The 57,671-nt window shown below is 44.6% G+C and carries 54 protein-coding genes (1 of these 54 running past the window's edge); 20 read left to right on the forward strand and 34 right to left on the reverse strand.

Annotated elements, in window-relative coordinates; genetic code table 11:
* Positions 1-42: 42 nt before the first annotated feature.
* Positions 43-483 (reverse strand): transporter substrate-binding domain-containing protein, encoded by a 441-nt coding sequence (locus Q0307_RS12200; protein ID WP_298660971.1) that lies wholly within the window; start codon positions 481-483, stop codon positions 43-45.
* A 288-nt stretch (positions 484-771) separates the two neighbouring features.
* Between Q0307_RS12200 and Q0307_RS12205 the strand changes: the two genes are divergently transcribed.
* Positions 772-1,257, forward strand: coding sequence for an Lrp/AsnC ligand binding domain-containing protein (locus Q0307_RS12205; protein ID WP_298660973.1), 486 nt, complete (start codon positions 772-774; stop codon positions 1,255-1,257).
* 7 nt (positions 1,258-1,264) lie between these two features.
* On the opposite strand, the gene alr is transcribed toward Q0307_RS12205, so the two are convergent.
* From alr to Q0307_RS12220, 3 genes are read right to left on the reverse strand one after another with little or no spacing between them, the layout of a single operon-like run.
* Entirely contained in the window at positions 1,265-2,341 is a 1,077-nt protein-coding gene (alr, locus tag Q0307_RS12210) for an alanine racemase (protein WP_298660975.1), read from the reverse strand.
* A complete protein-coding gene (locus Q0307_RS12215) occupies positions 2,341-2,727 on the reverse strand; it encodes a RidA family protein (protein WP_298661104.1) in 387 nt (128 codons plus the stop codon). Before Q0307_RS12215 ends, alr begins: the two co-directional genes overlap by 1 nt.
* Before the next feature lie 40 nt (positions 2,728-2,767).
* A complete protein-coding gene (locus Q0307_RS12220; RefSeq protein WP_298660977.1) occupies positions 2,768-4,051 on the reverse strand; it encodes a D-amino acid dehydrogenase in 1,284 nt (427 codons plus the stop codon).
* A gap of 617 nt (positions 4,052-4,668) precedes the next feature.
* Here Q0307_RS12220 and Q0307_RS12225 point away from each other — a divergent pair.
* Positions 4,669-5,250, forward strand: a complete 582-nt coding sequence (locus Q0307_RS12225) for a hypothetical protein (RefSeq protein ID WP_298660979.1) — start codon at positions 4,669-4,671, stop codon at positions 5,248-5,250.
* Between the two features lies 1 nt (position 5,251).
* Here Q0307_RS12225 and Q0307_RS12230 read toward each other — a convergent pair whose 3' ends face one another.
* The 5 genes from Q0307_RS12230 to Q0307_RS12250 all read right to left on the reverse strand — a co-directional run bounded on the left by Q0307_RS12230 (position 5,252) and on the right by Q0307_RS12250 (position 7,983).
* Positions 5,252-5,668 carry a YchJ family protein gene (locus Q0307_RS12230; protein ID WP_298660981.1) on the reverse strand — a complete coding sequence of 139 codons (417 nt, stop codon included), beginning with the start codon at positions 5,666-5,668 and terminating at the stop codon, positions 5,252-5,254.
* A gap of 2 nt (positions 5,669-5,670) precedes the next feature.
* Positions 5,671-6,339, reverse strand: coding sequence for a dienelactone hydrolase family protein (locus Q0307_RS12235; protein WP_298660983.1), 669 nt, complete (start codon positions 6,337-6,339; stop codon positions 5,671-5,673).
* 147 nt (positions 6,340-6,486) lie between these two features.
* Positions 6,487-6,954: a bacterioferritin gene (gene bfr, locus Q0307_RS12240; protein WP_298660985.1), complete on the reverse strand. Its 468-nt coding sequence runs from the start codon at positions 6,952-6,954 to the stop codon at positions 6,487-6,489.
* Positions 6,955-6,963: 9 nt separating this feature from the next.
* Positions 6,964-7,434: a bacterioferritin gene (gene bfr / locus Q0307_RS12245; RefSeq protein WP_298660987.1), complete on the reverse strand. Its 471-nt coding sequence runs from the start codon at positions 7,432-7,434 to the stop codon at positions 6,964-6,966.
* Positions 7,435-7,620: 186 nt separating this feature from the next.
* Positions 7,621-7,983, reverse strand: a complete 363-nt coding sequence (locus Q0307_RS12250) for a hypothetical protein (protein WP_298660989.1) — start codon at positions 7,981-7,983, stop codon at positions 7,621-7,623.
* 168 nt (positions 7,984-8,151) lie between these two features.
* On the opposite strand from Q0307_RS12250, the gene Q0307_RS12255 reads away from it, so the two are divergent.
* The 9 genes from Q0307_RS12255 (at position 8,152) to Q0307_RS12295 (ending at position 17,311) form a co-directional block, all read left to right on the forward strand.
* Positions 8,152-8,361 carry a (2Fe-2S)-binding protein gene (locus Q0307_RS12255; protein WP_298660991.1) on the forward strand — a complete coding sequence of 70 codons (210 nt, stop codon included), beginning with the start codon at positions 8,152-8,154 and terminating at the stop codon, positions 8,359-8,361.
* A 16-nt stretch (positions 8,362-8,377) separates the two neighbouring features.
* Positions 8,378-8,572 carry a hemin uptake protein HemP gene (hemP, locus tag Q0307_RS12260; RefSeq protein ID WP_298660993.1) on the forward strand — a complete coding sequence of 65 codons (195 nt, stop codon included), beginning with the start codon at positions 8,378-8,380 and terminating at the stop codon, positions 8,570-8,572.
* 73 nt (positions 8,573-8,645) lie between these two features.
* The gene (locus Q0307_RS12265; protein ID WP_298660995.1) at positions 8,646-9,866 is read left to right on the forward strand and encodes an imelysin family protein; all 1,221 of its coding nucleotides are present in this window, start codon (positions 8,646-8,648) and stop codon (positions 9,864-9,866) included.
* A gap of 27 nt (positions 9,867-9,893) precedes the next feature.
* Complete coding sequence (locus Q0307_RS12270) at positions 9,894-11,297, forward strand: di-heme oxidoredictase family protein (protein ID WP_298660997.1); 1,404 nt, start codon at positions 9,894-9,896, stop codon at positions 11,295-11,297.
* A 19-nt stretch (positions 11,298-11,316) separates the two neighbouring features.
* Positions 11,317-12,420: an imelysin family protein gene (locus Q0307_RS12275; protein ID WP_298660999.1), complete on the forward strand. Its 1,104-nt coding sequence runs from the start codon at positions 11,317-11,319 to the stop codon at positions 12,418-12,420.
* Positions 12,407-13,531, forward strand: a complete 1,125-nt coding sequence (locus tag Q0307_RS12280; protein WP_298661001.1) for a DUF1513 domain-containing protein — start codon at positions 12,407-12,409, stop codon at positions 13,529-13,531. The genes Q0307_RS12275 and Q0307_RS12280 overlap by 14 nt, the downstream gene beginning before the upstream one ends.
* A gap of 86 nt (positions 13,532-13,617) precedes the next feature.
* Positions 13,618-14,637 carry a Fe(3+) ABC transporter substrate-binding protein gene (locus Q0307_RS12285; protein ID WP_298661002.1) on the forward strand — a complete coding sequence of 340 codons (1,020 nt, stop codon included), beginning with the start codon at positions 13,618-13,620 and terminating at the stop codon, positions 14,635-14,637.
* Between the two features lie 32 nt (positions 14,638-14,669).
* Positions 14,670-16,271, forward strand: a complete 1,602-nt coding sequence (locus tag Q0307_RS12290; protein WP_298661004.1) for an iron ABC transporter permease — start codon at positions 14,670-14,672, stop codon at positions 16,269-16,271.
* Positions 16,268-17,311, forward strand: coding sequence for an ABC transporter ATP-binding protein (locus tag Q0307_RS12295; protein ID WP_298661006.1), 1,044 nt, complete (start codon positions 16,268-16,270; stop codon positions 17,309-17,311). The genes Q0307_RS12290 and Q0307_RS12295 overlap by 4 nt, the downstream gene beginning before the upstream one ends.
* 173 nt (positions 17,312-17,484) lie before the next feature.
* Here Q0307_RS12295 and Q0307_RS12300 read toward each other — a convergent pair whose 3' ends face one another.
* Positions 17,485-18,099, reverse strand: a complete 615-nt coding sequence (locus Q0307_RS12300; protein ID WP_298661009.1) for a YigZ family protein — start codon at positions 18,097-18,099, stop codon at positions 17,485-17,487.
* 159 nt (positions 18,100-18,258) lie between these two features.
* Between Q0307_RS12300 and Q0307_RS12305 the strand changes: the two genes are divergently transcribed.
* Positions 18,259-18,579 (forward strand): hypothetical protein, encoded by a 321-nt coding sequence (locus tag Q0307_RS12305; protein WP_298661011.1) that lies wholly within the window; start codon positions 18,259-18,261, stop codon positions 18,577-18,579.
* A gap of 29 nt (positions 18,580-18,608) precedes the next feature.
* Here the strand turns inward: Q0307_RS12305 and Q0307_RS12310 are convergent, their stop codons facing one another.
* The 8 genes from Q0307_RS12310 to Q0307_RS12345 form a co-directional block, all read right to left on the reverse strand.
* The gene (locus Q0307_RS12310) at positions 18,609-19,217 is read right to left on the reverse strand and encodes a histidine phosphatase family protein (RefSeq protein ID WP_298661013.1); all 609 of its coding nucleotides are present in this window, start codon (positions 19,215-19,217) and stop codon (positions 18,609-18,611) included.
* A complete protein-coding gene (gene greA / locus Q0307_RS12315) occupies positions 19,217-19,699 on the reverse strand; it encodes a transcription elongation factor GreA (RefSeq protein ID WP_298661015.1) in 483 nt (160 codons plus the stop codon). Before greA ends, Q0307_RS12310 begins: the two co-directional genes overlap by 1 nt.
* Before the next feature lie 18 nt (positions 19,700-19,717).
* Positions 19,718-22,936, reverse strand: a complete 3,219-nt coding sequence (carB, locus tag Q0307_RS12320) for a carbamoyl-phosphate synthase large subunit (RefSeq protein ID WP_298661017.1) — start codon at positions 22,934-22,936, stop codon at positions 19,718-19,720.
* Positions 22,937-23,040: 104 nt separating this feature from the next.
* Positions 23,041-24,177 carry a glutamine-hydrolyzing carbamoyl-phosphate synthase small subunit gene (carA, locus tag Q0307_RS12325; protein ID WP_298661019.1) on the reverse strand — a complete coding sequence of 379 codons (1,137 nt, stop codon included), beginning with the start codon at positions 24,175-24,177 and terminating at the stop codon, positions 23,041-23,043.
* 134 nt (positions 24,178-24,311) lie between these two features.
* A complete protein-coding gene (gene modF, locus Q0307_RS12330) occupies positions 24,312-25,733 on the reverse strand; it encodes a molybdate ABC transporter ATP-binding protein ModF (protein ID WP_298661021.1) in 1,422 nt (473 codons plus the stop codon).
* An 81-nt stretch (positions 25,734-25,814) separates the two neighbouring features.
* Positions 25,815-26,336 carry a copper chaperone PCu(A)C gene (locus Q0307_RS12335; protein ID WP_298661023.1) on the reverse strand — a complete coding sequence of 174 codons (522 nt, stop codon included), beginning with the start codon at positions 26,334-26,336 and terminating at the stop codon, positions 25,815-25,817.
* 52 nt (positions 26,337-26,388) lie between these two features.
* Positions 26,389-26,994 carry a nicotinate-nucleotide adenylyltransferase gene (gene nadD / locus Q0307_RS12340; protein WP_298661025.1) on the reverse strand — a complete coding sequence of 202 codons (606 nt, stop codon included), beginning with the start codon at positions 26,992-26,994 and terminating at the stop codon, positions 26,389-26,391.
* An 8-nt stretch (positions 26,995-27,002) separates the two neighbouring features.
* The gene (locus Q0307_RS12345; protein WP_298661026.1) at positions 27,003-28,259 is read right to left on the reverse strand and encodes a glutamate-5-semialdehyde dehydrogenase; all 1,257 of its coding nucleotides are present in this window, start codon (positions 28,257-28,259) and stop codon (positions 27,003-27,005) included.
* Positions 28,260-28,431: 172 nt separating this feature from the next.
* On the opposite strand from Q0307_RS12345, the gene Q0307_RS12350 reads away from it, so the two are divergent.
* On the forward strand, positions 28,432-28,797 hold the full coding sequence (locus Q0307_RS12350; protein ID WP_298661028.1) for a hypothetical protein: 366 nt from the start codon (positions 28,432-28,434) through the stop codon (positions 28,795-28,797).
* A gap of 2 nt (positions 28,798-28,799) precedes the next feature.
* Here Q0307_RS12350 and pheA read toward each other — a convergent pair whose 3' ends face one another.
* The 3 genes from pheA to Q0307_RS12365 form a co-directional block, all read right to left on the reverse strand.
* Positions 28,800-29,885, reverse strand: coding sequence for a prephenate dehydratase (gene pheA / locus Q0307_RS12355; protein WP_298661030.1), 1,086 nt, complete (start codon positions 29,883-29,885; stop codon positions 28,800-28,802).
* 19 nt (positions 29,886-29,904) lie between these two features.
* Positions 29,905-30,990, reverse strand: coding sequence for a 3-phosphoserine/phosphohydroxythreonine transaminase (gene serC, locus Q0307_RS12360; RefSeq protein ID WP_298661032.1), 1,086 nt, complete (start codon positions 30,988-30,990; stop codon positions 29,905-29,907).
* A gap of 160 nt (positions 30,991-31,150) precedes the next feature.
* On the reverse strand, positions 31,151-31,540 hold the full coding sequence (locus tag Q0307_RS12365; protein WP_298661033.1) for a hypothetical protein: 390 nt from the start codon (positions 31,538-31,540) through the stop codon (positions 31,151-31,153).
* 163 nt (positions 31,541-31,703) lie between these two features.
* Between Q0307_RS12365 and Q0307_RS12370 the strand changes: the two genes are divergently transcribed.
* On the forward strand, positions 31,704-34,040 hold the full coding sequence (locus Q0307_RS12370) for a hypothetical protein (RefSeq protein WP_298661035.1): 2,337 nt from the start codon (positions 31,704-31,706) through the stop codon (positions 34,038-34,040).
* 51 nt (positions 34,041-34,091) lie between these two features.
* On the opposite strand, the gene Q0307_RS12375 is transcribed toward Q0307_RS12370, so the two are convergent.
* Positions 34,092-35,000: a hypothetical protein gene (locus tag Q0307_RS12375; RefSeq protein ID WP_298661037.1), complete on the reverse strand. Its 909-nt coding sequence runs from the start codon at positions 34,998-35,000 to the stop codon at positions 34,092-34,094.
* 301 nt (positions 35,001-35,301) lie between these two features.
* Between Q0307_RS12375 and Q0307_RS12380 the strand changes: the two genes are divergently transcribed.
* On the forward strand, positions 35,302-36,372 hold the full coding sequence (locus Q0307_RS12380) for a 3-deoxy-7-phosphoheptulonate synthase (protein WP_298661039.1): 1,071 nt from the start codon (positions 35,302-35,304) through the stop codon (positions 36,370-36,372).
* Between the two features lie 42 nt (positions 36,373-36,414).
* Here Q0307_RS12380 and Q0307_RS12385 read toward each other — a convergent pair whose 3' ends face one another.
* Positions 36,415-40,134, reverse strand: a complete 3,720-nt coding sequence (locus Q0307_RS12385; protein WP_298661041.1) for an AAA family ATPase — start codon at positions 40,132-40,134, stop codon at positions 36,415-36,417.
* A complete protein-coding gene (locus tag Q0307_RS12390; RefSeq protein WP_298661043.1) occupies positions 40,131-41,369 on the reverse strand; it encodes an exonuclease SbcCD subunit D C-terminal domain-containing protein in 1,239 nt (412 codons plus the stop codon). The genes Q0307_RS12385 and Q0307_RS12390 overlap by 4 nt, the downstream gene beginning before the upstream one ends.
* Positions 41,370-41,652: 283 nt before the next feature.
* Between Q0307_RS12390 and Q0307_RS12395 the strand changes: the two genes are divergently transcribed.
* Both Q0307_RS12395 and Q0307_RS12400 read left to right on the forward strand, forming a co-directional pair.
* Positions 41,653-43,368, forward strand: coding sequence for a P-loop NTPase fold protein (locus Q0307_RS12395; RefSeq protein ID WP_298661045.1), 1,716 nt, complete (start codon positions 41,653-41,655; stop codon positions 43,366-43,368).
* A gap of 8 nt (positions 43,369-43,376) precedes the next feature.
* Complete coding sequence (locus tag Q0307_RS12400) at positions 43,377-44,147, forward strand: hypothetical protein (RefSeq protein ID WP_298661048.1); 771 nt, start codon at positions 43,377-43,379, stop codon at positions 44,145-44,147.
* A 151-nt stretch (positions 44,148-44,298) separates the two neighbouring features.
* On the opposite strand, the gene Q0307_RS12405 is transcribed toward Q0307_RS12400, so the two are convergent.
* From Q0307_RS12405 to Q0307_RS12435, 7 genes are all read right to left on the reverse strand, one after another.
* Entirely contained in the window at positions 44,299-44,796 is a 498-nt protein-coding gene (locus Q0307_RS12405) for a hypothetical protein (RefSeq protein WP_298661050.1), read from the reverse strand.
* Positions 44,797-44,825: 29 nt separating this feature from the next.
* Positions 44,826-46,832 (reverse strand): NAD-dependent DNA ligase LigA, encoded by a 2,007-nt coding sequence (gene ligA, locus Q0307_RS12410; protein ID WP_298661052.1) that lies wholly within the window; start codon positions 46,830-46,832, stop codon positions 44,826-44,828.
* 3 nt (positions 46,833-46,835) lie between these two features.
* Positions 46,836-47,414: a retron system putative HNH endonuclease gene (locus tag Q0307_RS12415; protein ID WP_298661054.1), complete on the reverse strand. Its 579-nt coding sequence runs from the start codon at positions 47,412-47,414 to the stop codon at positions 46,836-46,838.
* A complete protein-coding gene (locus Q0307_RS12420) occupies positions 47,407-48,780 on the reverse strand; it encodes an AAA family ATPase (RefSeq protein WP_298661056.1) in 1,374 nt (457 codons plus the stop codon). Before Q0307_RS12420 ends, Q0307_RS12415 begins: the two co-directional genes overlap by 8 nt.
* 6 nt (positions 48,781-48,786) lie before the next feature.
* Positions 48,787-50,124, reverse strand: a complete 1,338-nt coding sequence (rlmD, locus tag Q0307_RS12425; RefSeq protein WP_298661058.1) for a 23S rRNA (uracil(1939)-C(5))-methyltransferase RlmD — start codon at positions 50,122-50,124, stop codon at positions 48,787-48,789.
* A gap of 56 nt (positions 50,125-50,180) precedes the next feature.
* The gene (locus tag Q0307_RS12430; protein WP_298661060.1) at positions 50,181-50,825 is read right to left on the reverse strand and encodes a DUF4145 domain-containing protein; all 645 of its coding nucleotides are present in this window, start codon (positions 50,823-50,825) and stop codon (positions 50,181-50,183) included.
* A gap of 107 nt (positions 50,826-50,932) precedes the next feature.
* Entirely contained in the window at positions 50,933-51,715 is a 783-nt protein-coding gene (locus Q0307_RS12435; RefSeq protein ID WP_298661062.1) for a 3'-5' exonuclease, read from the reverse strand.
* Between the two features lie 102 nt (positions 51,716-51,817).
* Between Q0307_RS12435 and Q0307_RS12440 the strand changes: the two genes are divergently transcribed.
* Both Q0307_RS12440 and Q0307_RS12445 read left to right on the forward strand, forming a co-directional pair.
* Entirely contained in the window at positions 51,818-52,393 is a 576-nt protein-coding gene (locus Q0307_RS12440; protein ID WP_298661064.1) for a Crp/Fnr family transcriptional regulator, read from the forward strand.
* A gap of 79 nt (positions 52,394-52,472) precedes the next feature.
* Complete coding sequence (locus tag Q0307_RS12445) at positions 52,473-53,000, forward strand: DUF1772 domain-containing protein (RefSeq protein ID WP_298661066.1); 528 nt, start codon at positions 52,473-52,475, stop codon at positions 52,998-53,000.
* Between the two features lie 2 nt (positions 53,001-53,002).
* Here the strand turns inward: Q0307_RS12445 and Q0307_RS12450 are convergent, their stop codons facing one another.
* From Q0307_RS12450 to Q0307_RS12460, 3 genes are read right to left on the reverse strand one after another with little or no spacing between them, the layout of a single operon-like run.
* Positions 53,003-54,649 (reverse strand): CRTAC1 family protein, encoded by a 1,647-nt coding sequence (locus Q0307_RS12450; protein ID WP_298661068.1) that lies wholly within the window; start codon positions 54,647-54,649, stop codon positions 53,003-53,005.
* Positions 54,649-56,055 carry a di-heme oxidoredictase family protein gene (locus tag Q0307_RS12455; RefSeq protein WP_298661070.1) on the reverse strand — a complete coding sequence of 469 codons (1,407 nt, stop codon included), beginning with the start codon at positions 56,053-56,055 and terminating at the stop codon, positions 54,649-54,651. The genes Q0307_RS12450 and Q0307_RS12455 overlap by 1 nt, the downstream gene beginning before the upstream one ends.
* Entirely contained in the window at positions 56,052-57,272 is a 1,221-nt protein-coding gene (locus Q0307_RS12460; protein ID WP_298661072.1) for an ROK family transcriptional regulator, read from the reverse strand. The genes Q0307_RS12455 and Q0307_RS12460 overlap by 4 nt, the downstream gene beginning before the upstream one ends.
* A 183-nt stretch (positions 57,273-57,455) precedes the next feature.
* On the opposite strand from Q0307_RS12460, the gene xylF reads away from it, so the two are divergent.
* A protein-coding gene (gene xylF, locus Q0307_RS12465; protein ID WP_298661074.1) for a D-xylose ABC transporter substrate-binding protein crosses the window boundary here: on the forward strand, positions 57,456-57,671 show its 5' end (the start). It continues 822 nt past the right edge of the window; 216 of the gene's 1,038 nt are visible here — the first part of the coding sequence; its start codon is at positions 57,456-57,458; the stop codon falls past the right edge of the window.

Genomic DNA, 57,671 nt, shown 5'->3' on the forward strand with positions numbered 1-57,671 from the left:
ACCAGTTTACACCAGCAGGATCTTATACGTGGAAACTTCTAGCTAGTTACTTAGTTCCTTAGCGCTTTTCACATTCAAAGATTTTTTTACTAAGAAACCTTGACCGTCATAATAGTTAGTCGCGACAAACGTTAAGCCCATACCCGTATCACGGCTTAAAGTACCCGTAGAGTTACGGGACAGCATATCCACTTCACCTGACTGTAAAGCAGTGAAGCGCTCTTTTGCGGTTAAGGAAGTAAATTTAACTTTGTTAGGATCACCAAAAACAGCGGCTGCCACTGCACGGCAGACATCAATATCTAAACCTGACCAGTTACCTTTTTCATCTTGGTTAGCAAAGCCGGGGAATGGGGTGTTAATACCACATTTTACCGCATCATTTTTCTTAACCGCATCTAAAGTAGCGCCCGCGTGCGCTGCTGGCATCGCAAAGCTGGCAGACAACAAGCCCGCAACTGCCAATGTTTTTGCAGATTTCATGGATTCTCCTCTTCTCTCAAATGTTGTTATGCACAACGTTTAGTTAAAACCGAGCTTTAAGTCAGCTTAAAGTCGATGACTTAAACCTATCCTAATAAACAGAAAAATACAACTTTTCTTTTAAGAGTCAAAATAAATAAACTCCAATACAAACAAAAACATAAACGAACAAAACATCATGAATTGGTAAAAAATATTAGACAATTGACTTGTTCATACCAGAAATCAATTACCTTTCCCCTTCAATAAAGCTCATTGTATGATCTTGTTTTTATCAGGACTTTATGGATGTCTACCACACCAGAAAACAAATCCAAGCTAGATCGTATTGATAAGAAAATTCTGCGCGAATTACAAAATGATGGCCGAATTTCCTTTGTCGATTTAGCTGAAAAAGTTGGCTTAAGTACTTCTCCTTGTCTTGAACGAGTACGCCGCTTAGAGCGCACCGGTTACATTAAAAGCTATACAGCCCTACTTTGTCCTGCGCAAATGGATGCTAGCTTATTAGTGTTTGTCGAAATTAGTTTGAATTATCTCTCCAGTGATATCTTCGAACAATTCCGTGACGCTGTTCGACAGTGGCCACAAATCCTTGAATGTCATCTAGTAGCCGGTGATTTTGATTACTTATTAAAAATACGCATCAAAAACATGGCCTCCTATCGCACACTGCTAGGCGATATTCTGCATACTCTCCCCGGTGTTCGTGATTCACGTACTCTAGTTGCGATGGAAACGGTCTATGAGTCCTCACAACTCTATATCGACTAGACTGACTCTAACCAATATAGGTCAAAGGAACTCGCCGTGTTACCCCGGTAAACAGGGTATAAGGAATTGTATTACTAGCTGCAGCGACTTCTGTTGCTAAGACTTGATCACCCCAACACTCTACACGATCACCGATTTGGCAACTCATACCTGTGATATCAATGGTCAACATATCCATCGAGACGCGCCCAATTAAACGAGTACGTATCCCATTTACTGCAATTGGCGTGCCATCTATCGCATGACGCGGATAACCATCTGCATAACCCATCGCAACCACGCCTACAGTAGTTGCTTGCTCACAGCGGAAACGCGCACCATAGCCAATCGGTTCACCAGCTGCTAGCTCACGTATTGCAATTAAAGCCGACTCTAAGCGCATCGCGGGTTTCAATTGAGCCGCCGCCTCATTCTGCTCTGTAAATGGTGAAGCGCCATACAGCATCAACCCCGGACGCACGTACTCTGAATGGGCAACCGGCCACGCTAAAATAGCCGGTGAATTTGCTAAACAATGTGGTGCTTTTAGACCTGCCACAGCGGCTTTAAATTGTTGCAATTGCTGCAAAGTGTCATCACTATTAACTTCATCTGCTCTTGCGAAATGCGTCATCAACGTAATAGACTCAAGATGCTTGCATGCTTGCAGTGCAACCCAAAGCGCTTTGACCTCAGATGGTGCAAAGCCTAGGCGATGCATACCTGTATCAATTTTCAAAAAAATCTTAAATCTGTTTTTAGGTTTGGCAACTAACAAACTGGTGAGTTGCTGCTGATTGTGCACCACCAAAGATAAAGACTCGCGATCAGCAAGCAGCAATTCATCCGCAGTGAAGATCCCCTCTAAGAGTAAAATAGGTGCTTTAATTCCCGCTACTCGTAACTCCAGAGCCTCTTCAATGCAAGCGACGCCAAAACCATCAACTTCTGCCTCTAAAGCTTGGGCTACTCTAACTGCACCATGCCCATAAGCATTCGCCTTAATAATGGCAAATGCTTGGGCATTTTTGGTCAATTTCTTAGCTAAACGGTAGTTATGCCGGATTGCTTCTAAATCAATCACAGCAATCGCTGGACGCGCCATTAGGAAGCCAGCACCAAAACACCTTCCACTTCTACCATCACACCTAAAGGTAAAGAAGCAACGCCTACTGCAGCACGGGCCGGAAAGGGTTCAGAGAAATACCGCTTCATAACTTCATTCACCGCAGCGAAATTACTCAGATCGGTTAAATAAATATTTAACTTCACAAAATCTCTGCAAGAACCACCCGCTGCTACCGCAACAGCTTGTAAGTTTTTGAAAACTTGCTCAGCCTGACCTGCAAAATCAGTCGCCTCTACTTTCATCGTATTCGGATTCAAAGGAATTTGCCCAGAACAATAGATGGTATTCCCTGCACGCACTGCTTGTGAATAAGGACCAATCGCAGCAGGTGCAGAAGTAGTGGCAATAATAGTTTTTTCAATCACAATAACATCCTTATAAGTCAATCAGTTTTAATGGAAGCTAGATGCTAGCTTTAACCCGATTAGCAAAGCTATAACGCTGCATGCTTAAGCCTTCTAAATCAATGCCCGGTTTTTGCCCGGCCATCATATCAGCTAATAAACGTCCGGAACCACAGGCCATCGTCCAACCTAGAGTCCCATGCCCAGTGTTAATGAATAAATTAGAATAAGGTGAAGCGCCTAAGACGGGAGTACCGTCGGGTGTCATCGGGCGTAAACCTGTCCAGAAATTATCTTCCCTCATATCGGCAGCTTTCGGGAACATATCAGAGACCACAAACCGCACCGTTTGCCGTCGCTCCTCTTGCAAGCTTAAATCATGTCCGGTTAATTCCGCAGTTCCTGCAACCCGTACACGATCACCAAGCCGCGTAATCGCTACTTTATAAGTTTCATCCATCACCGTAGACACAGGCGCATCCTCTGGACTCACGATAGGCACTGTAATTGAATAACCCTTAACAGGATAAACTGGAATATCAATCCCGATGGGCTTAAGTAATTGTGGAGAGTAGCTGCCTAAAGCCATCACATATTGATCTGCGGTCAGCACCCCTTGATCTGTTTTTACACCACTAATTTTGCCATTACTGACTAAAATCTCTTCAATATTGACTCCATAACGGAATACCACACCTTTAGAGATACAGTTTGCTGCTAAATTTTGGGTGAACATTAAACAATCACCGGTTTCATCCAAAGGTAAGCGTAAGCCACCACGGATTTTTTCCCGTACATGCTTTAAGCCCGGTTCTGCAGCCATACAACCGTCCACATCGAGTATTTCATAAGGTACTTTGCATTCATCCAGAATATCTGTGTCCTTCTTTGCACCTTGGACTTGAGCATCGGTACGAAATACTTGCAAGGTACCACGGGTACGCTCGTCATAACTGATACCTGTTTCGGTACGTAACTCATCAATAGATTGACGGCTATATTCTGCAATTCTGAGCATACGTGCTTTATTAACGTGATAGCGCGCTGTAGTGCAATTGCGCAACATCATCAGAATAAAACGGAACATAGCGGCATCCATGCGGCTAGGGCGAATCACTAAAGGTGAATGTTCGCTCAACATCCATTTAATCGCCTTCATTGGGATACCAGGTCCCGCCCAAGGGGCTGAATAGCCCGGAGAAATTTGCCCCGCATTCGCAAAACTGGTTTCTAAACCAGAGCGCGGCTGCCGATCTAAAACCGTGACTTGATAGCCTAAACGATTCAAATAATAAGCCGTGGTAGTGCCAATCACTCCACTGCCAATCACGATAGCGTGCATGATAGTAATAGCTCCTGATATGGCTTAACGCCTTAGTAGTAGCATCATTCTAAGCGAGACCTTGCAAAATATTTTTCTATATTTTCTATATATTTCAGAATTTTTTTCTGTTTTTTTATCAACTCACTAGCACTAGAAGATTTTCTGCGGAAGCCTTATTTTTAAGCATTTCGTCTTTCAAAAGCTCCTACAGTCTAGCTTAGTTTTAAATATAACTCTTTTTGAGTCAGCTTAAACTGCACTAAACACTTAAGCCTTTTTCATAAAACTTTCTACTGCCTATTTTGTGCAGATGCAGCAAATGTTGCTGAGTAACCTAAATACTACTAAAAACCTAACAAAATTTTACTTGAGTTAGCACTCAAGGGGTTCGTACACCTATTCACAAAAACGCTTAGTTCCTCAGCAAAATTATCGCTATCTTGCGGATTATTATAGCAATACCATTTAGCTGCTTTATGATGATTTTTCTAAGAAACTACTGATAATCTCAAAAGTAACTGTTAGTATCTGTGTAAAACAACAACAACTGTATCTAAACCGCTAGAACAAAGTAGTGCATAGAGCAAACCCCACTTTATGGCTCCCCCACTACGTTCAAGTCGAGGAATTAGTCGATGAACATAACGATGAATGCTGTATTTATCAAAACCCCTAAAGGTCGCGAGGAGGTTGATTCAAAAGCAGGCGGTTTATCTTTGATTATGCGCCGTGTATTGATCTTTTTAGATGGAAAACGCACTCTTCGCGAAGTCAAAACCCTGCCTAAAATCGACGATGTCGAGCAAATCATTACTAGTTTAGAGAAACAAGGTTATATTCAACTCGTTTCTGGCGAGACTGAGACTGCCACAGAATCTGCTGTAAATTCCAAAAATATTAATCCTCTGTTAGTCAATCGGCTTGACAGGAATGCTGTTCCAGCTTTTATTCCACCTGCCCGGAATGGCCACTTCCGTCCCTTACCTGCACGTGTCGATGTAGCCCAATTGAAGATGGCAAAAAATTTCATGGCCAACACTTTGAACGCCTTCGTCGGTACTTTTGGCTCTAGTGCACTCATTAATCGTATTGAACGCTGTGAGGATCATGAATCCTTACGTGCCATTTATGATGATTGGCTCAATGCGATTATGGGCACTAAACAAGGTAGAAAGGATGTGGATAACCTCAAGGCTAAATTACTGGAGGTTTTATAAACTAAGTGTTCGCTTCACTCTTCCCCAAGGGTGTAGTTGGCAAAGCGTCTAAATACACCCAGCGGCCTTTTTCCCGCACAAAACGGCTTCGCTCATGCAAATGCTGAGCCTGTCCGTCTTCAGAAAAATACGCAATAAATTCAACGAAACCTGTTTGGTCTTCGCTTTGCCCCGCTTCAGTATGAATGATTTCTAATTTTTCCCAGTGCAATCCCTTAGACTGTACCAAGCTTTTTTTACTTGAGCGGGTACTGCTATGCCAACTGCGATGCAGGTAAGCGGCATCGGCAAGTACATAAGCACTATAGCGCGAGCGCATTAAGGCTTCAGCGGTCGGCGCTGCTTTACCAGCATGGAAAGGTCGACAACATTGCGTGTAAGCTAGACCTGAGCCACAAGGGCATACATGCAGACTCATGACTATTCGGCCTTGAATAACCATTGTTGAATAAATCGTGCTAAATCCTGAACCTCTGCAGCACTCACACTATGCTCCATCGCATAGCTAAAATACTCAGGTGTATACCCCAGTGCTTGCAAACGTTGCTGTGCTTTTTTGCCTAAACTTTCGGGCACTACGGAGTCTTGTGAACCATGAAAAATCGCTATCGGTAAGTTCTGATTAGCCGCATTGAATTGAATGGTATCGGCGGTCGCAAAATAGGTCGACAGCGCCAATAAGCCACCTAAAGGTTTGGGGTAACTCAGTGCCGTTTGATAAGCGACCGCGCCCCCTTGAGAAAAACCTGCTAACACAATCCGTTCGCTAGGAATGCCTTTTTCTAACTCACGATCAATCAGTTGAGCGACCGCTTGAGCGGAAGCTTCTAATTGCTTCACATCCACCTTACGATCAATATCCATCGCTAGAATGTCATACCAAGCTGGCATCACATAACCACCATTAATCGTGACAGGAATAGCCGGTGCATGCGGGAAAATAAAGCGGATCGCTGCAGTTGTAGGTAGTTTTAACTCAGGAACAATCGGCTCGAAATCATGCCCATCAGCACCTAAACCATGCAACCAAATAACACTCGCCGTCGCAGTTTGGCTTGGCTCAATCAGCAGGGCTGGCAAATAATCCATGTACTGTTCCTTCATCTCGATACATTTAAACTGCAGTTATTTTACAGTTTTCACCAGAAAGAAACAGTTAAGGACTGAGTTGAGTGAGGAGAAGAATTCCGCGTGGGTAATGCGCCGCAACGTTTGCCTAGCAGAATTCAAAACTGACTACAGTTGACTTTGCAGATAGTTTTGTAGACCGATTTTATCGATCAAGCCTAATTGCTTTTCTAGCCAATAAGCATGATCCTCTTCAGTGTCGCTCAATTGTACGCGCAACATCTCACGGGTCACATAGTCTTGTTGAGTTTCGCAGATGTGAATGGCTGCTTTGAGAGCAGCTTGGACTTGATACTCAAGCTGTAAGTCATTTTTGAGCATACTGGGCACATCCGTGCCTAGATTGATCAGATCTTGCTGATTCAAGTCTGGAAGCGTATCTAAAAAGAGTAACCGCTGAATAATGGCATCCGCGTGCCCGCTTTCCTCTTGGCACTCATGCTCATAATGCTCGGCTAATTTCTCCAAACCCCAATCGGCACACAGCCGCGAATGCGCAAAATATTGATCGCGAGCGGCTAGCTCACCAGCGAGCAATCGTTTTAGAACCTCAATAACTTGCTGACTTCCCTGCATACTGACCTCCTAAGTGGCAGCTAATGACTGCAAATAGTTTTGTTCACCGGTATTGGCTAATAGCCATTGTTGAGACTCAAGCCAATCGATTTGCTCCTCCTCTTCCTCCAAAAGTTCTTGCAGCATCTCGCGAGAGACATAATCTTGAGCTTGCTCACAGGCTAGAATAGCGGTTTTTAGCTCAGCGACCCGCTCCAAACCCAGTTGCATATCATTGGCTAATATTTCTGGAATATCCTCGCCAATATACAGCTTGCCTAAATCTTGCAGATTCGGTAAGCCCTCCAAGAACAAAATGCGCTGAATAAGTTCGTCAGCTTGCTTCATGGCTTTAATTGAGCGTTTGTACTCACGCTCATTAAACTTCTCCAAGCCCCAATTAGCGCTCATGCGTGCATGTAGAAAATACTGGTTTATGGCGACAAGTTGCCCCCGTAATACCGTATTTAAAGCACGCGTAATCACTGGACTTCCTTGCATAATAGCTCCTTTAGTGAGTTTAATAAGGAGTTTTCATGATAGGGAAGATGACTAGTAGCATGCAAATTTTATGCAGATGAAATAGTACTTAATGAGGAAAAATAAAGGGGCAGGAGGCTACCCCTTAAGCTGTGACAAGACTGCCAGACCTTGTACACCCACTCTGCTGTTTAAGATTATCTATAACTATGAGCGGTTATCAGACTTTGAGGATGAGAGTTTCCACGGTTTACGCCTAAACAAAGGCACAACATTATTTTTATTTAGCAAAACTTTGTTGTACTCTTTCAAATAACTACAATGACTAGTCGCTTGCTCGAACTGCCCTTTTAAGCAATTTGAACAATGCGCCAATAACAAACAGCGCACTAACTCTTGTTGAGTTGAAGGGTCTGCTCTACATAGTTCAGTTAGGCAAACATCACCTTGTTCTAAACATCGCTGTAGTTGTTCACCTGAAAATTGCGCCATGATTTCCCCCGTCTTGTTATTGCGTAACTCAATAAAAGGATCAACGCGATCTAACCAAGCATTAATTGAGAAAGTCATCCTTACTCCCGTGAAGCTGCTGGCGATAAACTTATAAATGAGAATCATTATTATTTAATCTTAGAACAGTTTAGGGAGTTTTTCAAGCGAATGAGAACCACTTGCATTTGATTTTCATTCTTATTATGATGCTAACATCAAGAATGATTCTTATTTAGGTGTGAATCGATGTACGTTTGCGTGTGTAATGTGGTCAGCGATAAAGCGATCAAACAAGCGGTACAACAAGGTCATGAGAGCTTTGAAGCAATCCAGCGTGAATTAGCGGTTGGAACTTGCTGTGGGCGCTGCAAGCCTTTTGCTCAAGAAGTCATCCGCCAATGTGTAGACCAACAGCAAGAACGACTGCCTGCTTTTTTTACGCCTGCTTTCGCTTAACTCATGAGTTTGAACTATGCACTGCCTAGATTTACGTCGAATCAATGTCGAAGAATGGATGCAAGGCTGCAAAAAAGTCATCCTGCAACATGGCGCGCGCCCTTATGTGCTTACGATTACACGGCGAGGCAAGTTGATTTTAACTGCCGCAGAAACTCAGCTCGAAACTGAATTCACCGCCAGCAAACCGAATACTAACTGCAAATCGTGACCACTGCTCACGGCTGCTTTTTCTAATTAATTGGCTAAGTTAAGCACTGTGCTTAAGCTTTGGAGTATGAATTGTGAAACGATTACCTGCCCTAATTTTTGGCTGCCTGAGCTTACTGTTTAGCGCACCCACTCTTCTTGCTGATGCTGTCACACCGAAAGCAGTGATAGAAAACTATGCGAATCTAGCGCATGTCAAATTTAGCGATGCCTTGTCCACGGCTAAAACCCTACAAACAAAAGTCGATGAATTGATTGCTAAACCCAGTGAGGCCACCCATCAAGCCGCTAAACAAGCATGGATCACGGCACGTGCACCTTATAGCCAAACGGAGGTTTTCCGCTTTGGTAATCCGAATGTGGATGAATGGGAAGGTGGCATCAATGCTTGGCCTTTGGACGAAGGTTTAATTGATTATGTGCAAGCCGACAGTTACGAACACGAAGAAGGCAATTCCTTTGCCACGGCCAATATCATTGCAGGCAATGAAACCATCACCGCAGACTTATTAAAATCTTATCAAGAAAAAGGCGGCTCTGAGTCCAATGTTGCCACCGGCTATCATGCCATTGAATTTTTGCTTTGGGGGCAAGACTTGAATGCTGACCCAAAACTAGCGGGGACGCGCAGTCATACCGACTTCATGGCGGGTGCTGAGTGTACGAATAAGCACTGTGAACGGCGTGCACAATACTTAAAAGCAGTGACCGATTTACTAGTCGCCGATTTAAGCAAGATGGAGCAAGATTGGGCACCTGAACAAGCCAATTACCGCAACACTTTCATGAGTTTAGAAGAATCGGAATCTCTACGGCGTATGTTATTTGGCATGGGCAGCCTAAGCTTAGGTGAATTGGCGGGAGAGCGCATGAATGTCGCTTTACTCGCACACTCACAAGAAGATGAGCACTCCTGCTTTAGTGATAACACGCACAACGATATTCTTAGTAATGTTCAAGGCATCAAAAATGTCTTTGCAGGCTCTTATCAAACGATTGATGGTAAAATCATCAAAGGCGCAAGTTTAGCTGAACTATTAGCTGCCAAAGATCCACAACTCAGTAGCGAATTAGCGGCTCACCTAACAGCGACTCAAACTGCTGCAGAAGCGATTGTGCAAGCGGCACAAACTGAAGCCTTTGATCAGCAAATTGCTGCTGAAAATAAACAGGGCAATGCTCGTGTTAAAGCCACGATTGCTGCTTTAAGAACGCAAACAGCCAGTATTGAAGCAGCCGCTAAGGCTTTAGGGGGGAGTCACCTGAACCCAGAAATCAGTAGTTCTTTGCAATAAACAACAATTTAACACTTAAGATTCTGAATGAAGCTAGCCAAAACTTTGTTACTGGGTGGACTAATCCTCAGCCCAGTAGCCCACAGTACTGAGCAAGCCCCGACCGATAAACAATTATCGGGGGGAGCAACTACCGTACTAGACAAGAGTAGCAATGCCTTCTCTTTGCCTGCAAATAATTTAAGTATTTTGCGGCGAGATAACTTTTTTATCGGCAATGCGTTTTTCAAACAACCTTGGGTCATCGCACCCTCCTCGACTTCTGCGCGGGATGGTTTAGGCCCCTTATTCAATAGCAATAGCTGCCAAGGTTGCCATGTTAAAGATGGTAAAGGCCATCCCCCTCTAAGCCGTGAGGACAGCTTTCTCTCTACCATAGTGCGTATAAGTATTCCTGCAGAAACAGCCGAACAAAAAGCACAACTCACCACGACTGGAGTCGTACCAGAACCTAGTTATGGGGATCAAATTCAGCTAAATGCCATTCCCGGGGTAAAAGGTGAAGCGACACCGCGTTTTGACTACACAGAAATCAAGGGACAATTTAAAGATGGTGGAACTTATGCCCTAGTTAAGCCCATTCTAAAATTAGATAATTTGAATTACGGCGCGTTGCACCCACAAGTACAAATGTCGGCGCGCGTTGCACCTGTGATGATTGGTATGGGTTTATTGGAAGCGATTCCCGAAGCCGATTTAGTCGCTCTGGCCGATCCAGAAGATAAAAATGGTGATGGTATTTCCGGACGGCTCAATCAAGTCTGGGATGTAAAAGCACAAAAAACTGTATTAGGTCGCTTTGGCTGGAAGGCCAATCAACCAACGGTCGAACAGCAAAGTGCAGGTGCTTTTCATGGTGATATCGGTATTAGCTCCCCAATGTTCGCGAATGCGACTTGCTCTAGTACTCAAACTGAGTGTTTAAAAGCCCCTGATGGTGGGCAGCCAGAAATTAATCAAGAACTGATGGATATGGTGAGCTTCTATGCCTCTTTACTGGCTGTTCCTGCCCGGCGCGAGGTGAATGATCCTGAAGTATTAAAGGGTGAGCGTTTATTCAAAGCCGCAAAGTGTAGTGCCTGCCATATACCTGTACTCAAAACCGGGGTTAAGCCAGCCTTCCCTGAGTTAGAACACCAATCAATTCAAGCTTTTACTGACCTACTTTTGCACGATATGGGCGAAGGCTTAGCCGATCAACGCCCAGATTTTTTAGCAACTGGCAGTGAATGGCGTACTGCACCTTTATGGGGGATTGGCCTGATTGAAACGGTGAATGGTCACACACGCTTTTTACATGATGGGCGAGCACGCAATTTAATGGAAGCCATTCTCTGGCATGGGGGCGAAGCAGAAAAATCACGGGATTATATATTGAATCTCAGTAAAGACGAACGTAGTGCGCTCCTGCGCTTTCTAAACTCACTTTAATGCTTTTTAGGAAGACCTCATGATCAGATTTCGATGGCAAGGACAGGGTTTCAGCGCAAACTGTTGGCTACTTGCCTTGTGTTTAGTGAACCCAAGCTTTGCGGATAGCACTGCCACTCTCATCAGTACAACTAAGGATGAAGTCTTTATTCAACAACTAGTCACTAAAGGTATTCAACCACTTTACCGTGATTTAGAACAAGCCAGCCTACAACTGACTCAGGCCAGTGCTGAATTTTGTAAAGAAGTTTCGTCTGATAATTTGACTAAATTACGCGAAGCTTGGGGAACTACGCTATTGGCTTGGCAGCGTACCGATAGCTTACTGTTCGGCCCCGCCGTCGCTGAACAATTAGATTTCCAGATCAATTTCACATCGCCTAAAAAACAGGTTATCAAAGGTTTATTAGCCAGCGAGCAGCCCTTGACTACTGAAGCGGTGGCAGCAGCGGGTGTAGGTGCACAAGGTCTAAGTAGTTTGGAGTATGTTTTATTTGAGCGCACGCAAACCCCTGAACAATTGGTAGCAAGCTTTGACGAAGCAGCGGGGAAAATCCGTTGTAGTTATTTGCAAGCTGTCAGTAGCTTACTGGAGCAAAATATTAAAAAGCTAACGACTGCCTGGACTAAGCCCGATGCAGTGAATTTTTTTACCAACAATCAAGAAGCTGTTGACCTCCTGATTGGTAAAGCTTATCAAAGTTTGGAGCGGATTAACTTAAAAAAACTCACCCAACCTTTAGGCCTTTTGGATGCAAACAAGCTGAGTCATCCTTATGACTTAGAAGCTTGGCGTAGTGGCTACTCCTTCAAAATTATTAAAGCCAATATTGAAGGCTTACAGCATGTCTTTGTAGAGGGTGGTTTTTTAGCTTGGATTGATAAAAACTTCCCTAGTGAAGCCACCAAAACAGCCGTGGCCGCTTTTGAAAAACAACTCAATGAATTAGTTCAAATCAAATTGCCTGAAGGTGATCCCTTTACGCTAGTAGAGCAACAATACACTTCTACAGAACTTAATGAATTGCTGCAACGCACATACGGTTTAGAAATGGGTGTTAAACGCCAATTGGCCGTGCTTGCCAAAGCACAATTAGGCTTCAATGATAATGATGGAGACTAAATTACAGCGCCGTCAATTTTTTTGCTTAGCCGCACTGACAGTATTTGGCGGTACTTTAGCAGCTAATGAGCTTTTGGAGCGCGCTGTCCCTAAGTCAGCGAAGCTCTATTCAGCTATGGATAATGCGTTAGGCGAGCATTTTATCAGTCAACTTGATTTATCGACTCAAGAACTACAGCAACTGAAAACACCGATGCGTGGGCATACTGCCTTAGCTTTAGACCAGCACACCGCCCTGCTCTTTGGACGTCGCTCCGCCTCTACCAGTGTGCGAGTGAATTTTAAAACAGGCCTACTAGAAAGCTTTAAGTCCAGAGCTAACCGACATTTCAATGGGCATGCTTGCCTCTCAACTGACCGTACACTGCTATTTACCAGTGAAACGGATTATGCAAATAAGCGCGGTATTATTGGCATTCGTGAGCTAGCGACTCTTAAGCAAGTTGCCGAATATGAAAGCTATGGTTTAGACCCGCATGATTTGCAGCTCATGCCCGATGGGAAGACCTTAGTCGTGGCAAATGGTGGTATCGAAACACACCCCGATTTTGAGCGCCGTAAACTTAATCTTGACAGCATGCAACCCTCTTTGGTGTATCTGGAACTAAGCACTGGTAAGAAGTTGGCTGAATACCGTTTGCCTGATCATTTGTTGAGTATTCGTCACCTACAAGTCAGTGCAAAAGGAGAGGTCGCGGTCGCTTTGCAATATGAGGGCAATCTTTATAAGCAACAGCCTAGCTCGCTAGTGGCTTGGCAACAAGTGGGAGGCGAGCTAAACCTACTGAAGATTGCTCCACAAGAGGTGGCTCAATTACGTGGCTATCTAGCTGATATTGTTTATGATCCCAAACAACAACTCTTAGTCAGTGCTAGCCCACGAGGACATTGTGTTTCGATTTGGAGCACTGCCACACACAGCTTTGTGCAAGCACTGCCTTTAGCTGAAGCCAGTAGTATCAGCCTTGGTAGTGAAGTGGACAGTTTTCTAGTCTCCACCAGTCAAGGTAGTCTTTATCAACTGCAAACGACGACTAATCAAGCACGTTTAACTGAACTTAAGCACCTCCCCGAACTTGCTTGGGATAATCACCTCATGCTCTTAGCTTAACTCAATTTTTTAATGAGAACTATTTGCATTTGCTGGCAACACCTTTTAATATTGATAATAGTTATTATTTACAGATGGATTCTACTATGTTGAAAAAACTTGTTTTAGGCACGGCTCTATTCGCTGCTCCCCTGTTTGCTTTTGCAGAAAGCGAAGTGAATGTTTATTCTTCCCGCCAAGAGCAATTGATTAAACCCTTATTAGATAAATTCACTGCAAGCTCTGGTATTAAAGTGAATTTAGTGACTGGCAAAGATGATGCTTTGATTGAGCGCTTAAAACTAGAAGGTAAAAATAGTCCAGCCGATATTCTACTCACCGCTGATGCAGGACGGCTGTATCGCACCAAGGATTTAGGTTTGAGCCAAGCGATAGAATCCGAAACTTTAAAGGCTGCAATTCCCGAAAATTTACGTGACCCTGAAAATCAGTGGTTTGGTTTAACCTATCGTGCGCGCCCCATTTTCTACGTCAAAGAAAAAATCAAACCAATTGATTTATCCACTTATGCGGACTTAGCTGATCCCAAATGGAAAGGTAAAATCTGTGTACGTAGCTCAGACAATATTTACAACCAATCGATGCTAGCCTCAATGATTGCCAGCCAAGGGCCTGAAGCAGCGACTCAATGGGCAGAAGGCTTTGTCAAGAATCTGGCACGTCCACCCGAAGGTGGTGATCGTGATCAACTCAAGGCAGCCGCAGCAGGTATTTGTGATCTAGCCATTGCGAATACGTATTATTATGGGCAAATGTTAGCGGGTGACGTGGCTGAGGAAAAAGCTGCGGCTGAAAAAGTTGCCATTTTCTGGCCGGATCAAGGTGAACAGGCACGCGGCACGCATATTAACGTGAGTGGTGCAACCGTCACTAAAGCGGCTAAGAACAAAGATAACGCTGTCAAGCTCTTGGAATATTTAGTTGGCGATGAAGCGCAAGCTTGGTATGCCGAACACAATCAAGAATACCCCGTCAAAACGACCGTATCCGCCAGCAGCTTATTGAAAGCTTGGGGAGATTTTAAAGCCGATAGCATTAACTTATCCGAATTAGGTAAGCATAATGCACAGGCCGTTAAGATCATGGATACCGTAGGTTGGAAATAAAAAACTTTGTCTGGCACGCTATGCTGTTGTGCATGGCGCTCCTCACTGCTCTGCCTATTTTAGCAGTCTTCGCTTATATCTTTATTCCCTCAGCAGAGGTTTGGCAACACCTCGTTGCTACCGTACTTACTGACTATCTGCTTAACACCCTCTATTTAAGCCTAGGTGTCGGCTTAGGCGTTTTGTTATTAGGCGTGCCGCTGGCTTGGCTATGTAGCATGTGTGAGTTTCCGGGGCGGGCTTGGTTTGAATGGTCTTTGCTCCTCCCGTTGGCTATGCCTGCTTATATCATCGCTTATACCTACACCGGCATGCTGGACTTTACAGGTCCTGTACAAACCAGCCTACGCAGCTTGACCGGTTGGGGCTATGGTGATTATTGGTTCCCAAATATTCGCTCACTAGCCGGCGCAATGTTGATGCTTGCCTTAGTTTTATTCCCTTATGTGTATTTGTTGGCTCGTGCTGCTTTTTTAGAACAATCCATCTGTGTACTAGAAGTCAGTCGAACCTTAGGCTGTAATCAATGGCAAAGTTTTTTCCGAGTTGCTCTCCCCTTAGCACGCCCAGCGATTATCACGGGCTTAGCCCTAGCCTTAATGGAAACCTTAGCGGACTTTGGCACGGTACAGTATTTTGGGGTCACCACTTTCACGACCGGCATTTTCCGCACATGGTACGGTTTAGGGGATCATGCCGCAGCCTCACAATTAGCGGCTCTGTTAATGAGCTTTGTCTTTATTTTGCTTTTGCTGGAACAGGCTTCACGCCGCCGCGCACGTTATTATCATAGCTCCAGCAAATATGCACAAATCAAACGGATTCAACTCACTGGCTGGCAAGCGACTGGAGCGGTAGTATTTTGTAATTTGACCTTACTATTAGGCTTTATAGTGCCGGTTACTCAGCTCGCTAGTTGGAGCCTAGCGAATTGGCGAACTCAACTGGACAGTAGCTTTATTATCTTGATTCAACATAGTTTAGGCTTAGCTATTGCTGCTGCCATTTTTGCTCTGCTACTGGCACTTATTTTAGGCTATGGCAAGCGCTTACATCCTGGGCCTTTAGTTAGTGTAGCTGCACGCTTAGCCAGCATGGGCTATGCCATCCCTGGTACTGTCATTGCGATTGGTGTATTGATTCCTTTTGCATGGTTAGATACTCAACTTAACCATCTAAGCCAAACAGTATTTAATACTAAACTAGGGCTTATCCTCAGTGGCAGCTTATTTATTCTGTTATTCGCTTATAATGTGCGTTTTCTAGCAGTATCTTTACAAACAGTCGAAGCTGGCTTAGGTAAAATCAAACCCACACTTGATAATGCAGGGCGTTCTTTAGGTTTAAGCTCTAGTGCTGTGTTGTGGAAGTTACATATGCCTTTGATGCAAGGCTCCCTGTTGACAGCCGTGCTATTAGTGTTTGTAGATGTTTTAAAAGAACTACCCACAACCTTAATCTTGCGTCCCTTTAATTTTAATACCTTGGCTGTGCGTACTTACGAACTAGCTTCTGATGAACGTCTGGCGGAAGCGGGTTTGCCAGCTTTGATGATTGTTGCGACCGGAATTATTCCTGTGGTTTTATTGAGTCGCTCTATTTCTCGTTCGCGTGCTGGAGGATCAACAGTATGAGTCAACTCCGTCTTGAGCAAGTTGCCATTCGCTATGGTCAGACCACTGCGGTGCATACGGTTAATCTGCAAGTCAAACAAGGGCAGATTGCTTGTCTACTAGGGCCTAGTGGTTGTGGTAAAACTACCCTGTTACGCGCCATCGCTGGCTTTGAGCCTTTGAGCCAAGGTAGCATTAGCTTAAATGGTGAGGTGATTAGTAGCGCTCAACACACCTTAGCCACTGAACAACGTAAAATTGGCATGGTTTTTCAAGATTATGCGCTCTTCCCGCATTTGAGTATTGCAGACAATATTCGTTTTGGTATGCGTAAGCAGTCACGCAAAGCTCAAGAACAGCGCGTCAAGGAGCTGTTAGCATTAGTCAACCTAGCAGGTTACGAGCGCCGCTATCCACATGAACTCTCTGGCGGACAACAACAAAGAATTGCTTTAGCACGGGCTTTAGCTCCGAAACCAGCCCTCTTATTGCTCGATGAACCTTTCGGCAGTCAAGATACCGAATTACGCGAAAGTCTAGCACGGGAAGTTCGTGAGATTCTCAAACAAGAAGGCATCACGGCTTTATTGGTTACCCATGATCAACATGAAGCGTTCGCCATGGCGGATGAGATTGGTGTAATGCAAGCCGGACGTCTGCAACAATGGGGTAGCGCTTATGAGCTTTATTATCAGCCTCACAATGCCTTTGTCGCCTCTTTTATCGGTCAGGGCCGTCTGTTGTCTGGCAGACTGCAAGCTGGAAATGTACTAACTAGTTTAGGTGAATTGACCTATGCAGCACATGAAGATTTGGCAGGTGCAACAGTGGCGGTCTTGATTCGCCCGGAACATGTCAAACTCAATCCCATCGCTACTCAGCGCGCACTGATCACCAGTAAAATCTTTCGTGGAAATGAGTACTTATATAGCCTGCAACTCAATCCGCAAGAAAGTTTATTAGCTTTAGCTTCTAGTGAAGAATTTTATAGTATTGGTGAGCAAGTTGGCGTGGAATTAGCGCCAAGAATTTACGCGCTAGTGATAAGAGATGCTAATTAATTGGGAAAAAGCTCCCGGAGAAGAATGGGCTATAAGATTATCTCCGGGAGATGAATTTGCCCGCCTTATCTTCCTCAGTCAAGACAAGTGGTTTCCCTCGCGAGCAAGCCGCATCATAATATAAAGCTATAAAAATTGTAATTGATTCGTGAGAAAAATGTCTAATTTTTAGCCTATTCACGTTGAAATTCCACCACTAACTGTCCGCGACTTAGATTAGCTAAAGCTTGCTGTAATTGGGTTTGAGTATTAGTTGGGCAAAATCCATTAATTTGCAATTCAGCCGCATATTCAAAGCTAGTTAGCTCACAACCTAAATCTGTTAATAACCGCCGAATAACATCCTCTAATGCATAGGGAACTATTAAAATAAAGCTAGACATCGCTACTTTTAAACAAGTCGGTGTTTGTTTTAAGGCTGCGATCACTGAACTTGAATAGGCGCGCACCAAGCCACCCGTGCCTAATTTAACCCCTCCGAAATAGCGCACGACCACAGCGACAAGCTCGCTTATTTCGTTATGCAATAAGATATTGAGCATAGGCTTACCTGCCGTTCCAGCAGGTTCACCATCATCACTACAACTCACTGCCGTGGTGTGCTTAGGCTGACCCGCAACAAAAGCCCAACACACATGTCGCGCATCTGGATATGCCTGTCTAATTTGCTCAATAAAAGCGTGAGCCGCTTGTGGGTTAGGAGCGTGGGCGATATAACTAATGAAACGGCTATTTTTAATAGTCTGCTCATAGCAAGTACTGGCAGCAGGTATTAGAAAAGAACTCATAACTATCTCATTATTTTATAGAATGTGAGGACAATTACATTATAGCTCAACCGCTTATCGGAGATTTTGAGCATTCGATGGTCAAATCCTTCAATGCTGTACATATTTTTTTATACTCAAAGCTGAGAAATAAAAAACAATTTTGCTGGAGAGTATTGTATGTACCCAAAGGCTTTACTGCGGGTTGCTTTTGAGGTTCTGCTGTTAATGTTGCCAATGCAAGCTTTTGCTGCACCCGGGCAGCCTAGCAGGCTGTTACCTGATCGAACTAATGTCACTTTAGTTCAAGCTCCATCTTCAACTTTCTTAGAGCTTAGTAAACTACTGAGTGAATCGAGTCTATATGAGTGGGTGTTAACTAGCCCTGACTTCATTAAGGTGCAAAGCATAGCACAACGTTGGTGGGATAATCAGACTGGCGCTAAGCATAAGCTACGCGCTGCTTATTCCAAACGACCCTCTAAAAACTCAAGTGAATAGCTAGAAATATTGCACGCTAGTAGCTTTAACTAAGAACTACAACCATAAGCTACTAGACTAGCCCAATCTCCTGCCTCATCGTGCATTATCCGAATTCGTGCTAACTCGCCTGACTCAATTGCTAAGGAGAAAAAGTGGTGGCTAGGCATGCCTAAGACCTGCATGATAAGCAAGCGAATCACGCCGGGTTGTGCCACTAATACAACTTGTTTGCCTTTGTTTTCGTGAATAAGTCGCTCCCACACTGGCAAAATACGGGCTTGGAATTGATTAAAAGGCTCACCCTCAGGCGGTGTTAGGCAGGCTGGATTGCGCCACCAACGCGCTAAAATCGCAGAATTTTGCTCCATAATACTAGCTGGGGTTTGGCCTTCCCATGCACCGAAATTCATTTCGGCCAGTTCGGCATAACTATGCAAGGGAATATGATGCTTGGCCGACAACCATTGGGCAAACGGCAGACAAGCCGCATGCTCAGAACTGAGAACGACTTGCCAGTCTTGGCGACGGCGTACAGTCTTCTTGAGTGCTTTCAAACCATCGGCACTCAGAGCAGAATTGAAGGAGCCGCAAAAAACTTCACCAGCTTCCACTGCTGAACTCGGAAGCAAGTCAACTAGCGTAATCGGGATGCTCACTATACGTAGCGAACCTCTAAGATTTCGTATTCACGCACGCCACCGGGAGCTTGTACCACAGCAACGTCACCCTCTTCCTTGCCAATCAGAGCGCGTGCTACTGGTGAAGAGACGGCAATCATACCCTGTTTTAAATCAGCCTCGACATCGCCCACGATTTGATAAGTAATGGTGTCGCCGGTTTTGACTTCCTCTAGATCTACGGTAGCACCAAATACGACTTTGCCTGAATTAGCTGCACCAACCGTAGCGACATCAATCACTTGGGCAAGTGACAAGACCGACTCCAACTCTTGAATACGGCCTTCACAGAAACCCTGTTGCTCGCGTGCAGCATGGTATTCTGCATTTTCTTTCAAATCACCATGCTCGCGTGCTTCAGCGATGGCTTGTACTATCCGTGGGCGTTCAACAGTTTTTAAGCGATTTAACTCGGCTTTCAAACGTTCAGCACCCGTCACAGTTAACGGTGGTCGACTCATTGTTATTCTCCTTGTTTTTTACATGATTCCCTGATGCAAATCCTGCAGGCGATAAACCTGCTCGTCAGCAGTGTAACCCATCGCCATACACAGGGCGCGGGCACCCTCAATCGTAGTCGTATAACTTAATTTATGCTGTAAAGCTTCGCGCCGGATCTCAAAAGAATCACGGGTTGACTGCTCACCTTCCGTAGTATTAATAATCAAATGAATTTCATCATTTTTGATCATATCCACAATATTCGGGCGACCCTCATGCATTTTATTTACAACTTCACAAGCAATGCCCGCATTCTGTAGCTCACGTGCAGAACCACGTGTCGCCACAATCCGAAACCCTTGCTTGACTAACATTTCACCTAAGCTAGGTAAATGCCGACGATCGGCTTCACGTACACTAATAAAAACAACACCTGAAGTTGGAAAGCTTGCACCCGCTGCATGTTGTGACTTACCAAAAGCTTCCGCAAAAGTTTTCCCTACGCCCATTACCTCGCCCGTCGATTTCATTTCAGGACTTAGGATCGGGTCAACACCAGGGAATTTGATGAAGGGGAAAACAGCTTCCTTCACAGAATAATAGTCTGGAATGACTTCATCGGTGGCCTGTTGCTCAACTAAACTTTGACCAGCCATGCAACGCGCCGCAATTTTTGCCAATGGGCGGCCAATCGCTTTAGACACATAAGGCACGGTACGGGAAGCACGCGGATTCACTTCCAACACATAAACCTCATTATTCTTAATCGCATATTGAGTATTCATCAAACCGATGACATTTAAGGCTTTGGCCATGCGGGCTGTTTGTGCACGTAGCTCATCTTGAATCGCTGGATCTAAAGAATAAGGTGGCAACGAACACGCTGAGTCACCTGAGTGAATCCCTGCTTGCTCAATATGCTGCATAATGCCACCAATAAGTATGTTTTGTCCGTCACAAATCGCATCCACATCCACTTCAATCGCATCATCTAAGAAACGATCTAAGAGTACCGGTGAATCATTCGAGACTGATACTGCGGTATTCATATAGCGGCGTAACTCATTCTCGTTATAGACGATTTCCATCGCCCGTCCACCTAAGACATACGATGGACGCACCACCAGCGGATAACCGATTTCTACCGCCAAGCGCACGGCCTCTTCCATACTCCGCGCAGTACGATTCGGGGGTTGACGCAAACCTAAGCGATGAATCAATTGTTGGAAGCGCTCCCGATCTTCTGCCAAGTCAATCGAATCAGGTGAAGTACCAATAATCGGTGCGCCTAGATTTTCAAGATCACGCGCTAGTTTTAGAGGCGTTTGCCCACCATATTGCACGATCACACCTAAGGGCTTCTCTAAATCAACAATCTCCATCACATCTTCCAGCGTCAACGGCTCGAAGTAAAGACGATCAGAGGTATCGTAATCAGTAGAAACGGTTTCAGGATTGCAGTTGACCATAATGGTTTCATAGCCATCTTCGCGCAAGGCTAAAGCCGCATGCACGCAGCAATAGTCAAATTCGATACCTTGGCCAATCCGATTGGGGCCACCCCCTAGAACCATAATTTTCTTACGATCCGTTGGTTTAGATTCGCACTCTTCTTCATAAGTGGAATACATGTAAGCAGTATTAGTAGCGAACTCCGCCGCACAGGTGTCAACACGCTTATACACCGGACGTACATTCATATTCCGGCGCGCATTACGTACACTACGCTCAGTGCTATGTAACAGTTTTGCTAAACGACGGTCAGAGAACCCTTTGCGCTTAAGCATACGCATTTCATCCGCATTGACTTGATTGAGCAAACGACCATCCAAGCTTTTCTCAATCGCAATGAGCTCTTGCATTTGCACCAAGAACCAAGGGTCAATACTGGTTTGAGCATGCACTTCCTCAACGCTCATACCATAGCGGAAAGCGTCGGCTACATACAAAATCCGCTCAGCATGTGGCTCTGTGAGTTCACGACGCAGAATATCACGTGCCTCAGGATGATCACGATTCAAGCGTTCATCCAAACCGTCAATCCCAGTTTCTAAACCCCGTAAAGCTTTTTGCAAAGACTCTTGGAAAGTCCGACCAATCGCCATCACCTCACCCACTGACTTCATTTGTGTGGTTAAGCGGGCATCTGCTTGTGGGAACTTTTCAAAGGTAAAGCGCGGAATCTTGGTTACAACATAATCGATACTGGGCTCGAAAGACGCTGGAGTCGCCCCCCCAGTAATATCATTACGTAACTCATCTAAGGTATAACCAATCGCTAATTTTGCCGCCACTTTAGCAATCGGGAAACCAGTTGCCTTAGAAGCCAAGGCAGAAGAGCGCGATACCCGTGGATTCATCTCAATCACAATAATCCGGCCATCCTTAGGATTGACCGCAAATTGTACATTCGAACCACCCGTATCAACCCCGATTTTGCGTAGTACTGCTAAAGAAGCATTGCGCAGTAATTGATATTCTTTATCAGTCAATGTCTGTGCAGGTGCTACCGTAATTGAGTCACCAGTATGCACACCCATGGGGTCAAAGTTTTCAATCGAGCAAACAATAATGCAGTTGTCTTTATGATCCCGCACGACTTCCATTTCATACTCTTTCCAGCCCAATAAAGACTCTTCGAGTAAGACTTCAGTTGTGGGTGACATATCTAAGCCACGTGCGACTATCGTTTCAAATTCTTGCTTGTTGTAAGCAATACCGCCACCTGTCCCCCCCAAAGTAAAAGAAGGGCGAATAATCGTAGGAAAGCCAATATCCGCTTGAGCAGCGCGCGCTTCCTCTATGGTATGCGCAATACGCGAGCGGGCAGATTCCAGACCAATGTCATCCATCGCAATGCGGAATTTTTGCCGATCCTCCGCCATTTCAATCGCGACTTCATTCGCACCGATCATTTCAACTTGATATTTTTTGAGAACTCCGTGACGTGATAAATCCAACGCACAGTTCAATGCCGTTTGCCCACCCATGGTTGGCAATAAAGCATCCGGATGCTCTTTTTCAATGATCTTTTCAACCGTCTCCCAACGAATCGGCTCGATATAAATAGCATCTGCCGTACCGGGATCAGTCATGATTGTAGCAGGGTTTGAGTTGACCAAAATGACTCGATAGCCTTCTTCGCGCAAAGCCTTACAAGCTTGTGCACCAGAATAGTCAAACTCACACGCTTGGCCAATTACAATTGGGCCAGCCCCAATAATCAAAATACTTTTAATGTCCGTACGTTTCGGCATTTTCAATTGTCCACAGTAATTCGTTTTCCCTTACACGAGGGATTAAGGGAGTTAAGTCTATCACTTACCCCCGACCTCCAGCATCTGGAGGAACAAAAAAGGTTTTAACGCGTAGCTCGCATCAAATCGATAAAGCGGTCAAATACCGGTGCAACATCATGCGGCCCCGGGCTCGCCTCTGGATGCCCTTGGAAACTAAATGCTGGGCAATCGGTACGTTCAATACCTTGTAAGGTCTGATCAAATAAAGAACGATGTGTCGCTTTTAGATTAGCCGGTAGACTGGCTTCATCCACCGCGAAGCCATGATTTTGGCTACTAATCATCACTTGACCGGTTTTCATATCCTGTACTGGATGATTCGCCCCATGATGACCAAACTTCATTTTCACCGTGCGCGCACCACTAGCTAAACCTAGCAATTGATGCCCTAAACAAATCCCAAATACAGGCCGTTTAGTGGCTAAAACTTGCTTAATCGCAGTAATAGCGTAATCACAAGGTTCTGGATCACCCGGGCCATTCGATAAGAATACACCATCAGGGTTCAGGGCTAATACTTTATCAGCTGGCGTTTGCGCAGGCACTACCGTGACCTTACAACCCCGATCCACTAACATGCGTAAGATATTTTTCTTAACGCCAAAGTCATAAGCGACTACATGATAGTTAGCTTTTTCTGCAGTGGAAGCACGCGGAATCGCTGGATTTAATTGCCAAGAACCCTCTGTCCAAACATAAGCGCTTGAACTACTAACTTCTTTAGCTAAATCCATACCTTGCAAACCGGGAAAATCTAAAGCAGCCGCTTTGGCTTCTGCTTCATCTAAATGCGCACCCGCCACAATACAACCACGTTGTGCACCTTTTTCCCGCAAAATTCGCGTTAAACGGCGCGTATCAATATCGGCAATCGCCACAATTTTGTTGCGCTCTAAATACGCAGATAGCGACTCTTCACCCCGCCAATTGCTATAAACACTGGGCACATCACGCACAATCAAACCCGCAGCATGAATCTGATCCGATTCACAATCTTCGGGATTAACGCCAACATTACCAATGTGGGGATAAGTTAAAGTCACGATCTGACGTGCATACGACGGGTCAGTTAAAATCTCTTGATAGCCAGTGAGAGCCGTATTGAATACCACTTCACCAACCGTTTGACCATCACAGCCAATGGAACGCCCCCGAAAAACGCTACCGTCTTCCAGTACTAGCAGTGCCAGTTTGCTCAAAGGAACCTCCAAGTTCTACATATAATAACGGGATGGGGGTTACCCATCCCGTGCACACGTAGGGGCGTATATTACCCGCTGCTGAACAATGTGTCCACGCCCAGATGTTGTGCAGTGCAATAAACTCCATTGAATTAATGCTTGCCTAAAGCCAAATGCTGATGAATCCCTGCAATATTGTCTTGCGCTCGATGATTCACATACAACACTGTCGTTTCAGTCCCCGCACAAATTTTCTCAATCAGTGCTAACACTAATTGCCGATTCAGATCATCCAAACCTAAACAAGGCTCATCTAGAATCAATAAAGTCGGATGCTTAACCATCGCACGGGCAATCAGTACCAAACGTTGGTCTCCATAGGATAGCTGGTTAAATGGCTCGGTAGCACGCTCATGCATACCTAATAAGGCCAACCATTCTTCAGCAATGACACGCTCACGCTCCGTGTATTTCTGATACAAGCCAATACTGTCGTAGAAACCTGAAATAATCACATTACGTACCGTAATGCTCACGCGATATTCCCACTGCAAATTGCTTGATACATAACCAATATATTGCTTAATCTGCCAAATGCTTTCACCCGTACCACGCTGCATACCAAAGACAAAAATATCATTGGTATAAGATTGGGGATGATCACCTGTGATAAGGTTTAATAAACAAGTTTTGCCACTACCATTCGGCCCTGTGACCTGCCAATGCTCACCTGCTTGGATCGTCCAATCCAAATCGGAAAAAACTAATTTTTCATCGTAAGCAATCCGCGCTTTGCGTAAACGCACTAAGGGCTGACTAGGATCAAGCTTAGGTGGCAGATGCTCACGAGGCGCTTGCGGAATCTTTAAATCCGTAGTTTTAAGATGCAAAAGTTGTTGTAAATCAGCACTGGCTACAGGATCCTGCACCACAACTTGATGCAAGAGCTGGCCATGCTCCATATAGGCTAGATGGGTAATGAAGCTTGGTATTTCATCCACTCGATTCAAGACCATGACTATACGTGTTTGTGCCGCAACTACATGGAGTAAGTCAGCCAGTAATCTTGTGGAGTCAAGGTCTAAACCTTCAAAGGGTTCATCTAACACTAAGAACTGCGGGCAACAAGCTAAAGCTCGAATCAGCATAAGTTTGCGTGTTTCACCCGTCGATAGCTTCCGAAACCCACGCTCCAATACCGACTGAAACTTAAATAAGTCAATCAACTCCGCTAAACGAATCGCATCCGTGTCAGGCAAAGTGAGTAGATCTTTAACAGGCGTGCCTTCGGGGAGGACATCTACAATATCCGCATCATCTTTCTTGCGCTCTTGCTCAATCAACTGGGCTTGGGCCTCAAAAGAGACTAAAGCCGTTTTGGTGGGCAGGCCTTGAATAACACCGCTAATCGGTTCACCTACACCACATAAGATCGCTGCTAAAGCTGATTTGCCAGCACCGTTTCCACCTAAAATCACCCAATGCTGCCCAGCATGCAGCTCCCAGTTAAGGTGAGTTAAGCGGTAATACTTATTGAGTTGAACGCTGTAATCTTGAAGGAGAAGGCTGCTCATAAAAAGCTCTAAAACCGTGAGAGGGGTTTAGAGCCTAACGCAAGCTTAGGCCATGCAGCAAGTAGCCCGCTACTCATGGGCTTAATGCATGGGTGCAGAAACCTCTTGCACGGGTGCAGACACTTTTAAACTAGTGCCGTCCTCGAAACTCAAACTTAGATCCACTGTTTCGCCGACTTTTAAAGGCTGTTTCAAACCGATTAACATGATATGAAAACTACCCGGTTTAAGTGCTACGGTTTTCCCTGCAGGTAAATCAATCTTTTCTACTTTGCGCATTTTCATCACGCCACCTTCATTGACGTGGTTGTGTAGCTCTACAACAGTTGCCACCGAACTTTCTGCTTTAACTAAAGCGTGTGCTTGACTATCGTTATTCTGCAACTGCATAAAAGCAGCACTCAACGTTTGTCCAGGAGGAACTGCACGCACATAAGCAGCACTTGCTGCAAACTGACCTACTCCTACAACAGCATTAGCAGGCATAGCCGCTGCAGTTTTATGGGCTGGTGCATTTTGCTTGTCACAAGCTGTAGCTATGACACTCGCAGAAAATAAAGTAAAAACGCCCAGTATAAACAGGGAGGTTTTAGGTTTTTGCATAGTTTTATACCTTTAGAAACAAATATAAATAATAGGGGGAGTCTTAGATTTTTTAACTATAGAGTCTATATCTTTCAATATATTGATATACATCATCAGGTACCAGAAAGCGTACGCTCTTATTATTTTTACAAGCTTCCCGAATTTTAGTCGCGGAAATTTCTAAGGGTGTTACGGATAAAAAGGTCACGCGCCTGGCTGCTGTTGAGCGTAATTCACAGGTCGTTTGCGCGAGTAACTCTCCATACCAATCATGGAGATCGGGTAGATAACCGGGGCGGCTCATCACCACCAAATGCGCAAGCTGCATAATCTCTTGCCAGCGATGCCAACTGCGAAACGCTAAGAACGCATCCATCCCCAAGACAAAAGCGAGGGGAATTTCCGCCCCTAAATCATCCCGTAAGGAGCGCAAGGTATCGAAGGTATAAGAATTCCCCTGCCGCTCAAGCTCACGTCGGTCGGCTTGAAATAAAGGTTCTCCGGCAATGGCTAAATTAACCATCTCCCAACGCTGCTCAGCGTTCGCTTTAGGTTGTGGTCGATGCGGCGGAACGCTGCCGGGAATGAAGCGTACTTGCTCCATTCCACAGCTTTCAGCAATTTCTAGAGCCGTGCGTAAATGCCCGATATGAATGGGATCAAATGTCCCGCCCATAACCCCGATCATACGCGGATTTGCCCATCGCCTAGCACGATGAATTTTTGTGAAGTTAAACCTTCCAAACCGACAGGACCCCGTGCATGGAGCTTATCAGTACTAATACCGATTTCTGCACCTAAACCAAACTCAAAGCCATCCGCAAAGCGCGTCGAAGCATTCACCAGCACTGAGCTAGAATCAACTACCCGCAAAAAATGCCGTGCTTTGGAATAATTCTGCGTCATGATCGTGTCGGTATGATGAGAACCGTATTGATTAATATGCTCAATCGCTTGCTGCATATCATCCACGACTCGAATCGACAGAATTGGGGCTAAATACTCAGTCACCCAATCCTCTTCAGTGGCGGGTTTAGCATTGGGTAAAATATCCCGAGTTTTCGCACAGCCACGTAGTTCCACGCCTTTTTCAGCATATTTTTCAGCTAAGCGCGGTAAAACTTGTGCTGCCACCGCATCAGCGACTAATAAAGTTTCCATCGCATTACACACCCCATAGCGATGGGTTTTCGCATTCAGCGCAACGGTCACCGATTTTTCCAAATCGGCCTCATCATCAATATACACATGACAAATACCATCTAAGTGCTTGATGACTGGGATTAACGACTCTTGGCTAACGCGCTCAATTAAACTTTTCCCACCGCGTGGAATAATCACATCCACATATTCTCTTGCGCGCAATAGTTCACCAACCGCAGCACGATCTGTGGTTTCAATCACTTGCACACAAGCCTCTGGCAAACCTGCTGCCATTAGACCTTCTTGCACGCAGGCAGCAATCGCTCGATTGGAATGAATCGCTTCAGAACCACCCCGCAAAATCGTCGCATTCCCCGACTTTAAGCATAAGCTCGCGGCATCCACCGTCACATTTGGGCGTGACTCATAGATGATGCCAATGACCCCGAGTGGCACACGCATTTTTCCTACTTGAATACCGGTAGGACGGTAATTGAGGTCAGTAATCGCACCCACAGGATCAGGTAAAGCCGCCACTTGACGCAAACCTTCTACCATGGTGTTAAGCGCTTTCTCGTTTAAAGTTAAACGATCAAGCATAGCGTTATCTAAACCTTTCTCACGACCTGCCGCTAAATCTTTGGCATTCTCAGCTTTCAGCCAAGCTGCTTTTGCAATAATGGCATCTGCCATCGCCTGCAAAGCCTTGTTTTTTGTAGCTGTCTCTGCTCCTGCTAATACGGCAGCTGCAGCCCGCGCTTGTTGGCCAACGGTTTGCATATAATCTGTGATATTCAACGTCTCAATCCTCAAATGCTTTACCCGCAAGAATACCACGATTAGCCTATGGGCACAGCTCTCTAGGCTTGGGTTGTTTTAGCCAAAGCCCCTTATATCTACAAAAAAGTTTGCTACCATTGAAGCTAAATGCAACTCAATGAATCACCCCAATAACACTGAAAGGCTAACTATGCTTGCGGATATTTTCTGGTATGTCGTGATTCCTCTCGCGGCTCTGTGGTTAGCTTATAGCTTTGGCTGGCAACGCGGCTATGATAATGGTTTTCTAGTTGGGCGTGATGAAGGTATTAAAGAAGGCAAAGTAGTTGGCGAGAAAATAGGTGTCGAAAAAGAGATTAAAGAACGCATTCTCACTAATCTTAGAGGTGCTAATAATGGTGCTTTAGATGAAACTGAATTAAAGATTCGAGAGAAATTCTATGCTGATCTCACCAAAAAACCCTTAGCCCCACCGCCGCCTTCAACCAATTATGGAGTATATTGGTGGACAATCGCCAGTCTAGCTGGCGTACTCGTGGTATTTTGGTTGATTTAGGCTTACATCACCGCAACCGGATAAGAACCTAGGACTTTCAGCAAATCAACTTCATCACGTAGCACCTCTAAAGCCTTCTGCACATTAGGGTTAGTTTCATGGCCTTGTACATCCACAAAAAACACATACTCCCAATTCATATTGCGCGAAGGCCGCGATTCAATCCGTGACATATCCACACCATTTTCTGCTAGTGGTTGCAATAAATGATAGAGCGAACCTGGACGATTCGGCGCAGAAACTAAAATCGACGTTTTATCTTTACCACTGGGTGCTACAACTTGATCACCAATTACTAAAAAGCGGGTCGTATTATTCGGTTGATCTTCAATATTTTGCTGCACCACTTCTAGCCCATAAATCGCCGCTGCTTGCTGACTACCAATCGCTACCGATTCAGGATCTAAAGCCGATAAACGTGCTGCCTCTGCATTACTACTGACTGCAATACGCTCAGCATGTGGCAAGTTTTTATCTAACCAATAACGACACTGAGCCAGTGATTGTTGATGCGAATAGATTTTAGCGGCACTTTTCCACTCAGCGTGTTTACACATTAAAGTCTGATTGATCCGCAGCATAATTTCGCCACAAATACGCAGTGGCGATTGCATAAACATATCTAAGGTATGTGTAATCACCCCCTCAGTGGAGTTTTCAATCGGCACGACACCATAGCGCACCCGTCCTGCTTCTACTTCCCGGAAAACTTGGCTAATTGAATCCACAGAGAAAGTCGCAATGCCATTACCAAAATGCTTAAAAGTTGCTTCCTGGGTGAATGTACCAGCGGGGCCTAAGTAGGCAATCTTCATCGATTCTTCTAGAGCTAAGCAGGCAGAAATAATCTCGCGATATAAACGGCTGACTTGCTCATTGCGCAGCGGCCCCGGATTATTCGCTTGCATACGGCGTAAAATTTGCGCTTCACGCTCAGGGCGATAGAAGACAGCCTTAGGATCTTCTGCAAGCTTGGCATGCGCTACTTGTTCGGCGCAGCGTGCACGCTCACTGAGAAGCTGCAAGACTTGATCATCCAGTGTATCAATCCGCTCACGTAAAGCTTTTAAATCTATATTTCCCGCCATGTCTTCTCTTCTGCTCCTCTCAACCGTTTTTCGCCTCGAACTCACGCATGAATGTAATTAAAGCATCCACGCCTTCCTCGGGCATTGCATTATAAATGCTGGCACGCATACCGCCTACTAAGCGATGACCTTTTAGTGTGACTAAACTCACTTGTGCTGCTTCATCCAAAAAGCGCTTTTCTAGACTTTCATTCGCTAAGGTAAAAGGCACATTCATCCATGAACGACAATCAGGGTCAACCGGATTGTTATAGAAATCGCTGGTATCAATAGCTGCGTATAATTTCTCGGCTTTGCGCTGGTTGATCTTAGCCATTGCGTCTAAGCCACCTTGCTTTAACAACCACTGAAAGACTAAGCCTGACAAATACCACGCATAGGTGGGTGGTGTGTTATACATAGACTCCGTTTCAGCATAGATCTGATAATTAAACATGCTCGGTGTGCCATCCAGCACTTGGCCTAATAAGTCTTCACGCACAATCACCAGCGTTAATCCAGCAGGGCCAATATTCTTTTGTGCCCCTGCATAAATTAGTCCAAAGCGGCTCACATCAATCGGGCGAGCTAAAATATCAGAAGACATATCCACGACCAGCGGGACATCCTCCACTTCGGGAATCCAATCAAACTCCACCCCACGGATCGTTTCATTTGAGGTATAATGCAAATAAGCCGCCTGCGGATTACGTTGCCAACTAGCGAAAGGGGGAATGGTGGTGTAATTACTATCTGCACTTGAAGCAATCACCTTAACATCAAGATAGCGCTGCCCTTCTTCAGTCGCCTTGAGTGACCAATCGCCCGTATCTAAGTAATCGGCTTGCGGTTTGCCACGCGCGAGATTCATCGGAATCATCGCAAATTGGCTATGTGCTCCACCTTGCAAAAATAGTACTTTGTAGTTGTTTGGAATCGCCATCAGGGTACGAAAATCGGCTTCGGCTTGCGCTGCAATCGACATAAATTCTTTGCCCCGATGACTCATTTCCATCACCGACATACCAGAACCTTGCCAATCTAACAGTTCAGCTTGTGCTTGTTCGAGTACCGCGTGGGGGAGCACTGCAGGGCCGGGGCTAAAGTTGAAGACGGGCTGCTTCATAATGCCGCATTTATCCTATAGCTAAAAACGAAGGCGCTATGTTCCCATATTGAGGGTTAGTATGGCAAACACAGGCTTAGAGTTTAATAAATTTAACATAACATAAATTAAAAGAATTAAATAACTTAAAATACTTGTACTTTAATTAATCTGGAGAAGATCAAATATCACAGCGATCAAAGCTTTTACGTGGATTAAATTGTTGATTAGCTTCGTTATAACGATAAATTGCATAGCAGCGATCAATTCCGCCATGACCAATCGATTGCAGTACTGCCAAATCATTTAAGCCATCCCGATCGTAGTCACCGATTTTTAAATAGAAATTGCGCCAGCCTGCGTAAAGATACGGGTTTACTGCCTCCAGCATGACAGGTTGATTCTCCTCTATTTGCAGCATGACCAAATTTTCCTCAATAAAAACCCAAGCTGGTAGATTAGGTTTGATTTGGAAATAAACTTCGTGCTGACTAGAAGTCGCTGCGTGGATAAATGAACTATTTAGCCCTAAAAATAAACTAATCCATAGGCGCTTTAAGGGTTTTAACATATACTAAACAGCCTCTTAACTGCAAAACTCTGCAGTTTCTCAAAGAAAACTACGCATCAGGTTCTAGTGTGCACTAAAGCATACTTATCACTAGGACTCAAAAGCGGCTTCTTCAGTTTCATCAACACCGCTTTTTTATTAGGAAAAAATTAGGGGAAAGTCCATGATACCTGCAATTCGGGTAGCTGCCTGTTTAATCACAGTTTGGCTCTTACATGGCTGTGGAGGCGGTTCAGACAATACCAATAATGGCGGAGATGGTGGAGTTACGCCGCCAGCAGGGACGGGGAAACTCGTCGTCAGCCACCCACAAAATAGTAGCACCATTGCTTTAGTTAATATTCCCTACACAACCACCCCAAGCACCGCAGCAGCTCGTCAAGCGGGCAATACTAGTGCCACCGGCGAATATAAATACGATACTAGCGAACAAGTTAGCTTCAGTTTATTCAATACCACCTTTGCTGGCATTACCACCAAAGCAAGCATCAATGAAGATGATTTGGCTGTCAGTTTCTGCAAAAATCATGCTGCGCCTGCAAGCTGCCAATACAAGGTAGCACGTAATGTGCAACGACTCTTACTCAGCACTGATACAGATCAAAACTACACCAATGGCATCACGATTCTTGCAAATTTTCAGCAAAATCCACCACTAGCTCTGGATAGTGAGATCGACCAATTTGAGCTTGCTTTAGCCAAGAAGCTCTCTCCGCTAGGTCGCCAAACTGTAGCCCTATTTAGCCCGTCTTTAGGGATCAACTTAGAGTCACCCCAGCCTGAATCCGATGAAGTCGGCGGGCAACCTGTCGCTTTTGTCGATTTATTTAGAATCTCACGCCCTTTTCCTGAATTTTCTTGTACCGATATTAAATATGATAGCCATGGCTGGCCAACTGAAATTCCAGCCTCGTGCGATACTCAAGTAAATCCTACTTTCCGTACCCCCACTTGGGCAACGACTTTAATTCTACGCTATCTACCTTATGGAGCGATTCCAACCGGTAAATACACCGTTCTATACGAAGGAGCTGGCTCACTCCAATATAGTGGGATTGCCAATAAGCTACCGGCAGAAAGCCAGCCCGGACGTGATGTGATCGAGATCACACCGGACTTAATTAAAACGCGCAACTCAGCCGGTTTGCGCGTGCAATTAAAAGACATGGATAGCGCCAATCCAGTGAAAAATATCCGCATTGTTATGCCCGGTGGCACTTGTGAGGGCAATCCTTTAGTGCGGGTGGATAGTGAGGCTGATTGCCCCTCAGGTCAATATCGTAGCTTTGTGGATACTTTAGCGGCTGATCGTAATAGCATTATTTTTAATCCCGATTATTTGCGCTTTTTGAAGGATTTCAAAGTATTGCGCACCATGAATCTGATGGAAATGAGTCCACGGAATAGAGCTTGTTATCCTTTAACCGATGATGCGTATAAACAATGCCTGCTTCAGGAGTTCACTTGGGATCAGCGGGCGAAAATGGATCAAGCCTCATGGGGTGGATCCTCTCGTACACCTTTACTGAAACTATATGCACGCGGTGCTCCACTCGAAGTGGTCGTGGCTTTAGCCAATACCTTAAACAAAGATGTGTGGTTTAACTTGCCTCATAACGCCACTAATGATTACGTCACTCAATTTGCTACTTATGTGCGCGATACTCTCAACCCCAACCTGAAAATCCATGTCGAATATACCAATGAACCGTGGAATGCCATTTTCTGGGGTGCGATGTATGTACGGATGAAAGGTATTGCTTTGGGTTTGGATACCACTGAATGGCGGGCGGGTTATAAATACTACTCCAATCGCTCGGTAGAAATTTTCAAAATCTGGCACGATATTTTTGGTGGCTCTGAACGCTTAATCCGTACCTTGAATACCTATCATCCCGATGAATGGATGTCGCGCAATATGTTGAGCTATAACGGTAATAGCCAATTCGTCGATGCTTTAGCCAGTGCGCCCTATTTCCAAGGCTGTTGGGATAAATCCGCCAATGTAGCTTGTGCTGATACCACTAAAAATCCATTAGTAGTGAAAGATGCGACCTCAGTCGATGATTTATTCACTATCATTGATAATCCAAACAATCCTTATGGGATCGCTGCGACGCTCAAATGGATGAGTGTGCAAGCCAAAGTCGCTAAAGATTTTAATGTCGATTTTTATACTTATGAAGGCGGCCAGCATTTGGTGACTAAAAATGAGGATCAGACTTTAACTGCTGATCATCGCAAACGTCTCTTGGACTTAATCCGTGCGGCGAATCGTGACCCACGGATGGCAGGGCGCTACAGCCAAATGCTCACGGGCTGGAAAGAGAGTGGCGGCAAATTATTCATGCTATTTACCATGCCACAGAGCTATCACAGTTGGGGTACTTTTGGTATCAAAGAGCATTTGAATCAAGCACGTAGCGAAGCCCCTAAATACGATATGAGTATGCAATTCCAAGAAATGCAGAAAAAATGTTGGTGGGCAGACTGTGAGTAGCTAATGCGAACCCTAGCGCCAGTCTAATTCGCTGGCGCAGCTTGTTCTATTTTAGAGTTTGGGAGCGAATACATCCTTGTAGCGTATTGTTTGTGAACTGGTTTCACCCTTATCGGTTTTAGCTAGGCTTTTGTAAGGTAAGCCATCGAGCTTGCCAATATAAATTTGGTTAGTCCCCGCGCCCATGCCTGCCATATCGCTGTGATAACTAAACATCACAACTTCTACTCCATCTAGCGTATCAGTGCCCTCTTCCTTACATTCAGTCAGTTTGATACTGCCATCTTTCATCATCCCAATCACCACCCGCTCTGCATGACTCATATCGGGCGCTTGCTGCCACTTGCCCTCAGTGCTCATAAAAAACTGCTCATTCAGCTTAATCGCTTCTAATTTTAGCCCATCTGCTTCGGTAATCGTATGCCAAGCGGCTTGTGCCAATTTAGCTTCACTGGCTTTAATCACTGTTTCGCAAGCCGGATCAGCTGTAGTTGTTGAGATTGTTGTGGGTGTTGCCGTGCTAGAACTAGCTAACTTAGTAGAGGCCAATCGCAGCAAACTTTCTAGTTTCTGCAAACCACTATCTACATACTCTCCCCCCATCTTACTGACACTGATTACCTCTTGGCCTTGGCGCATCGAAACCTTATCGATTTCACGCCCCTGCCGATGGCTATTGGCTTCATCACCTAAATCTGCAATTTTATTTTTGCCTGAAAACAAAGTCTTGAAACCGTTTTTTGCCGCTTCCTCATCGTGATAGTCGATGTACATGACGCGCACTGAAAAACTATCTTTTGCATAATCACAAATTTCAGGGGTATTCGTGGTAACTTCCACTGCTTGACCAAAAGCGGTTTGAATTTCAGCCGCACTGATTAGAGAACAGGCAGACTCTGCAGCATAAACTTGCGTAACTAAGCAAGCCGATAAACAAACTAATAAACCAGAGGATTTCATAATTTCATCCTTGTATGGGTCGAGGATTTAGTGGATATTCGGACGATCTCAAACAGTTTAGGTTCAAACGCTCGCTAGATTATCGAACCTTTCTGAATCCAATGTATAGCCAAAAAAGACAAAAACTGCAAGCCTTAGTCAAGACTTGCTTACACTCCTGAATGGGTGATTAAACGCTAAGCCAGTATTTTAGGTTCTGTGTGCATTGAGCTGAGCATAGAACAAATTCTTATAACTTATTTTCACTTGCGAACCTGAACAGGTAAGATAGCGCCCACCTTTTAGTTTGCAGGTTTATCCCATGTTCCAAGATACGCTCAACAATACCAATATCGCTGAAGAGCACGTATTAGTCACCCCTGATGAGTTCAAAGCTCGCTTCCCACTGTCTGCACAAGGCGAAGCTTTTATACGCAGTAGCCGCCAAATCGTTGAAAATATTCTGGATGGCAAAGATCAGCGCTTATTAGTGGTATCAGGCCCTTGCTCCATTCACGACGTGGCAGCCGCTAAAGAATATGCCTTGCGCTTAAAAGCACTCAGCGAACAAGTCGATGATTCTTTGTATTTGGTTATGCGGATTTATTTTGAAAAACCACGCACCACCGTCGGCTGGAAAGGTCTGATTAATGACCCCGACATGAACGACTCTTTCAATATTGAAAAGGGTCTAGGCTTAGCACGTGAATTATTATTGTGGCTAGCCGAGCAAAATATTCCCACCGCGACCGAAGCACTTGACCCCATTAGCCCCCAATATTTATCCGATCTCTTTGCTTGGGCGGCGATTGGCGCACGCACCACAGAATCGCAAACGCACCGCGAAATGGCCAGTGGTTTATCCATGCCAGTGGGCTTCAAGAATGGCACGGATGGCAATTTAGATGTCGCGATCAATGCGATGCTCTCCGTCTCTCATCCACATAGTTTCCTTGGGATTAATCAAACCGGCCAAGTGACGGTGATCAAAACCCGTGGCAATCGCTATGGGCATATGATTCTGCGGGGCGGTAAACATCCGAATTACGATAGCGTCAATATTGCGCAATGCGAACAAGCGTTGGCGAAGGCTAAACTCCCCCAGAATATCGTGGTCGATTGCAGCCACGGCAACTCCAGCAAGCAACACGCTTTACAAGTTTTAGTCGCGGAAAATGTCGCTAGCCAAATTATTGAAGGCAATCGCTCCATTATGGGCATTATGCTAGAAAGTAATCTTTTCCCCGGCAATCAAGCGATTCCAGCGGATTTAAGCCAACTTAAATATGGTGTTTCAGTCACCGATGCTTGTATTGATTGGGATACGACTTCACAACTCTTAAAACACTTGAATGGACGCTTGAAAAATGTATTAAGAGAGCGTCGCCTCTAAAGTTTTATTTTAAGGCTGTTGTCTGTTGTGTAGGCAGCAGCCTTACTGCCCTGAAACGTGGATATAACTCTGTCCGCCCGACAAACGCAGCACCTGAATCTGTACGGCAATTCGCTCGGTCATTTCCTGCACATGCGAAATCACTCCTACTTTGCGGCCTTGGGCTTGGAGCTGATCTAAAGCATCCATCGCTATACGCAGCGAATCAGCATCTAAACTGCCAAAGCCTTCATCAATAAACAGCGATTCTACTTTTACCCGTTGTGAAGACAGGGAGGCTAAACCTAAAGCCAGCGCTAAAGACACTAAGAACGACTCACCACCCGATAAAGAATGCACCGAACGAATCTCACCACCCATATCCTGATCTAAGACCAAGAGCGCTAAACTTTCTCGTACCCGCCGCAAGGTATAACGGCGTGATAAATCCGCTAGGTGTTGATTGGCATAGCTCAGTAAAAGATCAAGGCTGTATTGCTGAGCAAAATTCCGAAACTTTTTCCCGTCGGCTGAACCGATTAACTCGTTTAACTGCCCCCAAACACGAGCTTGATCACTTAAACGCTCTACTTCAGCTTGCAAATGTGCGGCTTGCTCCCGGCGCTGCAGATCCTCACGCAGCACTAACATATGCTCTTGCCAAACTTGTTGAGCAGTTTGCAGGTTTAACTCATTCGTAGCCTGTGCGGCTTCAACGGCTGCTAAAGACTCAATCCTAGGTCGTAACTGCTGATGCTGCGCAACTTGGGCTTGACGCTCATGTAAAACGGCTTGAGTTTGACTCACTGCTGTTGCTAAAGCTTGCAAAGCTTGTTGCTCTTGCTGACGCCAAGCGGAGGTATAGCTTAATAAAGACTTGAGTTCTGCTAAATCTAAGACAAAACCTTCCGCTTGAAAGACTGCAAGCTGAGCTACCAAGGCTTGTTGAGCTTCCGCTTGCTGAGTCTCCTGCAGTTTTAAACTTGCCTGTAATTGCACCAAACTTTCTGCTACCCGAATCTGTTGATGGGTCGCCTGTGCAAGTTGTTGTTGAGCCGCTTGTTCTTGTTGAGTTAACTGCGTTAATGCATTTTGCCAACACCGTTCTACGGTGCTAACCGCTTCTCCCGCTAATAAAGTCTGGCGTTGCCTTTGTTGCCTTTGCCATTGCTCTTGCAAGGCTTGAGTTTGTGCTTGCAAGCGCTCCCAAGTGTCCTGAGCTTGTTGAACTTCAAACTTAACTTGAGTTTGGGTCGCTGCTAACTCTAATTGTTGCTGGGTTAACACTTGTTGCTGTTGCTGCTGACTTTGCCACTCTGTTACTTGCTGTTGGCAGTTCTCGATAAAAACCTCAGGCGCTTGTTGCCAAACACTATACCAACTTGGCTCGATAAAGGCTTGATTGAGCTGCAACACCCCTGCCTTGAACTGAGCACTGAGTTCAAGCTCGGTAGTTTGTAAATACTGCTGCTGTGCTTGTAACTGCTGGAGTTTGGTTTCGGTGTCTTTAACAGACTGTTGAGCAATTAAACTCTGCTGTTGTGCTTGTGTGAATGCTTGTTGTGCTTGATCACGTTGTTGATAACGCTGGCGAGCAAGCTGTTCTTGGGCATTAATCTGCGTCACAGCTTGCTGTTTTTGTTTGAGTTGCTGTTCTAAAGCTTGCTCAACAGCTTGCTCGATGCTCAGTGAGGCATAGGTTTGCCATTGCTGCTCTCTCTGAGTTAGGTCTTGTTGAGCCTCTACTAAACTTCGCTTTAAAGCGTCTTCTTGCTGTTGCACGTGAGCCAAGCGTGTTTGCTCGGTCGCTACTTGAGACTCCAGTTTTTTTAAGCGTTGGCGTTGTTGTAGATAATCTTGTTGTAAACTCGTTAGCACTTGATCTAAAGCCGGCTGCTGTTGTGCATAAGGGTGCGCCGTCGCACCACACACGGGGCAGGCATCGCCCTCTGCTAATTGTGAGCGCCAATGCATGGCCTGATCCACACAGGCGGCTGAAGCCAACTGCCAAGCATGTTCAGCACGTTCACAATCACGCTCTACGAAGGGTAACTGCGTTTTGAATGTGTGCAGCGTCCGTTCAATTTGCTGTTGTTCAAATTGTGTTTGTTGAAACTCCGTTTGTAGCTTAGCACAGTATTGCTGAGCACTTTGGTAGGCTTGCCAAGTCTGTTGAGCAGCTTGTAGTTGTATCCGTGCTTGCTCAAGGCTATAACGCTGGGTGGCGAGCTGTTCGAGATCGTATTCAGCCGCTTGTTGTTTGAACTCCCGATACGCCTGTTCTGTTTGAACTAAAACAACTTGAGACTGCTGAAACTCTTGTTGAGCGTGTTCTAGTTTTATTTGAGTATCTGCCCACTGCCCTTGAATAGTCTGCAACTCCCCCTCAACAAGTTGTTGTTTATCTAGGCTTTGTTGTGCCTGCTGTAATAAATTTTTCCAGTGTGTCCATTGTTCTGCCAGCACTTGAAACCTTTGATGAGTGTTAAGCCATGCTTGGGTATCCGCTTGTTGTTTTGCTAAATCCTCTACCCTAACCTGCTGCTGAACTTGGCTTGCTTGCAAAGTCGCTAAGTGTTGAGCGGCGGCTTGCTGCTCAGCCAAAGCCTTTGAATAGCGTGGCTCTAAGGCTTGAATTAAGGTATCGAGTTCTCGTGCTTGCAGGAGGCTAACCTGTAAATTTTGATAAGCGGCTTGCTGCTGTTGAAGCTCTACTTGCATGCGGTGGGCTTGTTCTTGAGCCGCGTGCTGTCGTTGCTCTGTTTGCTCAGACTCCGTTTGGCATTTCAGTAACTTAGCCTGATGGGTTTGCAAGGCCTGCTCAAGACGATCTAAATGCTCCACCACACCACGCACCGTTTGCACTGTCTCGATCTGAGCAACGAGCAAACGCCGCTCTGTTGCGGCTTGCTCTTGTTCCTGAGCGGTTAGCGCTAAAGCTGCAGCGGTTTGACAAGCCTGAGCTAAATTTTCTGCCTGTTGATACCAGTGTAATTGTTGCTCTAACTGACTCCGTTCTAGCTCTAAACTTTGTACTTGTAATTCGGCTTGTTGACTGGCTAATTCTGTTTGTTGACGCTCTGCGCTACTGAGAATTTTTAAAGCCACTAAGCGTTCACGCAAACCGTCAAAATGCTGCTCCGCAAGCTTAGCGCGTTGATAAGCGCGCCGTGATAAATCAGCAAACAAATCAGTTCCCGTTAAAGTCTGTAGCAGCTCTGCACGTTTATCATCGGAGGCTTTTAAAAACGCGGAAAACTCATTTTGTGCTAATAACACCGCCCGCGTGAATTGCTCGAAACTTAAACCAATCCGCTCAGCAATGGCTGCTAAAACTTCTGTTTTCCGTGCGCCACCAATCGGTTGCTCCGTATCGAGTCGCATGAGGGACATTTCGGAATTTTGTAAGCGCCCTTCCGCTTTAATTCGCGCCCGCCGTACACTCCAATGCGCACGATAAGTAAGGCCATCATTGCCCCTAAAATCAACTTCTGCAAAACCTTCTGCAGCTCCACGCCGCAAAATAGTACGTGTATCACGGGGGGCTATGGTTTCACCAGACACGTCCGGTAAGTTTTGCCCGCGATAACCTTCACGCGGTAAGCGCGGCATATCGTCATATAAGGCTAAGCATAAAGCATCCAGTAAAGTACTTTTACCCGCCCCGGTAGGCCCGGTAATAGCAAAAATCCCTGTACTGGCAAGCGGTTCTTGGGTGAAGTCGACTACAAATAACTTGGCGAGAGACGCTAAATTTTTGCCGCGAATCGCTAAGATTTTCATAAAGCGGTCTCAAGCTGGGTTTCATGCAGAATTTCTTGAAAAGCTTGTACCAATTCAGTCGGTAATTCGCTGGGATAGCGCTGCCGATAGACTTCTTCGAGTAAATTTAAGGGGTCTAACTGTTGTAACTCATCTAAAGACAAGGGAGCTAATTCAGTGCTTTCCGCCTCAGTACGCAGGTAACTGGTTTCAATTTTTGCTAAGCGTACCGGCTTATTTTGCAAAGCCGTTTCAATGCGCGCCCGCAAGCCCGGTTCAGGGGTCGCCAACTGCACACGCACTTCTAAGTAAGCTTGTTGCTGCTCAGGCAAATGAGGTAAATCTAAAGCTTCGAGCGCTGCTAATACCTCTGACAAAGGCGCTGGTTTAGCAGGAATCCTTAATAAATCAACAAAGCGGGGCATCCGAATCGGCTGCACTGACTGTAGCTTAGCACCTACCAAATCCACACACAGCACTTGATGCGGATAATGCGCTTCAGCGAAAGACATCGGCAATGGACTGCCAGAATAGCGGATCCCGTCTGCGCCTCCAACGGTTTGCGCTAAATGCAAATGGCCTAAGGCGAGATAATTCAAGTCTTTACTGAATACACTCGCGGGTAGTGCTTCACTATTCCCGACAATAATGCGCCGCTCTGAATCCACCGAGGCCGCTCCACCTTGTAAATAACAATGCCCCAAAGCAATGATCGCTTGCTCAGGCCGAGCTTTAGCTTGGGCAATAGTTAAGGCTTGTTGATAGAGCTGTTGAACTCCCGCAAGAAAGGCATCCTGTGCGCCCTCGACTTTGGGTAAATCGGCAGGACGCAAGAAGGGTATCGCTAAACACCAAGCGGCAATCTCCCCTGCTTTATTTTTTAAAGGTACAACCAACGAATCCAAATCATGGCTACCATACCGCCAAACCTGACCACTGACCACGGCATCTAAAAGCTGTAAAAACGGCCTAGGGGCTTCTAAACGGGTAGGTGAGTCATGATTACCGGCAATCAACACGGTATTCAAATGGGGCACACGCGCCCGCGCTGCTGTTAAAAAGCGATAAAGCTGTTGTTGAGCTAAAGCCGATGGATTGGCGGTATCAAACACATCGCCCGCAATCAGTAAAGCATCGGCTTGCTGCTCAACTAAAACATCCAGTAAATGATCTAAAAAACACTGTTGTTCATAACTACGCTCAAAGCCGTGCAAAGTTTGTCCAAGATGCCAATCGGCGGTGTGAATTAAACGCATGAGCTAGTGAAGGTTAGGAAAGGGACTGTCCAATATACCAAAGCTAGCACGCTAGAACGTAGGTTTTTATGGCATTTAGTTCACTTTATGCAGCCGCTGCCCTTACTAGTTTATTGATTTTTCTTTTATTTCCAACTATTTGTATCGAGCTTACTACCTTTCGTCATTGGAAAATGAGTAAAAAATAATTCAGTAATAAACTGACGATAAAACTATCAGTTTTTCGCAGCCGTTAAAAAAATTGCGTTTATATTAACTCACTAGAATAAGGCAATCAGCAAAAATGAATGGTATTAATGATGAACCTCTCGATCATCTATCCTGCGATGAAGATACCTTAGGCATTAATAAATATGCGACCACTTTATCTAATTTCATAGAGCTAACTAATACCCCAATGAGCATTGGTATTCAAGGTGAATGGGGTACTGGTAAAACTTCATTATTGAAATCAATATGGAAAAACTTAGGAAGCAATAATAAAAATCTTATGATATGGATAAATGCTTGGGAGCATTCACTACTCACTTTACCTGAAGAGGCTTTGATAAAAACCATCATTGAAATAGCTAATGAAATTCAAGCTAAAGATACTAACCGTACTAACTCTGATAAAGTCATAGATATCACTAAAAATTTATTGAAAAAAGCGGTATCTATTGGTGCGAACCTCTCGTTGAACTCAATGGGGATGGGTACAGGGGCGGCTGAAGCAGTTGAAACCTTGTTAAACAAAAAAGAAAGCTCTATTAGTGAACTAAAAAGTTCTTTGCAAAATTCAATTAGTGATATTTGCGCTAGCGATATATCACCTTATCAAAGAGTCATTATTTTTGTTGATGATCTTGATAGACTAGACCCTGTTTATGCTGTTCAAGTACTTGAGTTAATTAAAAATATCTTTGGAATAAAGCATTGCATTTTTCTTCTTGCTATTGACTATCAAGTAGTAGCTAAAGGTTTGAAGCATAAATTCGGAGAAATGAATAGTACAAATGAATGGGAGTTTCGTGCGTTCTTTGACAAGTTGATACAACTACCTTTTATGATGCCATTGAGTGAGTATAATATTGGCTATTATATTAAATCTCTACTAATAAAAATTAACTACATTTCAGATTCAGATGCCTATATCAATGATTACGACAAAATAACTCTTTATACAATTGGTAATAATCCTCGTGCTATAAAGAGACTAGCTAATTCTTTACTACTGATTGAAATGATGAGTAAAAACTTAATAGAGGATAGTCATGATAGATTATTGATGTTTGCGATGGTCTGTCTGCAAATTACATACCCTAGTTTTTACCAAGTATTACTAATAGAGCCTGACTTTACTGCACTAGATGACAACATAAGCTTTAGCTTTACTAAAGGACAAGAAAAAGCCGATCCTCTCTTTGAAGCCTCCTATCAAAGAGCCTGTGACCATTCTTTATTCGCGAATGATTGGGAGCGATCTTTATACAGACTAGCTTATATTACAGCTTATACCAGAAATCGTGTTTTTGATATTTCAAGATTTTTTAATGTAATTTTAGATTACCTGTATAAAAATGATTTAGAAATCAGTAGCACGATCAGTCAACTCCTTAATCGAGCTTCTATTACTAGTATCAAATCAACAGGAGAAAATGAACAGTCATCTGGCAGTGAAAAGAGGAGAGTCCGTTTAGATGGATGGAGTTCATATCTATCTGCACAAAAAGAACGAGGGATTCCAACTGAAGTTATTGAAATAATAGAATCTATTCATAACGAAACCAAACTACTTTTTAAAGAAGGAAGTATTTATATTAACTATACACCCACCGTTATGTCATTCAATGCCAATATTCGAAAAAAGAAAAAATGTTTTCTTTATTTAATTCCTCACAAAAAGAAAGTAGAGCTTCACTGTGGTGCTGAAAGGCTTTTTATAACACCTGATTCTACTTTTGAAAAAAGCACACTTAATCAAATAAAAAATGCCTTTATTAACTTAACTAATCAATAGACTTAAACATGAAAAAAATAATTAGACTAACTATTATTGGAACGGGTGCAGAACTTGGAGCTGGAGTTATCGACGATCCTGAATTAAATAGGACTATCATACGACAAATAGAAAACGACTTTTTACAAAGCTCCATGTATTTAGAAGATGGAACAGACTTTTGCCTATCTAACTATACAGATATATTAACTATCTATGGTCCAAGTACCTCAGGGGCTACCGTTCTTTTAGAGCAAACCACTGATATTGATAAAGAAGAATATGATAGGGATTATGAAGAACTTTTTTCATCCGCCATAGATGAAACTGAAATAAATGAATTTATAAGTTCATACCCAGGTTTAGAAAAATTTGATTTATCCATCTATTCAAAAGATAGTCTATTGTTTTTTAACCAAAAAATAGAAAAGCGGATTCACTATCCAGTACTATTTGAGCTTAGTGAGCATGAGGAGTTAGATTTAAGTAATGTTTATATTGGCTCTATGGATGTTGATATGATTGCTCCAGGTGGAATTATTGAAGATTTTCTTTACATTCCAAAAGATAAAGCTATGGAGTATATGAAAGAATATCTAAAGGAACAGTATGATCAGGAATTGAGCTTTGGAGAAATATTAACCGATATTTATTACGATGCTCCCGAGCTAAAAGCAAAAATTCGCGCACATCATTTGATACCTAATGAGGATACTGAAGGAAAGGGCTACTATGAAAATGACTATATTAGAGTAATGGATTTAGATAATAATATTTTATTTGAAAATGAGAATTATTAAAAAATAATCACGTATTTAACTCATTACAAGCAACAGCTTACGTCTATACCTCTATATCCTGCGGGGCTACTTTTAAACAGCTAGCCTCGGCCTCTACTAACAGCGCTTAATACAGCGGCGCAACCAGAGATCCATCTGGCTTAGTGTTAACTCAGTCCTCACAAGCTCCACCTCCAACATAAAGTACCTTCACCGTCACTGTTTCCGGCTGTTTAATGACTTTGACTAACCTAGCCCTATCATTGGTTTCAGTTTGCTCTTTATCCACCACATAATTCGTTACTTCCAATGTGGCCTTCCCTCTAAGCTCACAGGCTTTGAGCTTAGCAAATTCGGTCAATCCTAATTGCTCAATGGATTGCTTTGTATCTTTAAAACAAAACCAAGGAGATCGAGTATCGTCCTGATCGCGGGGAATGAGCTTGGCATCTTTTTCAGCGACCGTAAAACACAGTTGGTCACCAACCACTTCACGCTCGCCTTCCACGATGGGATACCAAAACTCGCCTTCTAAGACAACAGAGCCGGAATAATACACGAGCGAGCCTTCTTGTTTTTGCTTTATAAAACCAACCGTTTCATTAGCTGCCCAACTAGAGTTTGAACTTGCAGCTAACCAACCCATTAATAAATATAAGTTTAACTTCATGGTGACTTTTTCTCTTTTTAATTAATTGATTAAACCTTTAATAACGCAAGCAATCCCATCTCACCCAACACCATCACTCCCAAACTCTCCGCCTTTTCCAATTTAGAGCCTGCCTCTGCACCCGCAATCAAAGCCGTTGTTTTCTTCGAGACACTATTCGACACTTTCGCACCCAAGCTTTCTAAATCTGCTTTAATATCTTCACGTGGACGACTGAGTGTGCCGGTAATCACATAAGTTTTACCCGCTAACGGCAAAGCCTCCGCTGGTTTTGCTTCGTAATTAGCCCACTGCACTCCTAATGTGCGTAAATTATTGATGGTTTTAGCGTTATGCTCTTCTTTGAAAAACTGCGTAATGCTCGCAGCACTAATAGAGCCGACATCAGACACCAGCTTTAAAGTTTCTTCATTCGCTGCTTGTAAGGCTTCGAGTGAGCCAAAATGACGGGCTAAAGCTTTCGCGGTCGACTCCCCCACATCCCGAATGCCGAGTGCATAGATAAAACGCTCTAAGGTCGTCGTTTTACTGGTATTCAGGGCAGCAAGCACCTTCTCCGCCGACTTCGCACCCATACGTTCTAGGGCAACTAATTGTTCTTTAGTCAGGCGATACAAATCATCCACATGGCGGATCAGACCTTGCTCAAAAAACAGTTCGACTAATTTATCGCCCAAACCGTCAATATTCAGTGCACGGCGCGAGGCGAAATGCTTAATCGCTTCTTTGACTTGCGCAGGGCAATATAAGCCGCCTGTGCAACGCGCTACAGCCCCCTCTTCACTACGCTTCACTTCCGAACCACAGACGGGACATAGGACAGGCAGCGTAATGACTTGCGCGGTAACAGGGCGTTTGTCCAACACCACCCGCGCCACCTCAGGAATCACATCCCCCGCCCGGCGTACAATTACAAAATCACCGACACGCACGTCTTTACGCTCGATCTCATCCATATTATGCAAAGTCGCATTGCTCACGGTGACACCACCAACAAAGACGGGCTTTAAGCGGGCTACAGGGGTTAATGCGCCGGTACGCCCGACTTGGAATTCGACTGCTTCCAATTCAGTCATTGCTTCTTGGGCAGGAAATTTATGCGCTATCGCCCAACGCGGTGCGCGACTGACAAAACCCAGCTCTTGCTGAGTTTTAAGGCTATTAATCTTATAAACGACCCCATCAATCTCATAAGGCAAACTCACCCGCCTTGCCCCAAGTTCATTGAAGTAGCCCATGCAAGCTTTAGCACCTTGGACAATTCTTATCTCAGGACAAACCCGCAAACCCCAAGCTTTAAACTGCTGCAAAATAGCGTAATGCTTACCAGGAAGCTGACCACCTTCAGCAATCCCCATGGAATAACAAAACATCTCCAAAGGTCGCTGTGCAGTAATACGCGGGTCAAGCTGGCGTAAACTGCCCGCTGCTGCATTACGAGGATTGGCAAAGGTTTTTAGATTGTCCGCTGCTAAGCCTTGATTAAGCTGACTAAAACCGGCTTTCGGCATATAAATTTCACCACGCACCTCTAAACGCGCTGGGTAATTCTCTCCTAACAAACGCAAAGGCACTGATTGAATGGTACGTACATTCGCGGTCACATCCTCGCCCGTTTCACCATCACCACGGGTGGCTGCCCGCACCAACACACCGTTGACATACAATAAGCTGATCGCCAAACCATCCAGCTTTGGCTCGGCGACATATTCAAGTTCGGCCTCATCTTTCAAACGCTCGTGAATGCGCCGATCAAAATTATCTAGCTCTTCCTCGCTAAATACATTCGCCAAAGACAACATCGGCAATTCATGGCGCACATTGCCAAACTCGCTTAAAGCTTCACCGCCCACGCGTTGCGTGGGGGAATCTGAGCAGATGAACTCAGGATGTGCATCTTCTAAAGCTTGTAACTCCCGAAACAGACGATCATATTCCACATCAGGAATTTGTGGATCATCAAGCACATAATACAGGTGATTGTGGTGGCGAATTTCTGTGCGTAAGGCTTCGATTTGTTCTTGTATTAATTGCATATTTTATTCCAAGAAGAAACGGTAATTGAAATCATCAATTGAATCTTCTTCGGGTTTATAGTTGAACCGCTTTAACTCGCGTATTCGGAATAGCTTACGGGTTTCTTTATTTAATTGATAGAGTTTTAAAGTTTTTTCTGCACGTTTCTGATCGACTTCACTAGCTGCTGGATTTGGCTCAACTTCCCCCGTTTTATAATTATTAACAAAATAGCGAGTAAATGAATAATCAAGCTCATCTGGCTTTAAGAGCAACTCATCAAAACTATCCCCCTTTCCTTGGCAGACATCACAACAAATGAAAAGATTACTCCAAGTATAAGCCAAATCAGGAAATAGACTTTTAGGTCGAAAGTGTTCTACCGTTTCTCGACTTTCAGAACCAACCGAACCATCACAGAATGAGCATCGGCCTTGGGTCATCGTGGATAAAACCTGACGTAACCCCTGATAACAGGCTTTACTACGCCAACTGAAGGAAAATGAAGGATTTTCTTGCCGAGCCAAGACAAAATCTTGTGTCCACACCCAACAATTTTCAACTAAACAAGCAGGTGGTTCTAAACGATTTAATTTACGCAAGTATGATCTCCTGACTAATTAGTCGAGAGACTTGCCGCAACTCACGCTCAATAATAAACTGTGCTTCTTCACCACGACTTGAAACTTTTTTAGCAATCTCTAAAAACTTATCGCTTATTTGTTTGTTTTTAATAACGAGATCACGCTCTTTATAGAAATCAGCAAATAGCTGCTCAGTTTCAATATCAAACTCTTCAGAGACTCCGAAAATCTCCTCTAAGATGAGCTGATAACTTTTACCGGCTGCTGAGGGTATACCCTCAATTATTCCTGATGTAGGTTTTTGATTAGCCTCAGGTAAGCGGTAAACCCAAGCATCCTCAACAGAGCCTACTACAAAAGGCGAATGTGTGGATGCAAAAATTTGCGCATTGGGTAACAGCTTCTGTACGGCGGGAAGAATCCGGCGTTGCCATTTGGGGTGCAGATGAATATCTATTTCGTCTAAGAGCAGGATAATCGGTTGTGAAAAGGCATCTTTATCTTGATCTGCCCAAGGTATACTTTCTAAACGCAGAGAAAGATCGGCGACCCAGCTAATAATAGACTTTAAGCCATCGGGTAGTCCATCAAATGCAAAAGCCACTTCATTTATTTTTAATGAAACTTGTAATGGATTTCTTTCCAGTTTAAATTCAAAATTCAGATCACAAATATCTTTTATAAAATCTGAAATTCTTCTTAGAGAAAACTCGTATTTACTGGCCTCATCTTTATCTCTATCTGCTAGTGCTAAAGCATATTGAGTTCGATTATTTGCAATCCACTGCAATATAAGCTCTGGCCTGACACTTTGATCAAAAGATAGTGAATTTTCAAATGGTGAGTTATCAATAGATTTTATTGAATTTATGTCAAACTGTTTTAGACTACGAGAACCTGAATAAGCAAAGACTGCAAAATTATATTTACTTTTATTGGTTAAATGGTAGTTATTTTTCGCAGCTCTATAAAAGTCCAAACTATGATTTTGTCGAGACTTCTGAAAACCAAGACAAACATCATTCCTCCATCGGAAAATATCATAATTTTCTATAAAATCTGCCCCTTCAACTTTTAAAGCAAAAAAACCATTTTCCCCTTCAAAATTGAAAAGGACATAGGCGCTATCGCTTCTAAATCGATGAGCAGTGATAAACGAATCAGGAGCACTATTCCTAGTATCTTTAAAAATATCCGAAATCGCATAAAGTACTGTACTTTTACCACTCCCATTTGGCCCGGTTAGCAAGTGAATTTCAGCTTTTTTAGCATCCGCCTCTAAGGTTTCTATCGGCTTAAAATCAAAACGGACTTTTTCAAAAACGCCTACTTGAAACAACTCAAGACCTTCAAGACGATAAGGCACTCTTGCTAACTCACCCATTAGAACTTACCTCACAAATACCGCTATCGATTCCACATGCGCCGTATGCGGAAACATATCCATTACCCCAGCACCCATAAGCTTATAGCCTTGTGTATTCACTAGCTCGCCCGCATCACGCGCTAAGGTAGCTGGATCACAAGAGACATAAACAATACGCTCGGCCTTCAATTTGCCTAAATGCGGAATGAGCTCTTTCGCACCCGCACGAGGAGGATCGAGTAAAATTCGGTCATAGCTGCGCTTGAGCCAAGGCTCTTGGCTTAAGTCTTCCGCCATTAAATTGCAGGCATAGTAGTCGGTATTTTGAATCTGATTGGCATGTGCAGCCGCACGGGCACGTTCAACCATCGCCTGATCACCTTCCACCCCAATCACTTGAGCCACTTGTCGGGCTAAAGGCAGCGTGAAATTCCCCAGACCACAGAATAGATCCAGCACTGTATCCGTCGACTTTACCTCTAACAGCTCCAAAGCACGGATGACCATTTTGCGATTTAAGGCTTGATTAACTTGAATAAAATCTAAAGGCGCAAATTGCACACGAGTATTAAATGGTGGGTGGGCATAAAACAAATCGCCCGAACCATATACCTTATGGACTGTCTGGGGGCCAGCCGGTTGCAGGTAAAGTTCAAACTTAAATTCGCGGGCAAAATTCAGTAGTTTTTCGGTATCGCCTGCGGATAAAGATTCCATGTGGCGCACGACTAAAGCAGCCACTTCCTCATCACCAATCGCTACTTCAATTTGTGGCAGCATCTCACGCGCATCCATGCTGGTCACAAGCTGCTGCAATGCAGTAATCCGCTCACCGACTAAAGGATGCAAAATTTCACAACGGGAAATTTCCGCGATTAAGCCACCCGTTTTTTCCCGAAAACCCACTAAGGCTTGCTGTTTTTTACGTACCCAACGTGCCCCTAAACGGGCTTTACGTCGATACGCCCAACCATCAGCCGTCAAAGGCTCGAATACAGTTTCGGGCTGGACTTTGCCAATATGCTGCAAATTATCGAGTAAAATCTGCTGCTTATAGATAATCTGTGCTTCAAGTGATATATGTTGCCAACTGCAACCGCCACAAATCGCAAAATGCTGACATTTGGGCTCAACGCGATTTGGAGAGGCGCTTAATACTGTCTCCACGCGCCCTTCATCATAGTTCGCTTTATAAGAGGTATAGCGGAACGCGACTTTTTCCTCAGGCAAAGCACCGTCAATAAACACCGTTTTGCCATCGACCCGCGCAACACCTTTACCTTCCAAGGTTAAGGCTGTGACTTCGGCCTCAACGAGAGGGCTATTTTGGACACCACGGGGTTTGTGTTGACGACGACTCATAAATTCCGGCTCTAAAGGCAAAAGGGGCAATTCTAAGCAAAGACAGAATAGACTGCTTAGCTAAATTTAGTTAGTAAGAAACTCTCAACAAAGCCAATTATGCTATTTACATCAGGCTCTGAAATTTTATCCCATTCAGCATGCATAGCCATATTTCTGATCCTAGGCATAGCATCCAATAAAGATTTTTGTGCGCCTACTACATGACCAGAGCTTTTCAAGGCATTGACAACTTCCTGCATACTTTTATTTGTAATATCAATGCCTTGATTAGTCGAATAGCGCTTAAGAGCATCTTCTAAAGCAGCACTTGCTAAAACAGCAGCAACATTTTTATGTCCTTCTGCTAAAGATTGTCTTGCAAGAACTATAAAATCCCCAAAAACTTCACCAGAAATACGTAAATCAACATTGAAAACATAACCACCTTCAAAATCCTGCTTAGCACTTAAAAAAATATCTTTTAATTTAAGTAGATAAGAGGAACTACCATGGACTTTTTCATAATCATGCAAGAAGTTTTTATAATAAGGAGACAATTCACCATAAACAGCTTTAAGTAAATTTAATGCGCTAGTAGCACATCCTTCCCAACTTCCAGTATTTAGACGGGTAACTCCTTCACCTCTAGCAAAAGGAATTTTCTCAAATTGAATAGCTAGCTCATTAAAACGTCGTTGAAATGTTTCGTGTATCGCCAAGTTAAGCCCCCTGTTCCCAAGCCGCTGCAAACGCTTGCAAAGGAATTTTCTCAAATTGAATAGCTAGCTCATTAAAACGTCGTTGAAATGTTTCGTGTATCGCCAAGTTAAGCCCCCTGTTCCCAAGCCGCTGCAAATGCCTGCAAATGCGTCTTTCCCGATTGCGTCAATACCTTGCGGACTAAAGCGCCTTCACTGGCATAACGCTCAGCATCAATCTGCCCACGCATCAGTTGGAAACGTAAATAAACCAGCCAGGTATTCAGCACATCGGTTTCGCAATAGTTACGGATTTCAGTGATTTTACCTGCTTGGAAGGCTTCCCAAACTTTCGAGCCATCCATACCCATTTTGCCGGGGAAACCATAAAGCGTGGCTAATTCGTCTAAAGGTGCATTGGCGCGCCCACCGTACAAAGCCAATACATCCATTAAATCGGTATGGCGCTGGTGATAACGGCTAATATAGTTATTCCATTTGAAACTACTATCGTCATCACCCAAATCCCAATAGCGGGGCGCTGCAATCTTATGCAGCATCGCTCGATAGTGAATCACGGGTAGGTCAAAACCACTGCCATTCCACGACACTAAAGTTGGGGTAAAGCGTTCAATCCCATCAAAAAAGCGTTGGATAAGATCTTTTTCACTAGCTTTTTCGTCACCCAAAGACCAGACCTTAAATTCATCGCCGCGTCCACGGAAGGTTACAGAAATCGCGACAATGCGCTGCAAATGATGGGCTAAAAACTCCGAACCGCCCGTTTTTTGTGCGCGTAAATGGAACATCGCTTTAGCAACACCGCTCGCCTCTAAATCACCTAAATCATAAAGCTTACGCCCACCTTCAACGTCGGGAACGGTTTCAATATCAAAAACGAGCGTATTCATAGCCTCAAATCCTGCTAGTGCGAAGTTAGCTCATCATACAACAAGCCACAGTTTAGAGGAAAAGCTCTTGTAGTTTGGCGGCTGATGCGCACAATAGCGCTTATGTTATCCATTCAACTTTTACAAAGTGCCTGCCCGTTTTTAACGGCTGAAACACTGGCTTTACTTAGACCACAATTTCACCTCAAGCACTATAAACGTGGTGAAGCCCTATTACGCCAGAATGAACGCTGGCAGCAAGTTTATCTGCTTGAAACCGGCTTGATTCGCCTCTATTTCCTGCGGCCTGATGGCAAGGAATTTAATAAAAACTTTTACCGTGAAGGCCAATTGATTTGCCCACTGACAGCGAATATGCAGCAGCAAGCCTCACTCTTTGGCATTAGTTGCATTGAAAATTGCAGTTTATGGCAATGTCCTGCTGAGCAATTCATCTCTATTTTGAGCAGCCAGCAGGCTTGGACACCATTACAAAGTCATTTCCTTAGCAAATTAGTGGATCACAAATTACAGCGCGAACATGATCTGTTGAGCCTAGCCGCTAAAGAACGTTATCAAGCTTTTTGTGAGCGTGAGCCTGAATTCGCTGAGCGCGTGCCTTTGGTGCAATTAGCCAGTTATTTGGGGATGACGGATGTGTCATTGTCGCGCTTACGCACGAGTTTAAATAAAACTTAAAGGCTTATCATTTGATAAGGTGAGCACTCAACAACTACGAAATACTGTAGGCATCTTCATGATTAGGATGAACCCTACTATGCAAACCCGCCCCTATACTCTGCTAGAAAACACTAGCCTTGCTCTAGCCATTTTAATGTTTGGCATCATGGCAGGCTTTTTCTGGACTTATACCTTCAATGTCAACTTAGCCACAGCACAATTGGATGGCGCGAGTTATGCGCGTGTACAGTCTTTATTTAATGTCAATGTACGGCATGCGATGTTTTTCAGTTTCTTTTTTGGCAGTGCAATCGTCGCTGTGCTAGCACTGATCTTGAATTACCACCACTATCGCTCACCGAGTTTTTGGCTTCTAGCAAGTGCAGCCGTGCTCTATATGCTTGGCATTATTCTCTTCACTAAATTTATCAACTTACCACTAAATTACTACACCGAATCGTGGAATCCGGAACATTTACCTCAGGATTGGGAAGCCACACGACAAAGCTGGAATGCGGCCAATGCAGGTCGAGTGTTCATTTCTGCCTTAGTTTTTGTTTTGAGCCTCGCCGCTTTGTTGCTACGTAGCCTTAGTCCTTATCCCAGAGCTAAAACTAACCAATAAGCCTATTGCGGATACCAATAGCGCACTTGCGGATCATCTTTTTTAATCAATACAAACTGATTCGCAAACACCCGATATTCTGCACTCCATTGGCCATCCGGCCACTGGATGCGGATCGTCGCACGCTCAGCCACCCCCAAGCCCACATGCACGAAACCGGATTCTCCCGAAGCATGTCCACCCCCGACTTGAATTCGCCGAATTTGCGAAGGCACTCCGGTTTTAATTGCAATGCTTGCGCCCACCGCATGGCGATTCGCGCCTGTTTGTGCCAATTCAATCTCCAGCCAATTCCCCATGAGCTGAGTGCCTTGAGCCGTTTTTGCGCCCAAATTACGAAACACACTCACGGGGTCTTTACGATTCACCACCATCAGATCTAATAAACCATCCGCATTAAAATCATGCAGCGTCGCACCTCGCCCACGCCGCGCTAGATCAATCCCAGACTCATGCCCTGCTTCGTAAAATTTTTTATTCCACTGCCCAAGCAATAGATTATCGGGGTCAAAAGCTGCAAAATCAGGCATCGCTTCGACATTACCTTTAGCGATGAAGAGATCGAGTTTGGTGTCATTATTCACATCATCAAACTCGGCATGCCAGCCTGTCGACGGTTTTAAATCCTCACCAATATACGGGCGATGTGCTGTGGCTTGGCGCTCATACGCACTATCTTTATAGATGGGTCGATCTTCTTCTGCTTCATCATCTAAGACTTGTAAGCGCGTATCCCCCATTGAAGTTAAGGCATACTCAGGAAAACCATCCCCTTCTAAATCACCCTCAGCAATCCCCATCCCCCAAATCAAGACACGCTGCCAACCATCATTACGGCTATAAAGCTTGGGTGGATTGTCGGCAGGAATACGCCACAGTTGCTCCTCCCCTTCACGGTAATATTGGCGATCATTGGTGATGCGCAGAGCTGGCTCACCACTTTTATTCCAATCGGTGAAGAGCATCGACAAAGCGCAAAAGCCGGGGGCTAAAGCAGTACGCTCATGATAATCCGCTTGAGCTTTGGAGCTGGGGCGAAATAAATCATTTTCATGACAAGTGCCCCACGGCGAACCCGGTGCAGAGCGATCGACATAATTGCCAAAAGCTAAAGTGGGATAGGTTTGACCTTTTTCAAAGGTAGCAGCAAAAGCCGTCGTCCAAGCATTGCCACCCTCATAATTCCAAAGTTTATTCGCTTTAGTGAAACTACAATCAGCACCACCTTTTAAGAGTAAATTGCGCCCTACTTTTAAAACGACTAAATCCTGAAAACCATCATTATCAATATCCAGCGGATAAGCCCCCGTGACTTGCTTAAGATCATTGTCTTCTAGAGTTAAGGGTTGTGGCTTAAACACTAAAGCTTCACCCGTTTTGCTAGCATTCCTATAAAGCTTCGCTGGCTGTTCCCCGCCGGCGATAAACACATCAGGCATCCGGTCTTGATTACAATCTAACACCGCTAAGCCGCCACCGACGAAAAACTCCCAAGGCCCGGTGTATTGCTGATCGATGCCAGCACTCGCGGTTTCATTCTGCATCAAGGGAATATCCATCGGTGCTGCCAATTTAGTTACTTCTTCTGCAGGCGACAAGGGTGCTAGCAAGCAACAACTTGCTAGCAATAAAGACTTCAAAGCATGCATTATTCGATCACCAAGGTTTTCAGATAAGCAACTAGGGAAGAACGTTCCGCATCGGTGAGTGCTATATAGGCGTCACGTGCTGCTCGACCTTCACCGCCATGTGCCCGAATGATTTCATTTAAGGTAAGTTGATCACCACGATGCCCATAAGGTGCGGTGGAAGCAATCCCCCAGAGTTCAGAGGTCATAAATTGGTCGCGCTCCACAAAGCGCTGGGAAAGTAACTCATTCCCTAAGCTTGCCACTTGTTCATCCGCAATCACATGGCGTTTTAAATCACCAAATAGTGGAATTAAATACTCCCCTTTTTCATTCTTTTTCAAATCCTTAGCCCAAGCTTGTGAAGTAAAATCATAACTGATTTTGCTTTGCGCATTTTCACCTTGGCGCACAGTACCAGCCGTATCCCATAACCCAGGATCAGTGAAAGTCAAACTTGTTAAAGGTAAAGCGGGGATATGACAACTAGCACATTGAATTTTCTGAAAAAGCTTTTCACCAGCAGATGCAGCTTGTTGCCATTTCAAGTCTTCAGGTTGTTTTTGAATAGGCGGTGGAAGACTAGCCTGCCACGCAACTAAAGCAGCAATATCGGCTGGGCTGAGTTCATTCTTAATACCATCTTCATCGAAATCCTCTTCGCCAGTCCAGCGTGATCCAAAACGCTCAAGGGCTTGCATTCCATGATGTTGGTTCATGGCATTCACCGTAAATTGACGTAAGGAAGCAAACACGCCTTTTTGACTAAACGGACGAATAATTAAATCAGTATCAATGCCTTGGAGTGCACTAAGATCAACTACTCCATCAGGCTGCGCAGTAATAAAGCCGTAGGATACGCCTTTGGTGAGTAACTCTGCCTTAACTGGCTGTTTAGCACTACGTGCTTCTTTCAGAGCTTGGGCACGGATGCTGTGCAAATCAGTGGTCATTTCTCGTGCTAATAGCTCAATTAAGCCAGCACCAAATAGATGGTTAGTATTGCGCTCATTGGAAAATTGCGGGTCAAGACTATCGAAATCGGCATTCACAAAGCCTTCAGACACAAAAACATTCGCCGTAAAATCACCAGCTCCACCCACCTTCGGATCATTGTGACAACCTGCGCAAGCGGCAGCATCTAAGCCAGCGGTACGACTAAAGGTAAACTCACTGACACGCTTGCGCTTAGTAGGGATAATGGCTTGGGTTGCTTTCGGACGCCCAGCACCTTCTTCACGAGTGAAACGAGCTATAAATAAACGCTCGCCATAGTTACGAATAGACGCTAAGTCCCCCGCAGAAGCTGCGCCATTTGGCAGTTGAAAATCAGATTGTAAATGTTGATCTAACCATGGCTCATTCTCGGCACTTACTACCATACTGTTCATGCTCACCAAGGTAGCTATTAACCAAATGCATTTCATTCGCCAATTCCTAAGGTGCGATCTAAAGTTTGTAAGGTAGTCATGGCACAACCGAGATGGATTAAGGCTTGCGAATCTTCATAGCAATATAAAGTAACATCACTGGCCTCCAGCATATTGCCATTGTGGCGCAACGCATTGCGAATCTCTGGCTCCATCAAATCAAAAGCGCGTACGCCACCACCGATAAATGCGATCGTAATCGGATCAATTAAGGCGAACAAACTGCGGAGAGCTTTACCTAAAGCGCGCCCAGCTTCTCGATAAGCCTCTCGCTCAACCCCCTCGTTTTCATGGGCACGCCGCGCTAAATCAATCATCGCTACTGGGTCAATTTCGCTCACTGGTGGACTTGTTTCTGGCAAACCTGAAACTCGTCGCCAAATAGCATAATCGCCGACATAGGCCTCTACGCAACCGTATTGGCCACAGCGACACAAGGCGCCCTCCTCCATCGCATGCACCATATGCCCAAACTCGGCAGCGGATGATTGGCGACCAATAAAACGTCTACCCTTCAACACTAAACCCATGCCGATCCCTGAACCTAATAAAATTGCCGCAAAATCGTCTCCAAAGCGCTGTGAATCTTGCCAATGCAGCGCTTCAGCCGCCATATTGCAATCATTAGCTACCCAAACAGGTACATTGAAAGCCTTATGCAGCATCTCGCCCAAAGGTAAGTTCAGTAATGTAGTCATCGGTGACCAAAGCATAATTTGCCCACCCGCATCTACGACACCTTGCACGCCTAGGCTGATATAACGTAAGGGGATCGGACTCCCAGCTTGCTGACGCATCAAGCGCGTTACTATGCGTAATAAATAATGCTCAAAATCATCCGCAGTGGCTGAACGGGACTCAAAATGATCATTGGCTTTCGCTAAGACTTGTCCTGAATAATCTTGGAGCCAAGCGGTCAGTTTATTAATGGATAAGACTATGACCACAATGCAACCGATTTCTGGGTTTAGCGATAAAGTCACGCGGGGTCGTCCACGACGACTCACGGTTTCTTGGCTTTTGCCAAGCTCAGAACGACTGAGTAGCAGTCCATCCGTGATCAGAGTGGACGTAATAGTTGAGACCGTGGCAGGTGACAAGCCGGTGTACTCTACAATTTCAGTGCGAGAGACACAGCCATGTCGTCTCAGCACCTGAATAATTGAACGTGTGTTTTGGCGTCTTACATCATCCGTGCGGACTAATGCAGGCATTAACCACCCTCCATAAATATGCTTGACTGACAAGCTAAATACCGTCAGCAGCCTAATAAATTCATTTAAAAAGTATATTGACACAGGTTTTTTTTTGCGTCACTATTTTTTTCGAGACTTAAAATAAAGTAGTCACAGCTCAAACAAAGCATTACCTTAATATATCTCTTTGGAGGAGATCACATGAAAAAGTCTGTTATTCTAGTAGCTAGTGCCATGGTACTGGCAGGTTTAGCTGCCCCAAGCTTCGCTAAAGACAAAATCATCGGTGTGTCTTGGTCAAACTTCCAAGAAGAACGGTGGAAAACTGATGAAGCGGCCATGAAAGCAGCGATTGAAGCGGCGGGCGACAAATATGTGTCTGCTGACGCACAAGGTTCAGCTTCTAAACAACTCACT

The sequence above is a fragment of the uncultured Thiothrix sp. genome (assembly GCF_937873765.1).
Lineage (GTDB): Bacteria > Pseudomonadota > Gammaproteobacteria > Thiotrichales > Thiotrichaceae > Thiolinea.

Bases quoted from the DNA above. Each gene is read 5' to 3' on its own strand.
- Q0307_RS12370 (WP_298661035.1), top strand. From the start codon at position 31,704: ATGATACCTGCAATTCGGGTAGCTGCCTGTTTAATCACAGTTTGGCTC.
- Q0307_RS12205 (WP_298660973.1), top strand. From the start codon at position 772: ATGTCTACCACACCAGAAAACAAATCCAAGCTAGATCGTATTGATAAG.
- bfr (WP_298660985.1), bottom strand. From the start codon at position 6,954: ATGCAGGGAAGTCAGCAAGTTATTGAGGTTCTAAAACGATTGCTCGCT.
- Q0307_RS12225 (WP_298660979.1), top strand. From the start codon at position 4,669: ATGAACATAACGATGAATGCTGTATTTATCAAAACCCCTAAAGGTCGC.
- hemP (WP_298660993.1), top strand. From the start codon at position 8,378: ATGCACTGCCTAGATTTACGTCGAATCAATGTCGAAGAATGGATGCAA.
- Q0307_RS12440 (WP_298661064.1), top strand. From the start codon at position 51,818: ATGTTATCCATTCAACTTTTACAAAGTGCCTGCCCGTTTTTAACGGCT.
- Q0307_RS12270 (WP_298660997.1), top strand. From the start codon at position 9,894: ATGAAGCTAGCCAAAACTTTGTTACTGGGTGGACTAATCCTCAGCCCA.
- Q0307_RS12335 (WP_298661023.1), bottom strand. From the start codon at position 26,336: ATGCAAAAACCTAAAACCTCCCTGTTTATACTGGGCGTTTTTACTTTA.
- Q0307_RS12235 (WP_298660983.1), bottom strand. From the start codon at position 6,339: ATGGATTATTTGCCAGCCCTGCTGATTGAGCCAAGCCAAACTGCGACG.
- serC (WP_298661032.1), bottom strand. From the start codon at position 30,990: ATGAAGCAGCCCGTCTTCAACTTTAGCCCCGGCCCTGCAGTGCTCCCC.
- Q0307_RS12445 (WP_298661066.1), top strand. From the start codon at position 52,473: ATGCAAACCCGCCCCTATACTCTGCTAGAAAACACTAGCCTTGCTCTA.
- Q0307_RS12280 (WP_298661001.1), top strand. From the start codon at position 12,407: ATGATGGAGACTAAATTACAGCGCCGTCAATTTTTTTGCTTAGCCGCA.
- rlmD (WP_298661058.1), bottom strand. From the start codon at position 50,124: ATGAGTCGTCGTCAACACAAACCCCGTGGTGTCCAAAATAGCCCTCTC.
- Q0307_RS12255 (WP_298660991.1), top strand. From the start codon at position 8,152: ATGTACGTTTGCGTGTGTAATGTGGTCAGCGATAAAGCGATCAAACAA.
- modF (WP_298661021.1), bottom strand. From the start codon at position 25,733: ATGAGCAGCCTTCTCCTTCAAGATTACAGCGTTCAACTCAATAAGTAT.
- Q0307_RS12290 (WP_298661004.1), top strand. From the start codon at position 14,670: ATGGCGCTCCTCACTGCTCTGCCTATTTTAGCAGTCTTCGCTTATATC.
- Q0307_RS12220 (WP_298660977.1), bottom strand. From the start codon at position 4,051: ATGCACGCTATCGTGATTGGCAGTGGAGTGATTGGCACTACCACGGCT.
- greA (WP_298661015.1), bottom strand. From the start codon at position 19,699: ATGAGTCGACCACCGTTAACTGTGACGGGTGCTGAACGTTTGAAAGCC.
- Q0307_RS12285 (WP_298661002.1), top strand. From the start codon at position 13,618: ATGTTGAAAAAACTTGTTTTAGGCACGGCTCTATTCGCTGCTCCCCTG.
- Q0307_RS12395 (WP_298661045.1), top strand. From the start codon at position 41,653: ATGAATGGTATTAATGATGAACCTCTCGATCATCTATCCTGCGATGAA.
- Q0307_RS12250 (WP_298660989.1), bottom strand. From the start codon at position 7,983: ATGACTTTCTCAATTAATGCTTGGTTAGATCGCGTTGATCCTTTTATT.
- Q0307_RS12450 (WP_298661068.1), bottom strand. From the start codon at position 54,649: ATGCATGCTTTGAAGTCTTTATTGCTAGCAAGTTGTTGCTTGCTAGCA.
- Q0307_RS12420 (WP_298661056.1), bottom strand. From the start codon at position 48,780: ATGGGTGAGTTAGCAAGAGTGCCTTATCGTCTTGAAGGTCTTGAGTTG.
- Q0307_RS12455 (WP_298661070.1), bottom strand. From the start codon at position 56,055: ATGAAATGCATTTGGTTAATAGCTACCTTGGTGAGCATGAACAGTATG.
- Q0307_RS12390 (WP_298661043.1), bottom strand. From the start codon at position 41,369: ATGCGTTTAATTCACACCGCCGATTGGCATCTTGGACAAACTTTGCAC.
- bfr (WP_298660987.1), bottom strand. From the start codon at position 7,434: ATGCAAGGAAGTCCAGTGATTACGCGTGCTTTAAATACGGTATTACGG.
- Q0307_RS12385 (WP_298661041.1), bottom strand. From the start codon at position 40,134: ATGAAAATCTTAGCGATTCGCGGCAAAAATTTAGCGTCTCTCGCCAAG.
- Q0307_RS12435 (WP_298661062.1), bottom strand. From the start codon at position 51,715: ATGAATACGCTCGTTTTTGATATTGAAACCGTTCCCGACGTTGAAGGT.
- alr (WP_298660975.1), bottom strand. From the start codon at position 2,341: ATGGCGCGTCCAGCGATTGCTGTGATTGATTTAGAAGCAATCCGGCAT.
- Q0307_RS12405 (WP_298661050.1), bottom strand. From the start codon at position 44,796: ATGAAGTTAAACTTATATTTATTAATGGGTTGGTTAGCTGCAAGTTCA.
- Q0307_RS12275 (WP_298660999.1), top strand. From the start codon at position 11,317: ATGATCAGATTTCGATGGCAAGGACAGGGTTTCAGCGCAAACTGTTGG.
- Q0307_RS12380 (WP_298661039.1), top strand. From the start codon at position 35,302: ATGTTCCAAGATACGCTCAACAATACCAATATCGCTGAAGAGCACGTA.
- Q0307_RS12375 (WP_298661037.1), bottom strand. From the start codon at position 35,000: ATGAAATCCTCTGGTTTATTAGTTTGTTTATCGGCTTGCTTAGTTACG.
- Q0307_RS12300 (WP_298661009.1), bottom strand. From the start codon at position 18,099: ATGAGTTCTTTTCTAATACCTGCTGCCAGTACTTGCTATGAGCAGACT.
- Q0307_RS12365 (WP_298661033.1), bottom strand. From the start codon at position 31,540: ATGTTAAAACCCTTAAAGCGCCTATGGATTAGTTTATTTTTAGGGCTA.
- ligA (WP_298661052.1), bottom strand. From the start codon at position 46,832: ATGCAATTAATACAAGAACAAATCGAAGCCTTACGCACAGAAATTCGC.
- Q0307_RS12295 (WP_298661006.1), top strand. From the start codon at position 16,268: ATGAGTCAACTCCGTCTTGAGCAAGTTGCCATTCGCTATGGTCAGACC.
- Q0307_RS12200 (WP_298660971.1), bottom strand. From the start codon at position 483: ATGAAATCTGCAAAAACATTGGCAGTTGCGGGCTTGTTGTCTGCCAGC.
- Q0307_RS12460 (WP_298661072.1), bottom strand. From the start codon at position 57,272: ATGCCTGCATTAGTCCGCACGGATGATGTAAGACGCCAAAACACACGT.
- nadD (WP_298661025.1), bottom strand. From the start codon at position 26,994: ATGGGCGGGACATTTGATCCCATTCATATCGGGCATTTACGCACGGCT.
- Q0307_RS12350 (WP_298661028.1), top strand. From the start codon at position 28,432: ATGCTTGCGGATATTTTCTGGTATGTCGTGATTCCTCTCGCGGCTCTG.
- Q0307_RS12305 (WP_298661011.1), top strand. From the start codon at position 18,259: ATGTACCCAAAGGCTTTACTGCGGGTTGCTTTTGAGGTTCTGCTGTTA.
- Q0307_RS12230 (WP_298660981.1), bottom strand. From the start codon at position 5,668: ATGAGTCTGCATGTATGCCCTTGTGGCTCAGGTCTAGCTTACACGCAA.
- pheA (WP_298661030.1), bottom strand. From the start codon at position 29,885: ATGGCGGGAAATATAGATTTAAAAGCTTTACGTGAGCGGATTGATACA.
- carB (WP_298661017.1), bottom strand. From the start codon at position 22,936: ATGCCGAAACGTACGGACATTAAAAGTATTTTGATTATTGGGGCTGGC.
- Q0307_RS12400 (WP_298661048.1), top strand. From the start codon at position 43,377: ATGAAAAAAATAATTAGACTAACTATTATTGGAACGGGTGCAGAACTT.